Below are 57,671 nucleotides of genomic sequence, written 5' to 3'. Positions count from 1 at the left end.
TGGTGGCGGATCAGATGATTACGCCCGACCGGTCTCCATCCCCGTCATGGGCCGCATCGCCGCCGGCACGCCCATCGAAGCCATCCAGACCCATTCGCACACCATTGCCGTGCCGCCCGAAATGTTGGGCGCAGGCGAGCACTATGCCCTTGAAGTACGTGGTGATTCCATGATCGAGGCCGGCATCTTCGATGGTGACACCGTGCTCATCAAGAAGCAGGAACACGCTTCAACCGGCGAAATCATCGTGGCCCTGGTCGACGACGAGGAAGCCACCCTCAAGCGCCTGCGCCGCAAGGGTGATACGGTCGCGCTCGAAGCGGCCAACCCCGCTTACGAAACCCGCATCTTCCCGCCCGACCGGGTCAAGGTGCAGGGGCGTCTGGTGGGGCTGCTGCGGAAGTATTGAGAGTTCTTTCGCCCAAATGATAAGGCCCGCCAGATTGGCGGGCCTTCGTTTTATTCTTGTCCAGCAATGCCTTAGTGGTTGTCGCGCGGTACGCCTTCGGTCTGGGCGATGCGCTGGTACTTTTCCGCAGGTTTGAGGATGGCGCCGTCGCCAAGCTGCCCGACAATGCCGCGCTGGATTTCCTGCCAGGGCGTCTGGTGCTTGGGGAACTTGTAGCCGCCCTCGGCTTCCAGCGCGGCCCGACGGGTGGCGATCTCCTCGTCAGAGATGAGGATATTGGCCTCGCCCTTGTTGAGGTCGATACGCACGCGGTCGCCGGTCTTGAGGATGGCGAGATTGCCCCCTGCGGCCGCTTCCGGTGAGGCGTTGAGGATCGAGGGCGAACCCGAGGTACCGGACTGGCGGCCGTCGCCGATGCAGGCCAGTGACGATATACCCTTCTTGATCAGATAGGCCGGCGGCCGCATGTTCACGACCTCGGCCGCGCCCGGATAGCCGATGGGGCCTGCGCCACGCATGAACAGAAGCGTGTGCTCGTCGATTTCGAGAGAGGGGTCGTCGATGCGGTGGTGATAGTCCTCGGGACCATCGAACACCACTGCCTTGCCCTCGAACATGCCCGGATGGGCCGGGTCGGACAGATAGCGCTCGCGGAACTCGGGCGAAATCACGCTGGTCTTCATGATGGCGTTGTCGAAGAGATTGCCGCGCAGCACCAGGAAACCGGCCTCGGCCTTGAGCGGGTTGTCGAAGTGGCGGATGACCTTGTCGTCCTCGATGGGCGTCTTGGCGCAGTTCTCGCCAATGGTCTTACCGTTGACGGTCGGGGCGCCCTCATGAATGAGGCCCTTCTTCATCAGTTCGTTGACCACGGCCGGCACGCCGCCAGCATGATAGTAATCCTCGCCCAGATACTCGCCGGCGGGCTGCAAATTGACCAGCAGCGGCACCTTGTGCCCGTGTTGCTGCCACTCGTCGATATTGAGCTCGACGCCAATGTGGCGCGCTATGGCGTTGATATGGATGGGAGCATTGGTCGAGCCGCCAATGGCGGAATTGACCACAATGGCGTTGAGGAAATTCTCCTTGGTCAGGATGTCCGAGGGCTTCAAATCCTCATGCACCATCTCCACTGCCCGCTTGCCGGTGCGGTAGGCCATTTCCTGGCGATCACGGTAGGGCGCGGGAATCGCGGCGGAGCCCGGCAGCTGCATGCCGAGGGCCTCAGCCAGCGAATTCATGGTCGAGGCCGTGCCCATGGTGTTGCAGTAGCCCGTCGATGGCGCAGATGAGGCGACCAGCTCGATGAATTTGGGGTAATCGATCTCGCCGGCAGCCAGCATCTGCCGCGCCTTCCACACAATGGTGCCAGAGCCAGTACGCTCGCCCTTGTGCCAGCCGTTGAGCATGGGTCCGACCGAGAGCGCGATTGCCGGGATATTGACCGTGGCGGCACCCATCAGCATGGCCGGGGTGGTCTTGTCGCAACCAATGGTCAGCACTACGCCATCCAGCGGGTAGCCGTAGAGCACTTCCACGAGTCCAAGATAAGCAAGGTTTCGGTCAAGTCCGGCCGTGGGGCGCTTGCCAGTCTCCTGGATGGGGTGCACAGGGAACTCAATGGCGATGCCGCCCGCCTCGCGAATGCCTTCGCGCACGCGTTCGGCCAGCACCATGTGATGCCGGTTGCAGGGGCTGAGATCGGACCCCGTCTGGGCGATTCCGATGATCGGCTTGCCCGACTGCAGCTCTTCGCGCGACACGCCGAAATTCATGTAGCGCTCAAGGTAGAGTGCGGTCATGTCGGGATTGTCGGGATTGTCGAACCACGCGCGCGAGCGGAGTTTGCGGCCGCCGGCGCCGCCTTTGTCTGCAGTCATCTTGCCTGTTCCTTGCTGATCCGCCAGGGCGCGGATGTGAGGGCCTTGGTGGGGCTGTTCTAGCACGCCGGGCCGCGCTGTGAATGGGCTGGCGGTAAAAAATCATACAAATCAGTTCATGGCGCTTGCAATGCGGTGCAAATCTGGCGGAAAAGCTGACGCGGCTTACCCTGCGACGGGTGCGCGGCGGTGCCCTGCGCTATTGATGCGCCCAACAGGAATCGGTCTGGCCAGCAACAAGGCGCCGCATTAGGGTCGCGCCGCGCAGCAGGTGGAGCCGGGAGCGAGGACGAACGTGACTGAATCGATTGCATGGGTAGCCGTGGACTGGGGTACCTCCAATCTGCGGGCCTGGGGCATGTCCGAGATGGGCGCAGTCCTTGCGTCCGCAGCCTCGGACAAGGGAATGGGCAAGCTGTCGCCCCAGGAGTTTCCCACAGCCTTGGGCGACGTGTTGGCGCAGCTTTCGCCCTCCGCCGGGCGCAGGATCGAGGTGGTGGTGTGCGGCATGGCCGGGGCACGCCAGGGCTGGCTCGAAGCGCCTTATCTGGAGGCGCCCACCGATCTGGGCACCTTGGGGCGCGGCGCGGTTCACCCGCAAGTGCCGGATGGCAACGTCATCGTCTCCATCTTGCCCGGGGTCTGCCAGCGGGTCGGCGGCGAGAATGTGATGCGCGGAGAGGAGACCCAGCTTCTCGGTCTCGCTTCGGTGGTGCCCGACTATGCCGGGCTCGTCTGCATGCCCGGCACACACTCGAAGTGGGCGCGGCTCGAAGGCACGAGGATCGTCGGCTTCACCACGGCCATGACCGGGGAGCTATTCGAGTTGCTCAAGACCCATTCGGTGCTGCGGCACTCGCTCAATGGCGTCCTTGATGGTCCCGGGCGAGACGATGGCTTCCAGGCAGGCGCCAGGGATGGCCTCGACAATCCAGCAGATCTGTTGGGGCAGTTGTTCCGTGTGCGGGCCGCCGCCTTGCTCTCGGGGCGTAGCCCGGACTGGTGCGCCGGCTATCTCTCCGGCCTGTTGATTGGCACCGAGATCGCTGCGAACCGTAACCAGATCGGCACCGATCCAATTCCACTCATCGGATCGTCCGCACTCTGCGCGCTTTATGCCCGCGTGCTCGCCATGACCGGCGCCACCGGCCGCATCGTTGATTCCACCGAAGTCGTGCTCGCCGGTCTCAAGGCCGCCCGCGCTTCGATTGCCTGAGGACCTGCCAGTGTCACACCGTCATATCATCGCCATTCTGCGCGGCATCACACCGGAGGAGGCCGTTCCGGTCTGCACGGCCTTGGTAGAAGCCGGCATCACCCTTATCGAAGTGCCGCTCAATTCGCCCAACGCTGTTGACAGCATCGGGCGCGCCGCATCAGCCCTGTCCGGTCGGGCGGAGATTGGCGCGGGCACGGTGCTATCGCCCGAGGATGTGCGCGCGGTAGCCGGTGCAGGTGGCACGTTTATCGTGTCGCCCGACACCAATCCGGCGGTGATCGCCGAAACGGTCGGCCTGGGACTCAAATCCTATCCGGGTGTCTTCTCGCCCACAGACGCCTTTGCCGCCATTCGCGCCGGCGCGACCGGTCTCAAGTTCTTTCCGGCAGAGGTGCTCGGAGCCAAGGGCATCAAGGCGATGAAGGCAGTGCTGCCGCCTCAGCTGCCGGTCTATGCCGTAGGCGGAGCCAATCCGGACAATTTCCACGAGTTCTTCGCCGTCGGCTGCACTGGCTTTGGCCTCGGAACATACATCTTCAAGCCGGGCATGGGCGTCGCTGAAATTGCCGATCGCGCTCGACTGGCCGTTGCCTCGTATGACCGTGGAGCGGCAAAATGACCGGGACGGCGAAGCTCCTGATTGACAGCCAGTGCGCCCTTGGCGAAGGACCGTTCTGGCATGCTGGGCGCGCGCAATTGTTCTGGTTCGACATCAACAACCAGACCCTGTTCGCGGCAAGCGCGGAGGGCACGCTTCAGGATCAATGGCATTTCGACGAGATTGTCGCTGCCGCCGCCATCGTCGATGATTCGACCCTGGCGCTCGCTACCGAAACAGGCCTCAAGCGGTTCGATCTCGGCACCGGCGCAATCACCCCGATTGCCGATATCGAGAGCGACGTCCCCGCCAATCGCACCAATGACAGCCGCGTGCACCCATCCGGGGCGTTCTGGATCGGCACCATGGTCAAGGACGAGGGGCCCAAGGACGGCGCAGTCTACCACTATCGCGCCGGCAAGCTGACCCGGATCATCAGCGAAGTGGCCATTCCAAACGCCACCTGCTTCTCGCCGGATGGCCGCACCGCATACTGGACCGACACGCCGGACCAGAAGATTCTCAAATGCGCGGTGGATCCTCAGACCGGCCTGCCCTTGGGCGCGTGGGAACTGTTCGCGGATGTCTCCGAGCATCGCGGCTATCCCGACGGTGCGGTCGTCGACAGCGAGGGCTATCTGTGGAATGCGCGCTGGGGTGGATCCTGCGTCATTCGCTACGCACCCGATGGGACAATCGACCGGATCATTGAGGTACCGGTCAGCCAGGTCACCTGCCCGGCCTTTGGCGGCAAGGACCTCAAGCGCTTGTTCCTGACGACCGCCAACAAGAACCTGTCGCCCGAGCAACTGGCGACGGAAAAGGTTGCCGGCGGCGTCTTCTATATCGACCTCGACATTGCCGGCCTGCCCGAAGCCAAGATCGAGCTCTGAGACCACACATGACCAACCCGGCCTTAGGCGTCTGCTACTATCCCGAACACTGGCCCGAGGCGATGTGGGAGGCGGATGCGGCCCGCATGGCCGAGCTCGGCATCCGCGTCGTGCGCATTGGCGAGTTTGCCTGGTCGCGGCTGGAGCCGACCCCGAGCGATGTTCGACTCGACTGGATGATCCGGGCGATGGACGTGCTCGGTCGCCACGACCTTCAGGTGATCGTCGGCACGCCGACCGCCACGCCACCGCGCTGGATGGTCGACAAGCATCCGGACATGCTGGCCGTCGATGCCCAGGGGCACCGCAAGGGCTTCGGCTCGCGCCGCCACTATGACTTTTCGCATCTAGGCTATCGCGCCGAAGCGGCCCGGATAACCCAGATCCTTGCCGACGCGCTTGGCGATCATCCGGCCCTTGGCGGCTGGCAGACCGACAATGAATATGGCTGCCACGGTACCACCTATTCCTATTCTCCAGCGGCGCGGGACGGGTTCCGCCTCTGGCTCAGGAACAGATACGGCACGATCGGTGCCCTCAATGCTGCCTGGGGCACCGTCTTCTGGTCCATGGAGTACAACAGTTTCGAGCAGATCGATCTGCCGAACCTGCTGGTCTGCGACGCTGCGCCTGCCCATGAACTGGATTTCCGGCGCTACTCTTCCGAGCAGGTGTCGGCCTTCAACAAGGTGCAATACGATATCCTCAAGGCGCGGCGACCCGACCTGCCGGTTATCCATAACTTCATGAGCCGCTACAGCGAGTTCGACCACTACCGTCTCGGCGAGAGCATCGACATCGCCAGCTGGGATTCATATCCCATAGGCCATCTGGCCAAGAGTGACGAAACTCCCGAGCACAAGGCGCAATATTTGCGCCAGGGCGATCCAGACAATGCCGCTTTCCACCACGATCTCTACCGGACCGTCGGCCATGGACGCTGGTGGATCATGGAGCAACAGCCGGGGCCGGTGAACTGGGCGGATGCCAATCCCGATCCCCTGCCCGGCATGGCGCGCCTCTGGGCCTGGGAGGCCTTCGCCCATGGTGCAGAGGTGGTCTCCTACTTCCGCTGGCGTCAGGCTCCGTTTGGGCAGGAGCAGATGCATGCCGGCCTGCTGCGGCCGGACAGTGAGCCCGCGCCCGGCTATGCCGAAGCCGGCCAGGTTGCCCAGGAACTCACCCAGATCGGTTTTGCCGGGGCGCCTGCTCGAGCGCGGATTGCCCTGGTCTACGACTATGAAAGCGAATGGGCCTGGGAGATCCAGCCCCAAGCCGCCGGCTTCGGTCATGGCAATCATGTCCGTGCGCTCTATGCCGCCTTCCGCAAGCATGGGCTGGACGTGGACGTGCTGCCACCCACCACCGCGGACCTGTCCGGATACCAGATCGTTGCCATTCCCGCCCTCATGGCCTGGACGGACGAGCTGCGCGAGGCCGTTGCCAATTTTGATGGGCATCTGCTGATCGGCCCGCGCACCGGCTCGAAGACCGCCCACTTTGCCATTCCTCCTCAGCTCGGCCCTGACCTGGGCGCCGGCCTGCTTGATGCCAGGATAACCCGCATCGACAGCCTGCCCGAGGGCATCGAGGTAGCGGTCAAGGGCGGCGGCGCCACGCGGCTCTGGCGCGAAAGGATCGAAGGGGGTCCGGAGGTGGTGATGGAGGATGTCGAGGGCGTGCCCGTGCTGGTTTCGCAGGGGAAGCTCTTCTACCTCACGGCCAGTGGCGACAAGGCGCTGGTTCAGCGCGTCGTTGACTATCTGATTGCCGAAGCCGACACGCCAACCCTGACGCTGCCTGCCGGTGTCCGTTGCCGGGTGCGCGGCGATTTTCGCATCTATGTGAACTATGCCTCGAGCGAACAAAGGCTGACCCTTGCGCCTGACGAGGCCGGCTATGTGCTTGGCGGCGCCAGCATTGCGGCCGCCGGCGTCACGGTGGCGAGACTCTCCAGGGCCGATTGAGGGTGTCGATGGCGGGGCGTATGTCGAAGCGCCCTGCCCCCTCGTTCCAGATGGCGGTGTGAACGCCGCCCCTCGCCAGTTCGTTCGCAGCAATGACTTGCCCGAGCGCGTAGCACTGTCCGGGCGGGCGAATGCGGGCGATCACCAGGTCATTGGTGCCGCAATCTTCGGCGAAAGCAGCCGCATTGCGCACAATGGCGATCCGGTATTGCGGTGTGGTGACGATGCAACCGAGGCCATCACAGCGGGCACCGGCATGGTCCTGGGCGATCGCCGTCTGATAATGCCGGCTCCATACATCGGTAGCGAAACTCCCGATGCGGCCACTCGCCAGTGCGAACCCATCTCCGCCCTCGATGGCGACGGCCTGTGTGGTGTCGGCGATGAGCACGTCGGGACGCTGCTCCAGGCCGAACATCAATATGACCATGGCAGCCAGCGCCGGCGCCATCAGGCGCCAGCGATTTTCCAGAAATGCGAACCAGGCGAGCGCCAGCAAACCCACCAGCAGGGTCCAGCCCGAGAGCAGCGGGTTGCCAGTCCAGCCGGCGCTCCACCCGGCAACGAGGACGGCCACATCCACCATGCGGTCGATGCCCCAGCCCATGATGGAGAGGAATGGAGCCTCGGCGCCGAATGGCATCGCCAGGACCGCAATTAGGCCGAACGGCATGATCACAAGGCTGACAAAAGGCAAGGCCAGAACATTGCCGATCACCCCAAGAGGTGCCGTCTGGTGGAAGTGGTAGGCCGAGAACAGCAAGGTGGCGAGGCCAGCGACAAGACTGGTCCAGGCGGTCGCGGTGACGACGTTGGCAATCTGCAGGATGCGCCCCCGCGATCCCCCGGTGCGGGGACGCGGCAGTTCATATATGCCAATCAGCCCCACAACGGCGGCAAAGGACAGCTGGAAACTGGGCCCGAAGATACTCGCCGGGTCGATCACGAGGATCACCAGCGCGGCGATGGCGACATTGCGCATGGTGAGCGCCTGCCGGCCAGCCAGGACCGCTCCGAAAATCAACGCGAGCATCAGGGTGGACCGGAAGGCGGGAACATTGTCGATGCCGCCTGCCAGCAGCAGGTATAGAAAAGCGGCGGCTATGCCGGTCAGTGCCGCGATCTGCTTGACGGGCCAATAGGCCAGGCCCGGTGTAGCGGCCAGGAGCAGCCGGACGAGCCAGAAGATGCCGCCGGCGACAATGGACAAATGCAGGCCGGAAATTGAGTAGATGTGCGCCAGGCCGGCGGCTGCCATCAAATCCCGGGTTTCGTCGGTTATGCCGCCCTGATCGCCCACGACCATGGCCTTGCCGATAGCAGCGGTGTCGCCGGACAGGACCGCGGCGATGCGCTTCCCGATTGTCTCGCGGAGGGCTTGCACCTGCTGCGCCAGGCCGAACTCAGGGCCCTCAGCAATGCGCTCGACATCGCCGGTGGTCGAGCCGTAGGCACCGACACCGGTGAAGTAGGAGTGGAACTGGCCGTCATAGGCTCCTGGCAAGATGGGACCGGGAATGGGCGCCAAGCGGAGTGGGGCCAGCAGCCGATCGCCAGTTCGGAGTTCGGTCGATGCGGGTAGCAGCAGGCGGGCACGCCGTATCGAGACCGGCCGCGCGTCACCAACGGGGGTCAATTGAGAGACCACCACGCGCTGCCGGTTATCGTCGGACGAGAGCACCTCATCGATGATGGCCTCATATGTTCCATAAACCGGAAAAGGCAACAGGGTGGTGCCAAAGGCCAGCCCATGCAGGGGTAGGAGGCAGAAGCCGCACCAGAGCGCCAGCCACTGCACGCCGAGCCGGGCGCCCGAAAGAGATTTCCGGACAATTGCTGCGGCCAGTATAAGCAGGGCAATCAACGCACCCCCGACAAAGATGTAAGCCGGGGGCTCGAAGGGCAAGGCAGCGTAGCTGACAAGGCCGGCGATCAGGCCGAACGGCAAGAGAATGAAGAGCCGCCGTCTCTCAGTGGCCGCCACCATTGCGGAGAACAAATTCCGATGCCAGCCGGGAGCCTCGCCGCCTGGCGGCCACGCCATTCCTGGCCGGCGGGCACGCCACCGTTCCCATGGCCCCGCAACGCCGCCAAGTGCCCCTCGCTCTGCGTCCATGTGCCCCCGCCCTTGCGCTCAAGCCCGCCTATGCTACACACGGCCCGCAATTCCTCATATCCCTCTGGTTGTCCATGTCCCAGGTCGTCACCCGCTTCGCTCCTTCCCCCACCGGCTACCTCCACATCGGCGGCGCTCGAACGGCGCTGTTCAGCTGGGCCTACGCGAAGAACCAGGGCGGCAAGATGCTGTTGCGCATCGAAGACACCGACCGTGAGCGCTCCACCGAGGCCGCTGTAACCGCGCTCATCGATGGCCTCAAATGGCTGGGGCTGGATTGGGAGGGCGAGCCGATCAGCCAGTTCGCCCGCGCCTCGCGCCATGCCGAGGTCGCCCACGAGCTCGTCAAGATGGGGCATGCCTATTACTGCTACTGCTCGCCAGCAGAGCTTGACCAGATGCGCGAGGATGCTCGGGCGGCCGGCAAACCGCCGCGCTATAACGGCTACTGGCGCGACCGTGATCCGTCAGATGCCCCGGCGGGCGTTTCGCCTGTAATCCGCATCAAGGCACCGCTTTCGGGCGAGATCGTCGTGCACGACCATGTTCAGGGCGACGTGGTGTTCAAGACCGAGAATCTCGACGACTTCATCATCCTGCGCTCGGATGGCACCCCTACCTACATGCATGCCGTCGTGGTGGACGACCACGATATGGGGGTCACCCACATCATTCGCGGCGACGATCACCTGACCAATGCTGCCCGCCAGATCGTCATCTACAATGCCATGGGCTGGACCGTGCCAGAAATGGCCCATATCCCGCTGATCCATGGCCCGGATGGTGCCAAGCTCTCCAAGCGCCATGGCGCCCTCGGCGTCGAGGCCTATCGCCAGATGGGCTACCTGCCGGAGGCATTGCGCAACTATCTGGCGCGGCTGGGCTGGAGCCATGGCGACGACGAAATCTTTTCGACGGAGCAGATGGTGGAGTGGTTCAGCCTGGAGGCCCTGAACAAGGGCGCCGCCCGCTTCGATTTCGTCAAGCTGGAGAACATAAACGGCCACTATATCCGCGAGGCGGACCCGAGCTATCTCTATGAGGTGATGCTGGCCACGGCCCGGGAAGTGGGGCGCGACGGTGATGCAAAGGGCCTTGCTGCCAACCACAATACCGTCCTGGCGGCACTGCCCGAGTTGCAACCGCGCGCCAAGACGGTGCTCGAACTGATCGATCTTGCGCAGTTCATCTATGCCCTGCGCCCCATCCAACCGGACGCCGCTGCGGCCGCGCTGCTGACCGAGGACGCGCGTGAAGTGCTCCAGAGCATTGCCGATACGTTAGGGGGGCTTGCCGATTGGTCAGTGCCGGCCATCGATGCTGCCATGCGGGCCCTTGCCGAAGATAAGGGTCTCAAGCTTGGCAAACTGGCACAGCCCTTGCGTGCCGCGCTTACGGGACGCACCGTTTCTCCGGGGATTTTCGAGGTCATGGTGCTGATCGGGCGCGAGGAAAGCCTGGCGCGACTCGGTGATCAAATCCCGCGCTGACACGCATCAGCGAGGCTGTCGCCAGTCTGTCGGATAGATAAGTCATACTCACCTATCGGTTGCTTGCCACACGCAAGACCTGATACCTCTCGTCGGGAAAATCGGCGCTTTCAAGGCGCCGACCCCGTGTCCGCAATCCTGTCCTTTTCTGCGGGCGAGAGGGGTGAAGCGAGGAGAGCTCAATGACCGAAAAAGTCGCCAAACTCGTCATCGGAGACCAGACCCACGAATTCCCGATCCTGAGTGGATCCGTGGGTCCGGATGTGATGGATATTCGATCGCTCTATGCCAAGACGGGTCTGTTCACCTATGACCCGGGGTTCACGTCGACGGCAGCGTGTGACAGCTCCATCACCTATATCGACGGCGACAAGGGTGAGCTGCTGTATCGCGGCTATCCCATCGAGCAACTGGCGGACAAGTCGAGTTACCTTGAGGTCTGCTACCTGCTCCTTTACGGCGAACTGCCAACCCAGGCGCAGATGAAGGAATTCGAGGCGCTGGTGACGCGCCACACCATGGTGCACGAGCAGATGCACTATTTCTATCGTGGTTTCCGCCGTGACGCGCATCCGATGGCGATCATGACCGGGGTCGTTGGGGCCATGGCCGCCTTCTACCATGACTCCACCGATATCAACGATCCGCAGCAGCGCGAAATCGCCTCGATCCGCATGATCGCCAAGATGCCGACCATTGCGGCCATGGCGTACAAGTATTCGGTGGGGCAGCCCTTCGTTTACCCGCGCAACGACCTCGATTATGCCGCCAATTTCCTGCACATGTGCTTCTCGGTTCCCGCCGAGGAATACAAGGTCGATCCCAAGATCGCCCGGGCCATGGACCTGATCTTCACCCTGCACGCCGATCACGAGCAGAACGCCTCGACTTCGACAGTGCGCCTGTCCGGCTCGTCGGATGCCAACCCCTTCGCCTGTATCGCCGCCGGTGTTGCTTGCCTTTGGGGGCCTGCTCATGGCGGCGCCAACGAAGCCTGCCTCAATATGCTGCGCGAGATCGGTACGGTGGACCGGATTCCGGAATTCATCGCCCGCGCCAAGGACAAGAACGACCCGTTCCGCCTGATGGGCTTCGGTCACCGCGTCTACAAGAATTTCGATCCGCGCGCCAAGGTCATGCAGCAGACCGCCAAGGAAGTGCTCGACATCCTGGGCGTGCACAACAACCCGACACTGCAGGTGGCGCAGGAACTCGAGCGCATTGCGCTTGAGGATCAGTACTTCATCGACCGCAAGCTCTATCCGAACGTCGACTTCTACTCGGGCGTCATTCTGGATGCGATCGGCTTCCCGACCTCCATGTTCACCGTGCTGTTCGCAGTGGCCCGCACCGTGGGCTGGATCAGCCAGTGGAAGGAAATGATCGGCGATCCGCAGAAGAAGATCGGCCGCCCGCGCCAGCTCTACAATGGGGCCACGGCCCGCGACTACGAACCGATCAGCAGCCGCTGATTGCGCCATATGGACAGGACCTGCTCCGCCGGGTCCTGTCGAGGGTGCGGGGCGATCCCCGTCTCCATCACTTGGTAAAGCTCGTCAAAGGCCGCCAATTGGTCCTGACGGGCTTTTTTGTTGCCGATGAGATCCAGGGCGAGGGATCGTACTGCGGAAATGGACAAGGGCGCGGCAACGAACTCGGGAACGACCGGACGTCCCAGGATGATATTGGGCAATGAGACCTGCGGACGCCCAAGGCGATCATAGACGCGCGCCTGGTGGCCATCGAGTGCATAGACGACCAGCATCGGGACGCGGGCCAGGGCCAGTTCCAGCGTGACTGTCCCAGACACGCAGAGGGCGGCGACCGCCTTTGCATAAAGATCGCGCCGCGCCCCTCGCGTGTGTTCGACACGCACTGGCACCGGCCAGTTTGCCGTCTCGGCGACGAGGCGCTGCTGGAGCCGGGGCAGTGTGGGGATGACCAATTCTGTCACTTCCGGTCGACTTGCCAGCTCAGCGGCGATCGCGGCGAACACCGGCAAGTGTCGACGAAGCTCCCCGTCGCGGCTGCCGGGGAGCAATATCAGCGGTCCGTGGATTGACGCATCTGGGGGCGGCATGGCTTCGGCGAGGGCGGGATGGCCGACATAGCAGGTGGGTGGGCCTCCGAGGCGCGTCATCGCCGCGGGCTCGAAGGGCAGAACCGCCAGCACCGCGTCGAACAACGGCTGCAGCCGTGCGGCACGCTCGGGGTTTCTTGCCCATACAGAGGGCGCCACGTAGAGGATCAACCGCCCCGAAAAGCCGCGCCTGCGCAACCTGGCGGCCAATAGCTTGGAGAAATCCTGGGCGTCGACGAGCACAACCACGTCAGGGTTGGAAGACAGAATGGCGCGGGCGGTCTGCTCCAGACGCCAGAGCAATCTGGGCAGATTGATCAGAACATCGGTGATGCCCATCACCGCCAGATCCGTCATGGGGTAGAGTGATTGCAGCCCCTGCCCCGCCAGTTCGTCACCGCCAACACCAGAGATGATCAGGTTGACATGGGCACGCAGACGGCCAACCAGGTCGGCGGCGATGCGGTCTCCAGACGGTTCGCCTGCAAGAATGAACAGGCGCAGCGTTTCGTGGTGTCCCGTGTGCGCCGTGACCTTGTCGCTGTCCGCTTCGCTCACGGCTGTCCCCAGGCCTGGACTACTCTGTCTCGTGGCCGTTGCGCGGCAGCAAAATGGGCCGATCCTCGGCCTCGGCGATGAACCGCACGACGTCCTGGACCAGCGCATCGTCCCGGAAGAGCTCGGCCGCATCCTCGACCCGTTCGCGCAGTGTCCCTTCGCTGGCAAATATCTGCCGATAGGCGGCACGCAGCCGATGGATCGCCTCGCGGTCAAACTTGCGACGCTTGAGACCAACAAGGTTGAGGCCGGTCAGCGACGCCCGGTTGCCCACCGCCATGCCATAGGGAATGACATCGCCGTCGACCATGGATTGAGCACCGATGAAGGCGTGCGCGCCGATGCGGGTGAACTGGTGGATGACGCAGGTGCCGCCTAAAATGACGTTGTCGCCAACGTGCACATGGCCGGCAATGCCGACATAGTTGGCCATGATCACGTTGTTGCCCACCATCGCGTCGTGAGCCACATGGGCGTTCGCCATGATCAGGCAGTTGTCGCCGATCCGCGTGACCATGCCACCGTTTTCGGTGCCCGGATTGATGGTGACCGACTCCCGGATGGTGCAGTTCTGACCGATTTCAAGGCGGGAGTCCTCGCCATGAAACTTGAGGTCCTGCGGCTCGTGGCCAACAGAGGCGAAGGGGAAGATGCGGGTCCCCGCCCCAATGGTCGTGTTGCCTTCAACCACGGCGTGGGAGACGAGTTCTACATTGTCGCCCAGAGAAACCTTTGGCCCCACAATGCTGTATGGCCCAACTCGCACCCCGGACCCGAGCCTTGCGCCGTCAGCAATGATGGCCGTCGGGTGAACGAGCGGAGCGCTCACGAGGGCGCCCCAACGATCATCGCGGTGATTTCGGCCTCGGCAATGATCGTGCCGTTGACCTTGGCCTTGGCCTCGTAGCGGCCGACATTGCGGCGCCGATGCATCTTGGTGATGTGGAATTCGATCGTGTCCCCCGGGCCCGCGGGCTTGCGGAAGCGGGCGTTGTCGACGCCAAGCATCAGGACGATATTCTTCTGGCCCCCGGTGGAATCGTGCTTGATCACGATGGCGCCTGCAGTCTGGGCCATGCCTTCAATGATCAGCACGCCGGGGAAGATCGGATTGCCCGGAAAATGACCCATGAAGATCGGCTCGTTGTAGGTCACGTTCTTGATGCCCACAGCCGATTCATCGCCATTGATGTCAACGATGCGGTCGATCATCAGGAAGGGGTAGCGATGCGGAAGCGCCTCGAGAATTTCGGCAATGCTCATCGCATTCAGTTCGGTTACGGCGGCGGTCTCATTCATCCCCGCTTCTCCCCCTTGGACAGTTTCCGCACGACGGCGAGTTCTCGCCAAAAATCTCTTATATCCTGCGCTGGCGCACCAGCAAGCTTGGAGCCGGCCGGCCAGTCCTTGGTTACCGCGGCCCGGCCATGGATCACCGATCCGGCGCCGATGCTCAAATGACCCGAAGTGCCGACGCCACCACCCATGAGCACGCCGTCGCCGACAATGGTCGAGCCCGACAAGCCGCTCATTGCGGCGATCAGGCAGTAGCGGCCAATGCGGCAATTGTGCCCGATCTGGACCAGGTTATCGACCTTTGTGCCCTCGCCGAGCACGGTATCGCCCAGCGCCCCGCGGTCGATGGTGCTGTTGGCGCCGATCTCTACGCGGTCCTGTATGATGACCCGGCCAAGCTGGGGAATCTTCCGGTTGGACTGTCCGAAGTCGAGCCAGCCAAACCCCTCCGTGCCGATGCGGGCGCCGGAGTGAATGACCACGTCGTTGCCCAGGTGGGCACAATCAATGGTGCAATTGGCCGCGATAACGCAGTTCCGGCCAATGGTCACGCCAGCTCCAATGACGGTATTCGCGCCAATGACGGTGCCCCGGCCGATTTCGACGCCGGCGCCAATCACCACATTGGTTCCGAGCGTAACGTCCCTCTCGAAGACCGGCGCTCCCAGGTCCTCGCGCCCGGCAGCGATGATCGAGCGGGTGCTGGCGGGATAGAGCGCGTCAAGGATGTCGGCAAACAGGTTATGCGGCTTATCGACCATGACGGCGACGCAGCCGGCGGGCACCGCGTCGCGCAAGGCCGGCGCCACCAATACCGCCCCCGCAGCGGTGCGGCGCAGCTCCTCGATATAGCTGGGCTGCGCAGCAAGAACCAGATCGCCCGGCTCTGCCAGGTCAAGCTCAGCAACGCCGCTGATGACCGGATCGCCCCCCGACAGCGTATCAACCAGATCGGCACGACCAAGCTGAACGAGAAGGGCGCTCAGGGTCAGCGGGCCGGCAAAACGGTGAAAGCGGGTGTCGACCATGATGTCACTCAAAAAGAGAGAGCCGCGGCGCTACCGCCCCGCGGCTCAAAAACTGTCTCACGCCGTTCCGGCTACAGCAAGGTCGAGATGGTGAACTGGAACAGCTGCGTCCGGTCGTCCGTCGACTTGTTGAGAACGTGGGCGAAGTCGCCGCGCAGCGGGCCGAACGGCGAGTCCCAGATAAGCGACGCGCCGACCGAGGTGCGAAGCGGCTGATCGTTGCTGGTGGCCGCAACGGTGCCCGGATTGCCCGGCAGATTGGTGCTGTCGATCCAGGCCGCGTCGGCCCACACGGCACCGCTCAGGCCATAGCTTTCCGGCAGACCTGGTATCGGGAACTCGATTTCGCCGGAAATGCCGGCATACATCGTGGTACCGAGATATTCGCCACTGGCCAGACGCGGGCCGTAGCCCCTGCTCTCAAAGCCACGGATCAGCTGCGAGCCGGGCGTGAACGCCTCGACCGCATGGACTGCGCCACCGCCAATGCTGTTGATGACACCGGCCTGACCGCGAACGCTGGCCACGATCCCGCTATCCGGGATCAGCGGCACGAAATAGCGCGCCTTGGCTTCCGAACGAAGCAGGTTGTGATCCCAGCCGATATATTGCTGAGTGAAGGTGGCATAGAGCCCTTCGGTTGGGCTCTTGACGTCGTCGACGCCATTCCAGGTCAGCGTGTAGCCGATGAACGCCTTGTTGAACTCCTGACCATTGGTCACGAGCGTGGAGGTGTAGGTACCGTCGGTATCCTTGATGACCTTGCGTTCAAAGCCGCCAAAGAACTGCGCATTAAGCGCGCTGGTCAGCGGCACGCCGATCCGCAATTGACCACCTGTGGCCTCGGTTCCGTAGTAGCTGGTCGAGTTCTCGTCGTTGATGCGATGATAGGCATCGACACCAGCGGAGACCTTGAGCCCCATGAAGCGCGGCTCGGTGAACGAGAAATCGAATGTCCGGCCAGACTGCGAAGCGCCAATCGAGGCGCGCAGATACTGCCCCCGGCCAAGGAAGTTGCGCTCGGTGAGCGAGAGCTCGCCGAGAATACCGTCTGTGGTCGAGTAGCCGGCGGTCGCGCCATATTCGCCCGTCGAGGTTTCCTCGACATTGATGTTGAGGACCACCTTGTCCGGCGCAGAACCGGGGGCGGTGCTCATCTCAACCTTGGAGAAATAGCCAAGCGCGTCGATATTGTTGCGGCCGCGAACGACCATGGAGCGGTTGAACGGGTCGCCTTCGGCAAAGTCCAGTTCGCGACGAATGACGAAGTCGCGGGTCTTGACGTTACCGGTAATGTTGATGCGCTCGACATAGATGCGAGCGCCTTCATCGACCAGGTAGGTGACGTTGAACGTGTTGGTCGCCACGTCGCGATCCAGCCGGGCGCGGACGTCGGCGAACGAATAGCCCTGGGCGGTCGCCTCGTACGCCATGTCCTCGATGGACTTTTGCAGATCGGTGACCGAATAGGCCCCACCCTGCCCCGTGCGCACGGTGCCGCGCAGCACGTCTGTGTTCAGCCCGTTGATGCTGGTCTCGATGCCAACATCGCCAAATTCGTACTTCTGACCCTCATTGATGGTCACGTTGACGAAGTAAGCGTTGCGGGAGGCGTCGTACTCGGCGACCGAGTTCACCTGCGCATCGGGGAAGCCGCGGTTGGCGTAGTAAAGCCGGATGCGCTCGCGGTCGATCGCCATCTTCTGTTCGTCATAGGTGTCGTCCCGGAGCAGCCAGCTCAGGATACCCGACTCCTTGGTGAGCATGGCGCCCTTGAGGTTGCCTGCGCCAATCGAGTTGTTCCCGGTGAAGTTGATCGCGGCAATACCGGCGCGCTCACCCTCGTTGATCTCGAAGATCACGCGGACGCGGCCATCGGCGGTCTGCTCGGTGCGGGCAGAGACCGAAACCGAGTTGAACCCATCCCGATCATAAGCCTGGCGGATGCTTTCGATGTCGGCATTCAGACGCTGCTGACTGAAGATACCCGACGCCGACATGTCGACCATGGCCAGAAGCTGACTGTCCGGGAAGCGGCGATTGCCTTCGAAAAGCACGGAAGCAACCAGCTGCTCCTGAGCCTGGACGGCCACGGCGCCAAGGACGGGCACTCCCGCAGCCATGGGGGCAGCGCCCAGGATTGCGATCGCGGAAACCGCGCCACGCATCAGCTTGGTGTGGTGGATCATATTGTTATTGCCTTCTGCGACCGGCCCGGAGAATCGCCATGCACAGCGCTCCCCCAAGCTAACTCCATTGAAGTGTTTTACTGTTTTTTTAACCAGGAACAAGGCGTGAGTGACCACGCGGTTAGTAATTCATTGGCGCACTTGTATTCGTGCAACACCTTGCGAACCAAGGTTAACAAGGGGTTAGCGGAAAATCCCGAAATGGTCGAACACCGTGTCGTTGAACAGGGTGAATACCATCAAGGCGAGCACCAAGGCAAAGCCAAACCTGAACCCGATCTCCTGGATTCGCACGCTCAGCGGACGCCCGCGGATCGCTTCGACCAGGTAGTAGAGCAGATGCCCGCCGTCGAGCATGGGCACCGGCAACAGATTGAAAATGCCGATATTGAGCGACAGCAATGCCATGAGGTTGATCAGTGCGACGATCCCGAGAGTGGCAACTTCGCCGGACACCTTGGCGACCTTCACCGGCCCGCCCAGCTGTTCCACATCGCCTCGGCCAACGAAGAAATCACCAAGAAATGCGGCGGTTCGCTGCACGATGAAGCGAATCTCCTCGACGGTCATGCCCAAGGCCTCAACCGGCCCCGGGCGGTAGACCGTCACGTCACTATCCTCGACATTGCGACTGACCCCGATGCGGCCGATTCGCTGCTCATTGCCAAAGCGATCCTCGACCTGGACCGCCTCGGGCACCAGGGTGAGGCTTTGCACGACGCCGTCCCTCTCCAGTTCCACGGCAACGGGCCGCTCGGGACTTGTGGCTACGTAGCGCTGGAAGTCCTCGAAGCCCCGCACCGCATAACCATCCACCGCCAGGATCTCGTCGCCTGGCCGAAAACCGACCTCTTCGGCCACCGAGCCGGCGATAACCTCGCCGATGACCGGCGGGATGGTGTAGCGCCCATAGCCGAGCAACAGGGCATACAGGATGAGAAAGGTCAGCAGCACATTGGCTATCGGCCCGGCGGCCACGATGGCGATGCGTTGCCAGACAGTCTTGTTGACGAAGAGCTTGGCCGCCAGTTCAGGCGGTGCGTTCTTTGCGGCCTCGGAATCCGGGACACTGGCCGGGTTCATGTCACCCACAAAGCGCACATAGCCGCCCAGAGGAACTGCCGAAATGCGCCAACGCGTCCCGTTCCGGTCATTCCAGCCGATCAGTTCGCGGCCGAATCCGACTGAGAAGGTCTGGATGGCAACGCCGTTCCAGCGCGCGACCAGATAGTGCCCCATTTCGTGAACGAAGACGATGACCGTCAATACCACCAGAAACGGCAGCAGATAGGACAGGAGCCAGAACGCGAAATCTAACATGCGGTTTCCAAATCACGTGACCCATGGCCCGAAGGCCACTGATCTACCAGTGGAGCAAGCCGGCGGCGACTGCGCCGAAGCCGGCATGCAGGGTTCCCACGACTACCACGAGGAACACGCCAAATGTGAGGCTGTCCAATCGATCCATCAACCCACCATGGCCGGGAATGATGTCGCCGCTATCCTTGATGCGAAAGAAGCGCTTGATCGCACTTTCCGACAGGTCGCCAGCCTGGCCAAGTATGCTGATCGTCGCAGAGAGTACAATGCCGATCCAGATCGGACTGTCCGTCACCCAGATCCAGACCAGCAGCCCGGCGCCGGTCCCCAGTGCCAGCCCGCCCAGTGCGCCGGACCAGGTCTTGGACGGTGAAATGTCGGGAGCCAGTTTCTCGCCGCCGATCTGGCGGCCGGTGAAGAACGCCGCGGAATCCGTCATCCAGACAACCGTGCCGAGATAGACGCCGGCCCATATTCCGTCGGGGGTGACGCCCCGCATGGCAAGGAGAGAGATGATCAGCAGGCCAAAAAGCACCACGCCCGCGACGCGCCAGGCCAGGTGCTCACGATCCATGAAACCCGCCAGCACGCACGCCAGGACGATCACCGCCAGCGAACCCAGGAGCCCGAAGGCAAGGTGAAAGAGGCCAGAGACGCCTACAAGTCCGATCAGAACCCACCCCAGAGGCGTTAGCGGCGCGCGCGATACCATGGTCTCCCATTCGCGATAGGCTCCGCCATAGACCGCTCCGACAACGGCGGCGAAGAGGTAACTGCCCACATAAAGCGCGGTAGCCGTCAGGGCGATCAGCACGGCAGCGGATGCCAGACGCGGCCCGACATCGGCCCAGGAACGTCGCGTGGAACTCACGGGATCTGGCTGGGGACCGCCGCTGTCGCTCAACTCGCCGCCGCCCCAATGCCGCCAAATCGCCGGTCGCGCTGCGAAAAGGCTTCCAGCACGCGGACAAAACTTGCCTCGTTGAAATCGGGCCAATGCTCGTCGACAAAGACGAACTCGGCATAGGCGGCCTGCCAGAGAAGGAAGTTGGAGAGCCGCTGCTCGCCACTGGTCCGGATGATCACGTCCGGGTCCGGAAGCCCCGCCGTATAGAGGGCATCACCCAGCCGCTGCTCGTCGATTTCGTCAGGATCGAGGCGACCCGCCGCGACTTCGCGCGCCAGATGGCGCGCGGCGGCGACGATTTCGGCCTTGCTGCCATAGTTGAAGGCAACGACCAGGGTCAGTCCCGTATTGCCGGCCGTCTTGGCCTCCACATCCTCAATCAGCCGCACCAGCGAGGGATCCAGGCCTTCGCGCGAACCGATGATCCGAACCTTGACGTTGTTGCGGATCAGTCGCTGCAGATCGGATGCAACAAAGCGACGCAGAAGATTGAATATAAATGATATTTCATCAGTCGGTCGTGACCAGTTCTCCGACGAGAAGCTGAAGACTGTCAGATAGCCAACACCGTAGGAGATGCAGTGCTCGACTAAGCCACGCAGGGCCTTGACACCCTCGACATGGCCTTCGGTCCGCCGCTTGCCACGCAACTTGGCCCAACGTCCATTGCCGTCCATGATAACGCCGAGGTGACGCGGAATCTTCAGGCCCGCGCCCGTCTCGACTTTCACACTGGCGGCCGGTTCCCCTGCCATTGACGCCCTCCTGGCGCGAAATCCGCGGTCTGGTCAGACCTGCATGATTTCCTGTTCCTTCTGCGCCACGATGCTGTCGATCTCACTGACGGCGTCGTCGGTGGCCTTCTGCACGAGATCGGACTGCTTCTTGGCATCGTCCTGGCTCATGTCGCCGTCCTTCTCCGCCTTTTTCAAGGCATCCATGCCATCGCGGCGAATATGGCGCACCGCCACGCGGGCCTGCTCGGCATAGTTGTGAGCCACCTTGGCCAGTTCCTTGCGGCGCTGCTCGTTCAGCTCCGGCAGCGGCACACGGATGACCTGACCCTCGCTCATCGGATTGAGACCAAGGCCGCTGTCGCGAATGGCCTTTTCGACCGCATTGGCCATGGAGCGGTCCCAGACCTGAACCGAGAGCATACGTGGCTCCGGAACGGTCACGGTCGCAACCTGGTTGAGCGGCATGCGCGAACCATAGGCTTCCACCACCACTGGCTCCAGCAGGCTGGCACTCGCACGGCCGGTCCGCAGCCCACCCAATTCGTCCTTGAGCGAGGCAACCGACTTGTGCATCCGGGTCTTGAGGTCGTTGAGATCGTAACTTGCGGCCATTGCCGTTTCCTTCCAGTCTTTTCCGGGTTCGGGTCTGGTGCCCGATACCGGCGCCAATCCGGGTCACCGGGGCTCCGAATGGTCTCTCGCGCCAGTAAGGCGCTTCAGCGCGGGTTACCCACCCAGGTCGATCGCCCGCGCCCCTCCAATACGCCGGCCAGGCCGGCCGTGTCGTCCAGTGAATATACGATTATCGGCATGGCACTGTCGCGGGCAAGCGCGAAAGCCGCCGTGTCCATAACCTTGAGATTCTGGCTGATGACATCATCATAGCTGATCTGGTCGTAACGGGTTGCCGTCGGATCCTTCTTGGGATCGGCCGAATAGACTCCGTCCACCTTAGTGCCCTTGAGCACAACGTCGCATTCCAGCTCGATGGCGCGCAGCGTTGCCGCGGTATCGGTCGTGAAGAACGGATTGCCCGTGCCGCCGCCCAGCACCACGACAAACCCCTCTTCGAGCGCCAGCTTGGCGTCGCGGGCGGTAAAGGTATCGGCCACCGAAGGCATGGTCGCGGCGCTGAAGGGCTTGGACTTCATGCCCTGGCGGGTAATGGCGTTGCTCAGGGCCAAGGCATTGATCATGGTGCCCAGCATGCCCATGAGGTCCGCAGTCACCCGGTCGGTACCGTCGGCTGCACCGGCCATGCCACGGAAGATATTGCCGCCACCGACGACGATGGCCACCTGAATACCGGAACGGGCCACATCGGCGATCTGGCTGGCCACGGCCTGCAGGAAGGGCGGCTCGATGCCAAACGAATTGTCCCCTGCCAGCGCCTCACCCGAAACCTTGAGCAAAATGCGCTTATACGCAGACGACATCAACCGGACCCCTTTGTCAGCAACTGTGCGGGCCACCGAATCCGGCGGACCCGGCGAACCCTAGGGCAAAACGCCCGGCAAATGAAGCCGAGGTTCTGCATGATATGAATGAGAAAAATCAGGCTCGATCCAGATTGCAGCAGCTCTGGAGAGCGGAAGGCGGACCCCAGAGCCCGCCTCCTGAATGATGGTGCTTACTTTACGCCAGCCGTTGCCGCCACTTCGGCAGCAAAGTCGCTCTCGACCTTCTCGATGCCTTCGCCCAGGGCGAAACGCACGAACTTGGTCAATTTGATCGGCGCGCCGGCATCCTTCTCGGCGTTCTTGATCGCATCGGCAACCTTGGTCTCACCGTCGATGACGAAGACCTGGCTGAGGAGCGTGACTTCCTCGAAGTACTTGCGCATGCGGCCTTCGACCATCTTTTCGGCGATCTCGGCGGACTTGCCGCTTTCCTTGACCTGCTCGAGGATGATGGCGCGCTCGCGGGCAACCACTTCCTGGTCCAGCTCGTCAGGCGAAATCGCCTGGGGCTGAGCGGCAGCAATGTGCATGGCGAGCTGCTTGCCGAGCGCGGAAAGCGCGGCCTTGTCGCCGGTCGACTCGAGCGCTACCAGGATACCGATCTTGCCCATGCCGGGCTTGACGGCGTTGTGGATATAGCTCTCGACGACACCATCGGTCACCGAGACCGTCTGGGTGCGACGCAGGTTCATGTTCTCGCCGATCTTGGCGATGGCTTCGGTCAGCTCGGCCGAAACCGAATGACCGGTGCCGGGGAACGGCATCTCACCGAGCTTGACGACATCGCCATCGGCATCGAGAGCCAGCTTGGCCACGGCGCCGACGATGTTCTGGAACTGTTCGTTGCGGGCAACGAAATCGGTTTCGGAATTGACTTCGACGGCGGCGGCCTTGGTGCCGGCAGTGGCAACGCCAACCAGACCTTCGGCGGCAACGCGATCAGCCTTCTTGGCGGCCTTGGCAAGGCCACGGGTGCGCAGCCAGTCGACCGCAGCTTCCATGTCGCCATTGGTTTCAGCCAGGGCCTTCTTGCAGTCCATCATCCCGACACCAGTCGAGTCGCGGAGCTGCTTGACCATTGCAGCAGTGATTTCCATGGGTTCACCTCTTGGCGGCCCCTCGCGGGGCGGCTTCTTGAGTGGGGATCAATCAGTCATGCCCGGAATCGGGCGTGGCGTGCCTCCCCGTGAGGAAGCACGCCTGCACGACGATTAGTTGACGGCGCTTTCGCCTTCGGCCGGCAGGTCTTCGGCCGGTGCCTCGGACGAGGAGCCGAGGTCGGTGCCCAGAGCGCTCGACGAACGGCCAATGCCGTCGATGGCAGCGCGCGAAACCAGCGAGACATAGAGCTCGAGGGCGCGGCTGGCGTCGTCATTGCCGGGAATGGCGTAGTCGACGATATCGGGATCGCAGTTGGTATCAACAATGGCAACGACCGGGATGCCCAGACGACGGGCTTCCTTGATGGCGTTCTCTTCCTTGTTGGTGTCGATCACGAACAGCAGGTTGGGCAGGTTGCCCATGTCCTTGATGCCGCCCAGGTCGCGCTCGAGACGCTCCTGTTCGCGGGACATCATCAGGCGCTCCTTCTTGGTGCGCAGGGCGAGGTCAGCCTCGCTCATCGACTCGAGCTCACGCAGGCGGGCGATCGAGTTGGAGATGGTCTGCCAGTTGGTCAGCGTGCCGCCGAGCCAGCGGGAGTTGACGTAATACTGGGCCGACTGCTTGGCAGCCTCGGCCACCAGCGGGGCGGCCTGGCGCTTGGTGCCGACGAACAGCACGCGGCCGCCATCGGCAACGGTGTCGGACACCAGCTGCAGGGCGCGGCTGAGGGCCGGAACGGTCTGGCTCAGGTCGAGAATGTGGATGTCGTTGCGAACGCCGAAGATGTAGCGTTCCATCTTCGGGTTCCAGCGGTGCTTCTGGTGGCCGAAGTGCACGCCAGCTTCCAGAAGCTGACGCATGGAGAATTCAGGCAGTGCCATGATGGGCTGCTCCTTTACCGGTTGATGCCTCCACGAAGCCTTGCAGCGGAACCCGCCACCGGATGGATTTCCCGCAAGGGAAAGCCTGCTTCGTGTGTGAAATCACGTCCGGCCCGTGCCGAACGCGTGCGTGCTATAGGCGAAGCCGCCCCGCTTGACAAGCGATTTGCCGGGCCGATGGACCTCGGGCGACAATCTCACAAATAGTTCAAGGAACTACGGCCCGATTGGTGCTATTGTTCCATCATAGACCCGCGCACGCACGCGGGGACAAGGGTGAGAGCCCCTGAGCGAGGGAGGATGGGCTTTTGGCTCGCCTCCCCCGCGCTTATCTGGCCCTCTTATGCAAAGCGCACATCCGTTACGCCATCGAGCGCCTTGATGCCGCCGGCCACTTCGGCGGTCACATTGTACTTGCCGGGCAGCTCGATCTCGTATTCGCGCGCGCCGCCGTCGCGGATCACCACGAAATTGACCGTACCGTTGCCGCCCCGCTTGAGCTGTGCGCTGGTTGCGCCCAGCGCCTTTGGATCGGCCAGGAACACGGTCAGCCGCCGGTCAATTCGATCGGCCATGCCCTCAATGGGCTCGGCCGAGATCAGGCGCAGGCTGATGCCTTCGGCCCGCTCGTCCGCACCGACCTGGAGAATGACCGAGTTGCCGGGCTGCAGGATGGCGCCGAACTCGTTGATCTGCTCGGAAAAGGCGATGCATTCGAAAGTGCCGCTCTGATCCGACAGGGTCAGGATCATCATCGGCGTGCCCTTTCGCGTTCGCCTGTCGTTACGCGACGAAATGGTGCCGGCAAGACGCCCGGCCCCTGCCCCGTCCTTCACTGCCCGCTCGAAGTCGCTCCAGCGCTGCACACGCAATTTCTCGAAGAGATCGGCATAGGCATCGAGCGGATGGGCCGAGAGGTGAAATCCGATGGCAGAGAGTTCGCGATCGGCCCGTTCCGTTGAATTCCAGACGGCGACGCCCGTGGGCAGACGGAATGGCTCTTCCTCGACGCTGTCAAACATCGAGACCTGGCCGCTCGAGCGGTCGGCAGTCAGCGCCTGCGCCGTGCCGATGACCGATTCCACGGCGGCAAAGGCCACCTCGCGGCGCGGCGCCAGAGCGTCGAAGGCGCCGGCATTGACCAGGGTTTCAAGCGTGCGCTTGTTGAGAACGCGCGGATCGACGCGGCGGGCGAAGTCGCCGAGATCCTTGAACGGGGTGTCGCCGCGCACCTCGACGATATGTTCGGCCATGGCCCGCCCCACGCCCTTGACCGCAGAGAGACCATAGTGGATGCGGTCGTCCTTCACGGAGAAGACCACCTCAGACTGGTTGACACAGGGCGGCACCACCTCGATGCCCTTCTTGCCGGCCTCGCGGCGGAAGTCCGAGAGCTTGTCAGTCTGCGCCATATCGAGGGTCATGGACGCCGCGTAGAACTCGTGCGGAAAATGCTCCTTGAGATAGGCCGTCTGATAGGAAACCCAGGCATAGGCGGCCGCGTGGCTCTTGTTGAAGCCGTAATTGGCGAACTTGGCGAGGAGGTCGAAGATCTGGTCGGCCAGTGCCTCGCTCACCCCGTTGGGTCCGGCGCCCTCGCGGAAGCGGATGCGCTGGTTGTCCATCTCCGCCTTGATCTTCTTGCCCATGGCGCGGCGGAGCATGTCGGCTTCGCCAAGCGAATAGCCGGACAGAAGCTGGGCGATCTGCATCACCTGCTCCTGATAGACGATGATGCCATAGGTTTCGTCGAGCACGTTGGACAGCGTCGGATGGGGATATTCCACATCCTCGCGGCCGTGCTTTCGATCGATGAAGCTCGGAATATTGTCCATCGGGCCGGGCCGATAGAGCGCGTTCATGGCGATCAGGTCTTCGATGCGGTCGGGCTTCAATTCCATCAGTGCCCGGCGCATGCCCGCACTTTCAAACTGAAAAATGCCGTAGGTATCGCCCCGCGCATAGAGCTTGTAGGTGGCCGCGTCGTCGATCGGGATGGCGTCGATATCCAGCTCGATGCCACGGTTTTTCACCATGTCCACCGCGTAGCGAATGGTGGTGAGGGTCTTCAACCCCAGGAAGTCGAACTTGACCAGGCCGGCCGGCTCGACCCATTTCAAATTGTACTGGGTGACCGGCATGTCGGAGCGCGGATCGCGATAGAGCGGCAGCAATTCCTGCAGCGGCCGGTCGCCGATAACGATGCCCGCCGCATGGGTCGAGGCGTGGCGGAACAGGCCTTCGAGCGCCTTGGCGATCTCCACCAATTGCCCGACGGTCTCGTCCTCGTCGGCCATCTGCTTGAACTGCGGCACCTCGTTCATGGTGCGCTCGATGGACCAGGGATCGGCGGGATTGGCCGGCACCAGCTTGCAGATGCGGTCCACCTGTCCATAGGGCATCTGCAGCACGCGACCGACATCGCGCAGCACGGCACGGGCCTGAAGCGTTCCGAAAGTGATGATCTGAGCGACCTGGCTGGACCCATACTTGTCCTGCACATAGTCGATGACTTCCTCGCGCCGGTCCTGGCAGAAGTCGATGTCGAAGTCCGGCATCGAGACGCGCTCAGGATTGAGGAAGCGCTCGAACAGCAGATTGTAGCGCAGTGGATCAAGGTCGGTAATGGTGGTGGCATAGGCCACGAGCGACCCGGCACCCGAGCCGCGCCCCGGTCCCACCGGAATATTATGGGCCTTGGCCCATTGGATGAAGTCGGCCACGATCAGGAAGTAGCCGGGGAATTTCATCTTCTCGATGATGCCCAGCTCGAAATCGAGCCTTTCGCGATATTCCTTCTCGTCCTTGCCAGGGGCGAGGCCGACGGTTTCGAGGCGCTTGTCGAGACCGTCAACCGCCAGCTTGCGCAGGGCAGCAGCTTCGGCAGCGACCACCTCGTCCTCGGTATTGTGAGAGCCGGCCGCGAATTTGGGCAGGATCGGTCCGCGGGTGCGCGGGCGGAAAGCCACGCGGCGGGCAATCTCGATGGTCGAGTCGAGGGCCTCGGGCAGATCGGAGAACAACTCGACCATCTCGGCGCGGGTCTTGAAGTAATATTGATCGTTGAGCTTGCGCCGCTCTGTCTGGGCCAGGACAGACCCGCCGGCAATGGCCAGCAGCGCGTCATGCGCCTCGTATTCCTTTGCCGTCTTGAAGAAGGGCTCGTTGGTCGCCACCAGCGGAATGCCCTTGCGATAGGCGTAATCGACCAGGCGCGGCTCGACAGTCGCTTCCATCGGGCGACCGTGCCGCTGCAGTTCGATATAGAAGCGGTCGCCGAACAGATCAGCCAGTCGATCCAGCCGGCGAACGGCATTGGCATCCTGGCCATGGGCGAAGGCCATGTCGATGCCGCCTTCCGGGCCGCCCGAGAGGCAGATGAGGCCCGAGAGGCTCTCCCGCGTCATCCAGTCGAGACTGGCCCGCGCAAGGCCATCCTCGCCTTCGAGATAGGCGCGGGAGACAAGGCGCGAGAGATTGGAGAAACCCTCCTCCGACTGAGCCATCAGCACGATGGACGATTTGCCGGCCCAGGCGATGTGGCCGCGTTCGCTCAGGCGCTCCTCGGCGGCAGCGAAATCGACGGCCAGCTCAACCCCTATCAGCGGCTGGATGCCCTTCTTGGTGGCCTTCTCGGAGAATTCGAGCGCCCCAAACAGGTTATTGGTATCGGCAATGCCGAGCGCCGGCTGCGCGTCCTCGGCGGCCAGCTTGAGAATGGTCTCGAGCTGGACGGCGCCTTCAAGCAGCGAGAAGGCGGAATGGACGTGCAGGTGAATGAAGCCGGGGCCGCGCATGAGGATCTCCTGAATCAACCTTGTGGCACGGCCCGCGCGGGGTCAAACCACAGCTTGGTCAATCCACAGCCGATCATGCGATATGGATGATGATATCCATCCAGGTCAGCGAGCCGATGGTGAAGGCCCCGAGGGTGACAAAAGCGGCGAGGTCTGAGCTACTCCCCGAAAATGGGACGCTGACGTAAGCTAGGAATTGTTGTCTGCTGGTCTTCGACGATGGAGATCAGAGATGTCGAAACGCAAGCAGCATTCGCCCGAGTTCAAGGCGAAGGTCGCCCTGGAAGCATTGAAGGGCGAAGAGACGGTATCGGAATTGGCGAGCCGGTTCGGAATTCACCCCACGATGATCCACCAATGGAAACGGGCGTTGCTCGAAGGGGCATCGGGTGTGTTCGAGCGCGGCGGGCGCAAAAGGCCTGAGATTGACGATGAACAGGTCAAGGATCTGCATGCCAAGATCGGAGAGCTGGCCGTCGCCAACGATTTTTTGTCCAGAAAGCTCAAGCCTTGGGGCGGGAAGTGAGGCGAGGGATGATAGAACCTGATCACCCCGTGCTCTCAATTGGCAAACAGTGCACGCTGCTGTCGATCGCGCGCTCTTCGTTCTACTACACGCCGAAAGGCGAGACCGAGATCAACCTTGCCCTGATGCGCAGGATCGATGGGCAATTCCTGGAAACGCCCTTCTTCGGAGTCCGGCAGATGACCTGGCACCTGCGCAATGAAGGTCACGTGATAAACGAGAAGCGCGTGCGTCGGCTGATGCGGCTCATGGGCCTGATGCCGATTTATCAGAAGCCCAATACCTCGAGACCAGCCAAGGGGCACAAGATCTGGCCCTATCTTCTGAAGGGGTTGAGGGTGGAGCGCCCGAACCAGGCCTGGGCTGCGGATATCACGTATTTACCGATGCGCCGGGGCTTTCTCTACCTGGTGGCCATCATGGACTGGCACACCCGCAAGGTCTTGGCATGGCGCATCTCGAACACGCTGGAGGCAGACTTCTGCATCGAGGCGTTGAACGAGGCGGTCCACAAGTTCGGTCCGCCCGAGATCATGAACACCGATCAGGGGAGCCAGTTCACGTCCTTTGCCTGGACCGATCGGTTGCGACGAATGGGGGTGCGCATCTCCATGGATGGCAAGGGCCGGTTCCTCGACAACATCTTTGTCGAGCGGCTCTGGAGAACCCTCAAATACGAATGCGTCTACCTGCACGCCTGGGAGACCGGGTCACAGGCCCGCGCCGGCGTCCGCGAATGGGTGGACTTCTATAATAACCGACGCCCTCATTCCGCCCTTGGCGGAAAACCGCCTGCCGTGATCTATTGGCAGCGCATTGACCAAAACCAACCCGACCAGCAGGTGCAACGAGTAGCTTAATTTACGCCAAAAGCTGTCCAACGATTGGGGAGTAGCTCAGTCTTTGACGAAGTTGAGCATCTTGGTCTCCCGTGTTTCTGTAATGTTCTTATACGTTCGGTTTTTGTTCTCGTCCAGACGGGAACAGTGGTGAAACCGGGGACAAGGATTAACTGGTTAGGAAATCGTTAGGAGAGGTTCGCGGGCGTTAAGGATTCGGGACATGCGTCGCTAGCCGAACGGCCGATGTTCTCTAAGCTGCGAGGTCAGTTCCGGTGGCGCCGACTTTACCTCGACCCTAATCGCCTTCCAAATATGGTTTGGTATGTAGAACGGCATGTCATCGCTATGGTGGTGGCCGCCCGGTATTATCACCAGACCTTTAGCTACAAGTGCCTTCATATAGGGATTGAAGTAAGGTGCAGAAAACACTTGGGTGTTGTTGGCGGCAGCCCAACCCAGAAGGATGGCCTCCGGCTCAGGTAGGTCTTCCAACATGTCCACATCACGTTGCTCAGCAGCAGCCAATTGGCGGCGCCTGAAGGGTTTCATAAAGAGGTTCGCAATCCCTCTAATCGTTGAAACCATGAGGATGCTACCGGTCAGTACACTCGTTATGAATGCCGCCCCGGGGACAAATGTCGGCAAGCTTGTCAGAACGGCCAATTCAAAGTGATACGCAAGCAGTATCGCCAACGAAGAAATTAGGACGGCAGCCAAAACTGGCGACGACGCCGTCATGAACTCTATTAAGTCTTTGAGCGATGGCACCGTCACCTCCAATTGAGAAGATAATTAACCATCGTCCAGACGCGGGACAACACGAATTGGGTCCGCACCTAGAGCGTGTGCGGCACCACGAGACCACCCTTGAGGGTGACGATACGATCAGCACGGCGGGCGAGGTCGTGGTTGTGGGTGGCGATCAGCGCCGCGGCGCCTTCGTTCTTGATCAGGTCCCTGAGCGCCTCGAACACGAGGTCGCTGGTTTCCGGGTCGAGATTGCCGGTGGGCTCGTCGGCCAGGATGACGCGGGGGTGGTTGGCGGCGGCGCGGGCAATGGCGATGCGCTGCTGTTCGCCGCCCGAGAGTTCGGCGGGGCGATGGCTGGCACGGGGGGCGACGCCGAGCAGGTCGAGCAATTGCATCGCCCTGCCCTCCGCGGCCTTCTGGTCCTGGCCCGCGATCAATTGCGGCATCACCACGTTTTCGAGCGCGGTGAATTCGGGCAGCAGATGGTGGAACTGGTAGACATAGCCGACCGTCGAGCGGCGCAATTGGGTGCGCGCCCGGTCGCCGAGACGGCTGGTTGGCTGGCCAACAATCTCGATTTCCCCGGCCTGTGGCGATTCGAGTAGGCCGCAGAGGTGCAATAGGGTCGACTTGCCGGCGCCCGAGGGCGCCACGAGGGCCACGAGCTCGCCGCTTTCGACGGTGAGGTCCGCCGCCTCGAGCACGCGGACGAGGCGCTCGCCCTCGCCATAATGGCGGTGCACGCCGCTCAGCTTCAGATGCGGCTTACTCATAGCGCAGCGCCTCCACCGGATCGTACTGGGCGGCGCGCCAGGCCGGGTAGAGCGTGGCCAGGAAACTGAGGCCGAGCGCCATGCACACCACCACCGTCACTTCCACGGGGTCAGTGCGGCTGGGCAGCGAGGAGAGGAAGAACACTTCGGGCGGAAACAGCGTGACCCCGAGCAGGTTTGAGATCGAGGCGCGCAGCGCTTCGGCGTTGGCGGCCACCACCAGCCCCAGCACCGTACCAATGGCGGTGCCGATGAAGCCGATGGCCGTGCCGGTGATCGAGAAGATGCGCATGATCGCGCCCCGCGTCGCCCCCATGGTGCGCAGCACGGCGATGTCGGCGCCCTTGTCCTTCACCAGCATGATGAGGCTGGAGATGATGTTGAAGGCAGCCACCAGGATGATCATGGAGAGGATGGTGAACATCACCACGCGCTCCACCTGCAGGGCCGAAAAGAAGGTTTCGTTGCGTTGCTGCCAGTCGGTGAGGACCAGCGGGCGCACGCCGGGGGCCGATTGCAGGCGCTGGCGCATCAGGTTCACGTCATCAGGGTCCTCGATGAAGATCTCCGCGGCAGTGGCGCGGGGGACGCGCTCATAGGCGGCGTCGATTTCCTCGTCCGAGGCCAGCGGGTCGAGCGGCCCCATGCCGGGCTTGAGCACCTCGTCGACCATGCGGAAATAGTCCTGCGCGGGCTCGAGCGGCATGTACATGAAGAAGCTGTCGAACTCGACCATGCCCAGATTGTAGATGACATTGACCGGGTAAGAGCGGATCTGCGGGGTCGAACCGAAGGGCGTCATGGCGCCGTCGGGATTGATGATCTGCACTTGGTCGCCAATGCCGACACCCAGGGTCTGAGCCAGGCGATAGCCGATGGCGACGCCCTTGCTCTGGTCCCACTGATCGAAACCACCCTGCTCCGCGGAATTATAGAGCAGGTCGAGCTTCTTGAGGTTCTCCTCATCCATGCCGCGCACCGAGACGCCCGTGGACGAGCCACGGCCCGAGGCCAGCACCTGCCCCTCGACATAATAGACGGCGAAGTTGACCCCCTCGACCTGTTCGAGCGCTGCCACAGTCTCCTTGTAGTCGGTGAACTGGCTCTCGATGGGATAGGCAGTGAAGTGGCCATTGAGGCCGAGGATCTTGTCGAGCAGCTCGCCGCGGAAGCCGTTCATCACCGACATGACGACGATGAGTGTCGCCACGCCAATGGCCACGCCCACCATGGTAAGGCTGGCGATCACCGAAATGAACGCCTCCTTGCGGCGGGCGCGCAGATAGCGTCCGGCAATCATCCACTCGAAGCGGGAGAAGGGCCGGGTTGCCCGGCCTCCCGGAACTGCGCGCGCGCTGTCGGTCAAATGTCGGTCATCCGCTGGGGTTCGATCAGGCCCTTGAGGCGCGCGACCGCCTCGGTGAGTGGCAACGTCTCGCGCTCGCCACTCTTGCGATGCTTGATCTCGACTTCGCCCGATTTAAGGCCGCGCGGCCCCAGGATCAGCTGATAGGGAATCCCGACGAGGTCGGCCGTGGCGAATTTGGAACCGGCCGGCTGGTCGCGGTCGTCATAGAGCATATCGACGCCGGCCGCCTGCAACTCGGCATAGAGCTTTTCGCAGGCCGCGTCGGTATCGGCGTCGCCAGCCTTGAGATTGATCAGCACGGCTTCAAAGGGCGCCACGGACACGGGCCAGATGATACCGTTCTCATCATGGCTGGCTTCGATGATGGCGGGCACGACGCGGGTCGGGCCGATGCCATAGGAGCCCATATGGACGGTGATGTCCTTGCCGTCGGGGCCGGTGACATTGGCCTTCATGGGCTCGGAATATTTGGTGCCGAAATAGAAGATATGGCCGACCTCGATGCCGCGCGCCATCAGCTGTTTGTCGGCAGGCACTTCGGCGCGGAAAGTGGCTTCGTCGGTCATCTCGTCAGTCGCGGCAAAGAGCGAGGTCCAATCCTTGAAGATCGGATCGAGATCGCCGCGGAAATCGGTGTCGGCGGGGGGGATGGGCTTTTCGAGCAGGTCCTTGTCGAGGAATACGCCGCTTTCGCCGGTTTCGGCCAGCACATGGAATTCATAGGACAGGTCGCCACCGATGGGGCCGGTATCGGCGCGCATGGGAATGCCGACAAGGCCCATGCGCCGGAAGGTGCGCAGATAGGCCACGAACATGCGCTGGAAGGCCTTGACCGCCGAGGCTTCGTCGAGATCGAAGCTGTAGGCGTCCTTCATCAGGAATTCGCGCGACCGCATGGTGCCGAAACGGGGGCGGACCTCGTCCCGGAACTTCCACTGGATGTGATAGAGGTTGAGCGGCAGGTCCTTGTAGGACTTAACATACGCCCGGAAGATGTCGGTGATCATCTCCTCATTGGTAGGGCCATAGAGGAATTCGCGCTCATGCCGGTCCTCGATGCGCAGCATCTCCTTGCCGTAGGCGTCGTAGCGCCCCGACTCGCGCCAGAGATCGGCGGACTGGATGGTGGGCATCAGAAGCTGGATCGCGCCGGAGCGATTCTGCTCCTCCTCGATGATCTTCTGCACCTTCATGAGCACCTTGTAGCCGAGCGGCAACCAGGAATAGAGGCCGGAGGCCTGCTGACGGATCATGCCGGCACGCAGCATCAACCGATGCGAGACAATTTCGGCTTCCTTGGGAACGTCACGCAGCACCGGCAGGAAATAGCGGGAAAGGCGCATGGGAACTCCGAAGAAAGGATGATCGACTCGAGGGTTTCGTTGATGCCCACTCAAATCGCAAGCGTCCATTCGATGCAAGCATGCAAGCTATGCAGAATCTACTTGGCAGACCGAAAAACCCTTGTTAGGGTCCCGGCCAATAAAACAAAGGCGGCCCAAACCGCCGGACGTCGACAACGTCAAGGGAGGAGCGTTGGCAGCCGCTTCGTAGCGCGCCTAAGACCAACGTATTGTCGAACAAACTCTTTCAAGCAGGGCCTCGTGCCCTGCTTTTTTGTTTCAGGATCATGTATCTATGGCCGATTCTCAAACCTTCACACGAATTGCAATGGCGCTGCCCGGTACGGTCTCCGCGCCGCATTTCGATCGCACTGCCTTCAAGGTCAAACGGACTTTCGCCACGCTCGCGGCGGACGGAATGAGCGCCAACATAAAGTTCACGCCCGATGAGCAGGAATTCAAGTGCCAGCTTGCGCCCGAGATCTTCGAGGCCATCGACAATGGCTGGGGCCGTCAGGGCTGGACGACCATGCATCTGGCGCGTGCAACAGGTGAGGATATAGCGGCCGCGCTGGAGATGGCACATGCCCATGCGGTGCCGAGCAAGCCGAAAAAGGTCTAGTTCAACGGTTCCAGTAAGCCTGCAGCATCGGGTTGCTGATGCCCCAGAGCAGCAGAGCCGTCAGGCCTGCTGCCAGACCGGTGGTGATCAACACCTTGGTGATCAGCCGGGGCCGTACGGGCGCTCCGGGATCGCTGCCGGCGACGATTTCGGCCTGTGCTTCGTGGTGGCTCTGGCTGCCGATGGGCAGCACTGCGACAAAGGTGAGCCACCAGACCACGAAATAGATGGCGATGAGTGAACCGATTTGCATGGGACTATCTATGCCTGTGCTTGACGCAGAATGATAGGAGCCAACGTGTCGCGGGCGTCAGCGGGATGCGGCATCAAGACTTCATCAACCATCCAGGGTGGCGCGCAAATTACGCTGAAACTATCCCGAGGACGGTTCGTTTCTGCGGCATGACCCCGCCCGCCCCGCGCTACATTTTCCGCTTCATTCATATCCGCGGTCCAGGAGGCTGGAGCGTTCAGGATACGCAATCCGGGCGTACTTTCGGATGCTTTGCCAGTGAAGATGAGGCTGTGGCAGTGGCGCTCACCGAGACCCACAGACACAGCGCATACCGCAGCGAGGCCAGCATGGGATCGGAGATCCCGCTGGCCTAGCCCGGAATACGCGCACTCCAATCAGACCCGGTGCACGAACACGCTGACATTGGGCTTGCGGCCCCAGAAGGCGTTAACCTCGTTGCGGATGGCCTTGAACAGGGCTGAATTGAGCACTTCTGTATCGCTACGGCGCTTGGCGGGCATCGACTTGATGACGCCGGTGATGGTGTCCTCGATCAGGTCGGTCACCGACTCGTCCTCAGTCTCGGGCAGGCCTTCGACCACGAGATCCGGGCCGGAAACAACCTGGCCGCCGGCGTTGACGCAAAGGCTGACGATCACCATGCCGCCAAAGGAGAGGCGACGCCGGCCCTTGACGCCGCTCTCCTCGGGCGTGCAGAGCACGAGCCCATCGAGATAGAGTTCGCCCGTGCGCACTTCGGCCGGATAAGCCATGGGCTCGGGGAAGAGCCGCACCATGTCGCCATTGCGCGCTTCGCAGACATTGGGGATGCCCTCTTCGCGCCCAAGCTTGGCATGGGCCTGCAGGTGCAGGGCCTCGCCATGGACAGGCACCAGCACCTCGGGCTTGACCCAGGAATAGAGCTTGCGCAGCTCGCCGCGGCGCGGGTGCCCGGTGACGTGCACCAGGGCGTCATTGGCCGTGATCAGTTCGACGCCCTTGTCGACCAGCAGGTTCTGGATGTCGATCACTTCGCGCTCATTGCCGGGAATGGCCCACGACGAGAAGATCATCCGGTCGCCGGCGTTGAGATCGATGACTGGGTGATCGCCGCGGGCGATACGGGCGATGGCGGCGCGCGCTTCGCCCTGACTGCCGGTGCAGATCAGCACGCATTTGTCGCGCGCGATGGACTTGTACATATCCTGGTCGTGCACGGGCGGAAGGCCTTCGAGCATGCCCAGTTCCTTGGCAATGCCCATGATGCGGTGCAGCGACCGCCCAGACAGGACCACTTGGCGGCCGGCCTTGTGGGCAGCGCGAACGATGGAAACCACGCGCCCGACATTCGAGGCGAAAGTGGTGACGGCAACGCGATGCGGGGCATCGGCAATCAGCTTCGCCAGGTTGTCGCCGATCTCCTGCTCGCTGGGGCTTTCGCCGTCCTTCATGGCATTGGTCGAGTCGCAGATCAGCGCCAGCGGAGAGGAGGTGTCCTCCCCGATCTTCTGGAGGCGCTCCACATTGGTCGGCGCATTGATGACCGGGGTCGGGTCGAGCTTCCAGTCGCCGGTATGCAGGGCCCGGCCAATCGGCGTGGTGATCAACAGCGCATTGGATTCAGGAATCGAGTGAGCGACGTTGATCGGCTCGATGGTGAAGGGCCCGACCGTGAAGGCCTTGCCCGGCTGCATGATGGTGACATCGACATTCTCGACGATGCCGTCCCCTGCCCGCTTGGCCGCCAGCATGGCGGCGGTGAAGGGCGTGGCATAGACCGGCTTGTCGAAGACGGGCCAGAGGTCGAGCACAGCACCATAATGGTCTTCGTGGCTGTGGGTGAGGATCAGCGCCAGCACATCGTCGGCGTTTTCCTCGAGAAATTCGGGATTGGCCATGATCAGTTCGATGCCCGGGAGGTCAGGCCCGCCGAAGCTGACGCCGCAATCAACCACGATCCACTTGCGCTTGCGCGCCGGACCGAAGCCGTAAGCGGCCATGTTCATGCCGATTTCACCTACGCCCCCAAGCGGCACGAAGACGAGTTCATCCCTTTGGTTCTTAGCCATGGGTTTTTGTTCCTTGTAGTGGACGCAACGCCTCCCGATCTCTGGTCGAGGGTCGCCACGCCGTCTTGTTATGGTCAGCTTCGGGCGCTGGCCGTTGCCCCAAAATGCACATCGCCCGCCGTGATCGGATGTCGCGCACCATCGTCGTCGCGAATGATCAACCGGCCGGATGAGTCGATGGTTTCAAAAATGCCACGGCGAACAATGCCGTCCTGGCTGATGGCGACTGGCGCGCCGATCCCGGCGGCCGAGTGACGCCAACGTTCGAGGATGGCGGAAACACCCTTGCCATCGTTCCAAAGGCCGAATGCACCGACCCAGGCGTCCGAGAGCGCTTCAAACACGTCCTCTGCCGAACGCTCGATGCCGAGCGCCTTTAACGAGGTTGCTGGATAGGGCACCCCTTCGGGCGCTGCAACCACATTCACGCCGATCCCGACGATCACCGCCTGACGCCCGTCGGGAGTCTTGGCAGCTTCAAGCAGAATGCCCGCCAGCTTGGCGCCATCGGCAAGGACGTCATTGGGCCACTTGAGCGCTATGCGCGAACGCCCATCGGCGCCATCGGCGCCATCAATACCGATGCGTACCATGCCACCCGGCAAGATGGATGACAGACCGGAATTCAGGGCGACGCCGGCGACAAAACCCAAGGTCGCAATCTGTTCGGGAGATGCATCGGGAATGACCATCAGACTTGCAGCGAGATTGCCGGAGGGACTGTGCCACTCCCTGCCCCGTCGCCCACGCCCAGCCGTTTGTTGCAGAGCGGCAAACCATATGCCACCCGGATCGCCCGCAGCAGCCGCAGCGAGCGCTTCGCTATTGGTGGAGCCGATGGTGTCAAAGCCCGCAAGCCGGTAACCGGCGTCGCGGGCCTTGGAACCGAGTCGAAACTCGGTCACCTAGAACAGGCTTCCCGCGGCAGTGTGCGCCAGATTGGCGAGCGGATTGCCGACGGTGAAGTAGAAGGTGACGATCAGGAAGCCGAACACCGCCATGATGACGTTGAGTTCACCCGGAACGGTGACGAATTCGTCCTTGGGTTCGTCAAAGTACATCACCTTGACCACCCGCAGGTAATAGAAGGCGCTGATGGCCGAGGCCAGCATGCCGATGACCGACAGGACATAGAGATTGGCTTCGATGGCCGCCAGGAAGACCTGCCACTTCGCAAAGAACCCGGCCAGCGGCGGCAACCCGATCAGCGAGAACATGACGATCGCCATGATCGCGGCCACGAAGGGCCGGGTCTTGGAGGCGCCGGCAAGGTCGTCGATGGTCTCGACATAGCCATCGGCCGTGCGCAGCGAAAGAATGCAGGCAAACAGCGCCACGGTCATCCCGACATAGATCGCCATGTAGATGGCGACGCCCTCGACACCCACCTGGGTCCCCGAGGACAGGCCCACAAGGGCAAAGCCCACATGGCCGATCGAGGAATAGGCGATCAGTCGCTTCAGCGACTTCTGCCCGATGGCGGCAAAGGCGGCCAGCACCATGGAGGCGATGGAGAGGAAGATGACGATCTGCTGCCAGTCATGGGTGATGGGCGCAAAGGTATCCATCACCAGGCGGACCATCAGCGTCATCGCCGCGACCTTGGGGGCCATGGCGAAGAAAGCGGTGACCGGCGTGGGCGCGCCTTCATAGACGTCGGGCGTCCACATGTGGAACGGCACGGCCGAGATCTTGAAGGCCACACCGGCCAAGAGGAAGACCACGCCGAAGATCAGGCCGATCGAGCGGCCCTCGTTGGCGATGGCCACGACGATCTCACCCAGATTGGTGTGACCGGTAAAGCCGTAGATCAGCGAAGCGCCATAAAGCAGCAGGCCCGAGGAGAGCGCGCCGAGCACGAAATACTTCAGGCCCGCTTCGGACGCCCGCGCGTCGTCGCGCTTGATGGCGGCCATGACATAGAGCGAGAGCGACTGCAGCTCGAGGCCGACATAGAGGCTCATCAGGTCGTTGGCCGAGACCATGACCATCATGCCCAGCGTCGCAAGCACGGCGAGCACGGAATACTCGTATTTGTGGACACCATTCTCTTCGGCATTGGACATGCCAAGGATCATGGCGAGGCCAGCGCCGCCGATGACCAGCACCTTCATGTAGCGGGCAAAGCTGTCGGCGATGAAGAGGCCGTTGAAAACGACGCCGTCGAAGGGTTGCAGGATCACCACGAGGCCCGTGGCCACGAGCAGGCCAACGGCCAGCCAGGACACCAGGGGCGAACGCTCCTTGTTGATCACCACCCCGACCAGCAGCAGGACGAGCACGCCCAGCGCCATCAGGATTTCCGGATAGGCAGGAGCCAGGCTCGCGAAATCGGTAACGTCAGAGTTCACTTGAGGCTCCTAATGCGCAGCAGGCTCGGCCGCGTGGTCTTCGGCCGGCTGGGCCGCGCCTTCGGCAGGCGCGACATATTCAAGGGGGGCGCGTTCAACGGCGAGATCGACGGCCGGGTTGCGACCAATGCTCTCGGAGTAATGCGCGACCAGATTATCGACCGCGGCGGCAGTCGTGTCGAGGATGGGCGCCGGGTAGAAGCCGAACACCACGGTCAGCACGAGCAGCGGATAGAGCACCAGCTTCTCGCGCAGGTTGAGGTCCAGGATCCCCTTCAGGCTGTCCTTGGTCAGTGCGCCGAAGATCACCCGGCGATAGAGCCAGAGGGCGTAGCCAGCCGAGAAGATCACGCCGAAGGCCGCGCCGAACGCTACCCAGGTATTGACCTGGAAGATGCCAATCATGGTGAGGAACTCGCCCACGAAGCCCGACGTGCCAGGCAGGCCGACATTGGCCATGGTGAAGACCATGAAGGCGAAGGCATATTGCGGCATGCGCTCGACGAGACCGCCATAGGCGGAAATCTCGCGGGTGTGCATGCGGTCATAGATCACGCCGACGCAGAGGAAGAGCGCGCCCGAGACGATACCGTGGCTGATCATCTGGAACATGGCGCCCTGGATGCCCAGGGCATTGCCCGCAAAGATGCCCATGGTCACGAAACCCATATGGGCGACAGAGGAATAGGCGATCAGCTTCTTGATGTCGGTCTGCACCAAAGCGACCAGCGAGGTCAGGATGATGGCGGCAACCGAAAGCAGGAAGACGAAGTTGGCAAACTGCGCGGAGGCTTCGGGGAACATGGGCAGCGAGAAGCGCAGGAAGCCATAGCCACCCAGCTTCAAGAGGATCGCGGCCAGGATCACCGAGCCGGCAGTCGGGGCCTGCACGTGGGCTTCGGGCAGCCAGCGGTGGAAGGGCCACATGGGCATCTTGACCGCCAGCGAAGCAAAGAAGGCCAGCCACAGCCAGGTCTGCATGCCGACCGGGAAGTCATGGCCCAGCAGGCGGATGATGTCGGTGGTACCGGCATCCCAATACATGGCCATCATGGCCAGCAGCATCAGCACCGAGCCGATGAAGGTATAGAAGAAGAACTTGTAGCTGGCCTGGATACGGGCAGAACCGCCCCAGATGCCGATGATGAGGAACATCGGAAGGAGCGTGCCTTCGAAGAAGACATAGAACATGGCCAGGTCGAGCGTGGTGAAGACGCCGATCATCAGCGTCTCGAGCACCAGGAATACGATCATGTATTCCTTGACGCGCGTTTCGACGTCCCAGCTCGCCAGCACGGCGGCGGGCATGAGCAGCGCGGTCAGCACCACGAAGAGCACCGAAATGCCGTCGACGCCAACGCGATAGCCGATCGTATCGCCGATCCAGGGCATGTTGACCACGAACTGGAAGCCCGGGGTGGAGGCATCGAAGCTCTGCCAGAGGGCCAGCGAGAGCACGAAGACGATCAGCGTCACGATGAGCGACATCCAGCGGATGGCATTCACCGAGCTTTTCGGGGTGAACAGCAGGATGGCGGCGCCAAGCACCGGCAGCCAGGTCAGGATCGTGAGGATGGAGTTCTCGAAGGTCATCAGATCAGTCCCCCGGCCGCGATGGCCCAGGTCAGCAGCGCCGCGATGCCGATCAGCATGGCGAAGGCATAGTGGTAGAGATAGCCGGACTGGAGCTTGACGACCCAGCTGGTGACGTTCTGCACGCGACGACCGAGGCCTTCGGCAATCTTGCCGTCAACCAGCCAGTCATCAAAGCCCTTCCAGACCGCATTGCCGATCCAGAGCGCGGGGCGCACGAAGATCGTGTTGTAGAGCTCGTCGAAGTACCACTTGTTGAGCAGGAACTGGTAGAGCCCGGGATTGGCGGCGGCCAGCTTGCCGGGCACGTCCGGACGACGGATATACATGTACCAGGCGGCCACGAAGCCGATGACCATGGCGAAGCTGGCGCTCCACTTGACCCAGAGCGGCACGTGGTGCGCGGCTTCAATCAACTCGTGGTCGATAAAGAGTGACCCGGCGAAGAAGTGCTCGATGTGCTCCACGTCGTGGAAGAACATACCGTAGAACACGACACCCGCCAGGACTGCCCCGACAGCCAACACATAGAGCGGCACCAGCATAACATTGGGCGACTCGTGCGCATGGTCATAGGCCGATCCGTGGTGGCCATGATCGGCGTGATCGTCGGCATTGCTGTCGTTGATCGGCTCATCATGGCTTTCAAGAGCCGCATGGGCCGGGTCGGGATGCGGGCCTTCACCATGGTGCTGCGCATCGCGCGGCGAGCCGTGGAACGTCAGGTGCACCAGGCGCCAGGAGTAGAAGCTGGTGAACAGCGCGGCCACGACCAGCAGCCAGAAGGCCAGCGAACCGAGATTGCCACCATAGGCATAGGCGCTTTCGATGATGGCATCCTTGGAGAAGAAGCCGGCAAAGCCGAAATTGGTGCCCGGGATGCCGACGCCGGTCAGGGCCAGCGTGCCGATCATCATCATCGCATAGGTGATGGGGATCTTCTTGCGCAGGCCACCCATGTTCCGCATGTCCTGCTCGTGGTGCATCGCATGGATGACCGAGCCGGCGCCCAGGAACAGCAGGGCCTTGAAGAAGGCGTGGGTGAACAGGTGGAAGACACCGGCCGAATAGGCGCCGACGCCCAGGGCCACGAACATGTAGCCGAGCTGCGAACAGGTCGAATAGGCGATGACGCGCTTGATGTCGTTCTGCACCAGACCCACCGTCGCCGCAAAGAAGGCGGTGATGGCGCCAATGGTGATGACGACGTTGAGCGCAACGGGCGAGAGTTCGAACAGCGGCGACAGGCGCGCCACCATGAACACGCCGGCGGTCACCATGGTCGCGGCATGGATCAGCGCCGACACCGGGGTCGGGCCCTCCATGGCGTCCGGCAGCCAGGTGTGCAGCAGGAACTGCGCCGACTTGCCCATGGCGCCCATGAACAGCAGCAGGCAGACCACGGTCATGGCGTCGAGCTGCCAGCCCAGGAACTGGATCACCGGCAGACCGGTGGTGGCGAACTCGTCAGCGGCATGGAAGGCGCCATCGAAGTCGATATGGCCCAGCACCAGGAAGGCGCCGAAAATGCCCAGGGCAAAGCCGAAGTCACCGACGCGGTTGACGATGAACGCCTTCATGGCCGCGGCATTGGCCGACGGCTTGGTGTACCAGAAGCCGATGAGAAGATATGAGGCCAGGCCCACGCCTTCCCAGCCGAAGAACATCTGCAGGAAGTTGTCGGCCGTCACCAGCATGAGCATGGCGAAGGTGAAGAGCGAGAGATAGGCGAAGAAGCGCGCGCGATGCGGGTCTTCGTGCATGTAGCCGATCGAATAGACGTGCACGAGTGCCGAAACCGTGTTCACGACGACCAGCATGATGGCCGTGAGCGTGTCGACGCGCAGGGTCCAGCGCAGGTCCATGTCACCGACCTGGATCCAGCGCATCACCTCGACCTTGAGCACGGCGGCGTGCCCGTCGCCGGTTGCGCCCACGAGACCGTCGCCAAAGGCAACCGGAATGAACACATACCAGCTCAGCACCGCCGCGATCAGCAACAGGCCGGTGGTGATGAATTCGGATGGCCGATGGCCGATGGAGCGGCCAAGAAGGCCCGCTACGAGCGCCCCGATTAGGGGCAGGAAAACAATCGCCTGAATGATCATAGCGGTGCTCTTAGCCCTTCATCATATTGACGTCTTCAACCGCGATGGAGCCGCGGTTGCGGTAGAAGATAACGAGGATGGCCAGGCCAATGGCGGCCTCGGCGGCAGCCACGGTGAGGATCATCAGCGCGAACACCTGACCCTGGAGGTCGTTGAGATGCGCGCTGAACGCCACGAAGTTGAGGTTCACCGCCAGCAGGATGAGTTCCACCGACATCAGGATGACGATGATGTTCTTGCGGTTGATGAAAATGCCGAACACGCCGAGCGTGAACAGGATTGCTGCTACGGTCAGGTAATGACCGAGCCCGATTTCCAGACCCATAGTAACCCCCTATAGCCCCTGACCGCTTTTGACTTTGACGTTGCGCACCGTCTCGCTGGGCTTGCGCCCGAGCTGAGCCGCCGTGCTCTGCCGCTTGATGCCTGTCCGGTGCCGCAGCGTGAGCACGATGGCGCCGATCATGGCCACCAGCAGCACAGCCGCCGCGCCCTGGAACAGGAAGACGTAGCGCGTATAGAGCACCTGCCCGAGCGCCCGCGTGTTGTCCACGGTGGCGTCGATCGGCAGACCGCCCGCGCCAGCGACATCGGGCGCGATGACGAAGCTGCCCGCCACCAGCAGAAGCTCAAGGAACAGGATGCCACCCACGACCATGCCGATAGGCGCATAGGCGAGCAGTCCGGACTTTAGTTCGGCAAAATCGACGTCGAGCATCATGACGACGAACAGGAACAGCACCGCCACGGCGCCGACATAGACCACGATCAGGATCAGGGCCAGGAACTCTGCCCCGGCCAGCATGAACAGGCCAGCCGCGTTGACGAAGGCCAGGATCAGGAACAGCACCGCGTGCACGGGATTGCGCGCGGAAATGACCATGAAGGCCGAGGCCACGGTGATGGCGGCGAAGACGTAGAAGAAGAACAGCGGAAGGGTCATGCTCTTCCCTCGTTAGCGGTAAGGCGCGTCGGCAGCCAGGTTGGCCGCGATTTCACGCTCCCACCTATCGCCATTGCTGAGGAGCTTCTCTTTCGAGAAATAGAGCTCCTCGCGCGTTTCTGTTGCGAATTCGAAGTTCGGGCCTTCGACGATGGCATCGACAGGGCAGGCTTCCTGACAGAAGCCGCAATAGATGCACTTCACCATGTCGATGTCGTAGCGCACGGTGCGACGAGTGCCGTCATTCTGGCGCGGTCCGGCCTCGATGGTGATGGCCTGGGCCGGGCAGATGGCTTCGCAGAGCTTGCAGGCAATGCAGCGTTCTTCGCCATTGGGGTAGCGCCTGAGAGCGTGCTCCCCACGGAAGCGCGGCGACACCGGGCCCTTTTCGAAGGGGTAGTTGATGGTTGGCTTTGCCCCGAAGAAATAGCGCATGGCCAGGAAGAAGGCCGATACGAACTCCCGCAGCAGCAGCGTGTTGACGATCTGTCCGACGCGCATCAGGCAATACCCCCGTGCCAGCCCCAGCCGGTGAGCTGGAGAACGAAAGCGACGATCACGACCATGATCAGCGAGAGCGGCAGGAACAGCTTCCAGCCAATGCGCATCAACTGGTCGTAGCGATAGCGGGGCACGATGGCCTTTGCCATGGCGAACATGAAGAAAACGAGACTTACCTTGATGAAGAACCAGATCAGCCCCGGGATCCAGGTGAAGGGAGGCAGATCGATCGGCGCGGCCCAGCCACCCAGGAACAGGATGGTGGTCATGGCGCACATGAGGAGGATCGCGATGTATTCGCCCAGCATGAACAGCAGGTACGGCGTGGCCGAATATTCGGTCATGAAGCCGGCGACCAGTTCGGATTCGCCTTCCACCATGTCGAAAGGCGGGCGGTTGGTTTCGGCCAGGGCCGAGATGTAGAACACCACAAACATCGGGAAGAGCGGCAGCCAGAACCAGTTGAGGAACGAGAGCCACGGCACACCCAGGGCGTGGGCAAGGCCCATCTCGGACTGGGCGACGACGATGTCATTGAGATTGAGCGACCCGACGCAAAGCAGGACGGTGATGATCACGAGGCCGATGGAAACTTCGTAGGAGACCATCTGCGCTGCCGAACGGAGGGCGCCCAGAAACGGATATTTCGAGTTCGAGGCCCAGCCGCCGATGATGACGCCATAGACGCCGAGCGAGGAAATGCCGAGCAGGTAGAGAATGCCGATATTGATGTCAGCCATGGCCCAGCCATCGCTGACGGGCACCACGGCCCAGCCGGCAAGTGCCAGGGTGGCAGTGATCAGCGGCGCGGCGAGGAACAGCACCTTGTCGGCGCCGGCCGGAATGACCGCTTCCTTGAAGACGAACTTCAGCAGGTCGGCAAAGCTCTGCAGCAGGCCGAAGGGGCCGACCACATTGGGACCCCGGCGCATCTGCACGGCGGCCCAGACCTTGCGGTCCCCCAGGAGGATAAAGGCGGTGAAGATCAGCAGCCCGACCAGCAGGGCCAGTGCCTTATAGACGAAGCCGACCTCGGTGCCCCAGCCGAGGACCGGGATACCAAGCAGATAATCGAGGGCGGAGAGAATAAAGTCCATTGTGCTCCCCTACTCCGCAGCCTGCCGCAGACCCGCGGCCATCTGGGCGCACTCGGCCATGGTGGCCGAGGCACGCGCAATCGGATTGCTGAGATAGAAATCGGTGACCAGCGACACATAGGGTGCCGACTTGGTCTTGGTGGCGGCCTTGCCGAGCTTGGCGACATCGGCCACCGAACCGGCGGCGATCTCGTCAATGCGGGCCAGATGCGGGAATTCCGCATAAAGCGCGGCGCGCAGCTGGGCCAGCGAATTGTAGGGCAGCGGCTGGCCGATGGCCCCGCTCAAGGCCCGGATGATCGCCCAGTCTTCCTTGGCATCGCCCGGCGGGAACACGGCGCGGGTGGTGACCTGCACGCGACCCTCGGTGTTCACATAGGTGCCGGACTTTTCCGTGTAGGTCGCGCCCGGCAGGATGACGTCGGCGCGGTGCGCGCCCTTGTCGCCGTGCGAGCCGATATAGACGACAAACGCCTTGCCCATGGCCGACATGTCGTATTCGTCGGCGCCGAGCAGGAACAGGACGTCGAGCTCGCCCTTGCCGGCCAGAGCGATCTGGTCGGCCGAGCAGACGCCGCCGTCATGCGGCACGAAGCCGATATCGAGACCGCCGACGCGGCTGGCCGCATTGTGCAGCAGCGCGAAGCCGTTCCAGCCCTCGGCGACATTGGCGCCCGTGGCGAGCTTGGCGGCCAGCGCGATGGTGTCGCGACCGGCCTGCTTGCCCAGCGAGGCATGCGAGACCGCGCCTTCGCCCACGATGATCAGCGGACGCTGGGCACTCTTGAGCGTTTCGGCGAAGGCACCCTTGCCGGCGGCCAGATCGGCCAGCGTCTCGAAGCCGTTGCCCAGATGCTCGTAGGCATAGGTCAGATCCGCCTGCTCGCCGATAACGGCAATGGGCAGGTTGGTGGCACGCCAGGTCTTGCGGATGCGGGCATTGATCAGCGCCGCTTCCTTGCGCGGGTTCGCGCCGATGATGAGGATGGCGTCGGCCTGTTCGATCCCGGCAATGGTCGGGTTGAAGAGGTAAGCCGAGCGCGGCATGGACGGATCGATGCCCGACATGGCCGGACGGACGTCGGTCATGCCCGAGCCGATCGAGGCGAGCAGGCCCTTGAGGGCATACATTTCCTCGACAGCAGCCAGGTCACCGGCGATGGCGCCGACCTTGTTGCCGGCCTTCTTGACCTTGGCAGCGACGGCAGCCAGAGCTTCGTCCCAGCTGGCGGCCTGCAACTTTCCGGATTTGCGCACATAGGGGCGATCCAGACGCTGGCTCTTCAAACCATCCCAGATGAAGCGGGTCTTGTCCGAGATCCATTCCTCGTTGATCGCCTCGTTGATGCGCGGCAGGACGCGCATGACTTCGCGACCGCGGCTGTCGACGCGGATGGCCGAACCGACCGCATCCATCACGTCGATGCTCTCGGTCTTGTTCAGTTCCCAGGGACGGGCATGGAAGGCGTAGGGCTTGGAGGTCAGCGCGCCGACCGGGCAGAGATCGATGACATTGCCCTGCAACTCGCTGGTGAGCGCGCGCTCAAGATAGGGGGTGATCTCGGCGTCTTCGCCGCGCCCCAGCAGGCCCAGCTCGGAAATGCCGGCGACTTCAGTGGTGAAGCGGACGCACCGCGTGCAGTGAATGCAGCGGTTCATCGAGGTCTTGATCAGCGGGCCCATATATTTGTCTTCGACGGCGCGCTTGTTCTCGTGGAAGCGCGAGCCGGAGACGCCATAGGCCATGGCCTGGTCCTGCAGGTCGCATTCGCCGCCCTGGTCGCAGATCGGGCAATCGAGCGGATGGTTGATCAGCAGGAATTCCATCACGCCTTCACGGGCCTTCTTGACCATGGGCGTGTTGGTGAACATTTCAGGCGGTTCGCCATTCGGGCCGGGACGCAAGTCCTTGACCGACATGGCGCAGGAGGCCTGCGGCTTCGGAGGACCGCCCTTCACCTCGACAAGGCACATGCGGCAATTGCCGGCGACCGACAGGCGCTCGTGGTAGCAGAAGCGCGGGATTTCCGCGCCGGCCGCTTCGGCCGCCTGCATCAGGGTGTAGTGATCGGGGACTTCGATGAGCTGCCCATCGACTTTGATATTGGCCATCGGCTTACTCCGCAAACCCAGCGGGACCCGACAGGTCCAAGCGCTTCTCGACGTGGTCGAGCCGGTCTTCCATTCGATCGATGCGGCGCTGCACGCCACTCAACCCTTCTTCCACTGACGTCATGCGCACCTTGAGGTCGTGCAAGTCGTCGAGAACACGATCCATTTTCGTGTCCAGCTTTCTCAGCATCACCAACACCAAATTGTCCGGTTCTTCAGCCATCGGCTTACTCCGCAGCGATGGACGGAACGGCGCCGTCGCTGGTGGATGAATAGGTGTACTGCTCGATCCGCGCCTCGATGGTGGGGCGGAAATTGCGGATCAGGCCCTGGATCGGCCAGGCGGCGGCGTCGCCAAGGGCGCAGATGGTGTGGCCTTCGATCTGCTTGGTCACTTCGAACAGCATGTCGATTTCGCGCTTCTGCGCGCGGCCCTGGACCATGCGCTCCATGACGCGCATCATCCAGCCGGTGCCTTCGCGGCACGGCGTGCACTGGCCGCAGCTCTCGTGCTTGAAGAAGGCCGAGATGCGCCAGATGGCCTTGATGATGTCGGTGGACTTGTCCATGACGATCATGCCGCCGGTGCCGAAGCTCGACTTCTTCTCGCGCATGCCGTCGAAGTCCATGATGGCATCCATCATGTCCTCGCCGCGCACGACCGGGCACGAAGCACCGCCAGGAATGACGGCCAGCAGGTTGTCCCAGCCGCCGCGGATGCCGCCGCAATGCTTTTCGATGATGTCCTTGAAGCTTTCGCCCAGGGCTTCCTCGAAGGTGGCCGGCTTGTTCACATGGCCCGAGACCATGAAGAGCTTGGTGCCGACATTGTTCGGCCGGCCGATGGACGAGAACCAGGCGCCGGAGCGGCGCAGGATTTCCGGGACGACGGCGATGGATTCGACATTGTTGACGGTGGTCGGGTTGCCATAGACGCCCATGCCGGCCGGGAATGGCGGCTTCAGGCGCGGCTGGCCCTTCTTGCCCTCGAGCGATTCCATCAGCGCGGTTTCTTCCCCGCAGATGTAAGCGCCGGCGCCGTGATGCACGATGATGTCCAGGTCCCAGCCGTGCACATTGTCCTTGCCGATCAGCTTGGCGTCATAGGCCTCCTGGACGGCTTCCTCGAGGCGCTGGCGCTCACGGATGAACTCACCGCGCACATAGATGAAGGCCAGGTGCGCATCCATGGCGCGGCACGCCAGCAGGCAGCCTTCGATCAGGTGATGCGGATCGTGGCGCAGGATTTCGCGGTCCTTGCAGGTGCCCGGCTCGGACTCGTCGGCATTGACCAGCAGATAGTGCGGACGTCCGTCGGACTGCTTGGGCATGAACGACCATTTGAGGCCCGTCGGGAAACCGGCGCCGCCACGACCGCGCAGGCCGGACGACTTGACTTCATTGGTGATCCAGTCACGCCCGCTGTCGATAAATTCCTTGGTCCCAACCCAGGAGCCGCGTTCGCGTGCGCCTTCCAGCCGCCAGTCATGGTGGCCGTAGAGATTGGTGAAAATGCGATCCTTGTCAGCGAGCATGATCAGCTTTCCGCTTCAACAAAAAGACAAACCAGGCAGCAATTCCGATTGCTGCCCCCACTACCGAAGCCAGGATGCTCGGCAGCGAAAATCCGAAGACCATCTCGGCACCGGTCACGACAAATGTGCCCAGCACCGCATAGACCACGCCGACGGCGTAGTCCCTGACGGTGAGCGCTGCAATGTCGATGCCCCCAATGGTCATTTAGCGCGGGTCCTTCCCGAATACCTTGCGGTATTCCTCAACCCCGCCCTTGGCGAGCGCCTTGGCCTGCTTGAGCCAGTCATCGCGATCGATGCGGCCCTTGAAGTTCAGCACCTCGTCCACCCGGGCGATCTCCGCCTTCTTGAACTTGGCGATCTGGTCGTAACGGGTGATGCCCAGCGCATTGAGCTTGCGCTCGATGACCGGCCCCACGCCCGAGATCAGCTTTAGGTCGTCCGGAGCGCCCGCGGGGCGCTCGAACAACGGCGTGAGCTCACCACCCTTTTCGGCGGTGGGAACGGCTTCCTTGGGATCGGCCGCCGGCGCCTTGATCGCAGGTTTGGTCTTGCGAACAGCGGTATCGGCAGCGCTGCCGTCGGCCGGTGCGGTCGCGCTGGCCTTACCCACGGCCTTGCCGCCATCGACCTTGCCACCCTCGGACTCGGCGCCGGACGCGCCTTCCCGCATGGCGGTATTGGGCTTGCCATTGGCCTTGGCCGCAACATCGGCCGCAACGCGTTCACCCTCGGCCTTGGCCTGGCTGACCTTGGCCTTCTTGGGCGTACCCTTGATCGCCGGCGCGTTTTCTTCGGCTACATCCTTGGGCTTGGCCGCCGTGTCCGGGGCAGGCGCCGTCTTGGCCGGCGCCGCAGGTGCGGAAGCGGCCGGTGCTGCCGCGGCGGCCGCAGCCTCCGCTACCGGCGGGGGCACGAACTTCTCGCGCTTGGCGGTCGGCTGTTCGAGCAGCGTCGTGCGGCCACCAAAGGCCGCCGAGGTCTGCCGGTCGATCTGCGGACCGGCCTTGATGGTGTCGCCCTTGCCGGCAGCAAAGGCGTCCACGATCTCTTCCATGCGCCCGGGCGTCAGGTCCTCATAGGTGTCATGATAGATCATGACCATGGGCGCGTTGACGCAGGCGCCAAGGCACTCGACCTCTTCCCAGCTCATTGTGCCGTCGGCATTGAGATGATGCGGTTCGGGGTGGATCTTGGACTTGCAGACCTCGATCAGGTCGCCCGCGCCGCGCAGCATGCAGGGCGTGGTGCCGCAGACCTGGATATGGGCGTTCCTGCCCACCGGGGCCAGCTGGAACTGTGTGTAAAAGGTCGCCACTTCGAGCACGCGGATATAGGGCATATCCAGCATTTCGGCGACCTTTTCGATGGTCGCGCGGGTGACCCAGCCATCCTGGTCCTGCGCGCGCATCAGCAGCGGAATAACCGCAGACTGCTGGCGCCCGGCCGGATACAGCGCGATCCGCTTTTCGGCCCAGGCCTGGTTCTCAGCATTGAACGCAAAACTGGCCGGCTGCACCGACTCGTCTGCAAGGCGTCGCGTAGACATCAGCGATCCACCTCTCCGAACACAATATCAATCGACCCGAGGATCGCCGTCACGTCTGCCAGCATGTGCTTGCGGCAGAGATAATCCATGGCGCTCAGATGGGCGAAGCCCGGCGCACGGATATGGCAGCGATAGGGCTTGTTGGTGCCATCGGACACCAGGTAGACGCCGAACTCGCCCTTGGGCGCTTCGACGGCGGCATAGATTTCGCCGGCCGGCACCTTGAAGCCCTCGGTATAGAGCTTGAAGTGGTGGATGAGCGCCTCCATGGACTGCTTCATCTCACCGCGGCTGGGCGGCACCACCTTGCCATCGGTCGAGGACACGGGACCCTTGCCGTCCGGCGCATTGAGCTTCTTCACGCACTGACGCATGATCTCGTTGGCCTGGCGCATTTCTTCCATGCGGATCAGGTAACGGTCGTAGCAGTCGCCGTTTGAGCCAACCGGAATGTCGAATTCCATTTCGGCATAGGCGTCATAGGGCTGGGCCTTGCGCAGGTCCCATGCGGCGCCCGAAGCGCGCACCATGACGCCCGAAAAGCCCCGGCCCCACGCCTCTTCGAGCGGCACGACGCCAATATCGACATTGCGCTGCTTGAAGATGCGATTGGCCGTCAGAAGGGTGTCGATGTCCTTGAGCGCCTTGGGGAACTCGTCGCAGAAGGTGCCAATGTCATCGATCAGCGCCTGCGGCAGGTCCTGGTGGACGCCACCGGGGCGGAAATAGGCTGCGTGCATGCGGGCGCCAGAAGCGCGCTCGTAGAAGACCATGAGCTTTTCGCGCTGCTCGAAGCCCCAGAGCGGCGGGGTGAGCGCGCCAATGTCCATGGCCTGGGTGGTGACGTTCATCAGGTGCGCCAGGAGGCGGCCGATCTCGGCATACAGCACGCGTATGAGCTGGCCACGGCGCGGAACCTCGATGTCGAGCATGCGCTCGACCGCCAGGGCAAAGGCGTGCTCCTGGTTCATCGGCGCCACGTAGTCGAGCCGGTCAAAATACGGAACAGCCTGAAGATAGGTCTTGTACTCGATCAGTTTCTCGGTGCCGCGGTGCAGCAGACCGATATGCGGATCGACGCGCTCGACCAGTTCGCCATCGAGTTCGAGAATCATGCGCAGCACGCCGTGCGCCGAGGGGTGCACGGGGCCGAAGTTCAGGGTGAAATTGCGGACGTCGACTTCTGACATCAGTTCTTCGCCTTTTCGTCGCCGGGCAGCACGTAATCCGTACCTTCCCAGGGCGACAGATAATCGAACGAGCGGAATTCCTGGGCCAGGGTCACCGGCTCATAGACCACACGCTTGCGCTCTTCGTCATAGCGGACTTCAACAAAGCCAGTGAGCGGGAAGTCCTTGCGCAATGGATGCCCGTCAAAACCGTAGTCGGTCAGGATGCGGCGCAGGTCGGGATGGCCGGAGAACAGCACGCCATAGAGGTCATAAACCTCACGCTCGAACCAGTTGGCGCCAGCAAACACGTCGCAGATCGAGGGGACCGGGGTCACGTCGTCGGCTTCGAGCTTGATACGGATGCGCTGGTTCAGATGCGGGCTGAGGAAATGATAGACAACGTCGAAGCGGAACTCCCGGGCCGGATAGTCCACACCGCAGACGTCCACGAAGCTGATGAACCGACATTTCGGATCATCGCGCAGGAACGACGCCACATTGACGATCGAATCGCGCGCCACAGTAACGGTCAGATCGCCAAACGCCACTTCAAAGCCCAGGACCGCATCGCCCAGGGACGCAGCGACATGTTCGCCAAGCGTCACGAGCGGGTCGATTGCAATCGGCTCGACAACAACAGTTTCGTCCATGCCCCTGCCCTATCGTTCGATCGTGCCGTCGCGGCGGATCTTCTTCTGCAGCAACAGGATGCCATAGAGAAGGGCCTCGGCAGTCGGCGGGCAGCCCGGAACATAGACGTCCACCGGCAGCACCCGGTCGCAACCGCGCACAACGGAATAGGAATAGTGGTAGTAGCCGCCGCCATTGGCGCAGCTGCCCATCGAGATCACGTAGCGCGGCTCGGGCATCTGGTCATAGACCTTGCGCAGGGCCGGCGCCATCTTGTTGGTCAGCGTGCCGGCCACGATGAGCACGTCGGACTGGCGCGGCGAGGCGCGCGGCGCGGTACCGAACCGCTCGATGTCGTAGCGCGGCATCGACATCTGCATCATTTCCACAGCGCAGCAGGCCAGGCCGGTCTGCATCCACATCAGCGAGCCGGTGCGCGCCCAGGTGATGAGCTGCGACACGGTGGTGACGAGGAAGCCCTTGTCGGCCAACTCATTGTTCACGCCGGTGAAAAACGGATCGTCGGCGCCAAATGGCTTGCCGGTTGCCGGATCAATCGCGCCCGTGGGACGCGGGGTAACCAGTGTCGAACTGGACGGGCTCAATCCCATTCCAGAGCTCCCTTACGCCATTCATAGATAAAGCCGATGGTCAGCACGGCCAGGAAGATCATCATCGACCAGAAGCCGAACCAGCCCACATCCCGGAACGCCACGGCCCAGGGGAACAGAAAGGCCACTTCCAGATCGAAGATGATGAAGAGAATCGCCACCAGATAGAAGCGCACATCGACCTTCATGCGGGCGTCGCTGAAGGCGTCGAAGCCAGCCTCGAAGGCCGACACTTTCTCCGGATCCGGCCGCTTCACCGCAACCAGGAACGGCGCGACCAAAAGCGCCCCGCCGATCAGGGCCGAGAGCGCTATGAAGATGACAATGGGCAGGTAATTGCTGAGCAATTCGGTCATGCGACAGCCTAATGTTCAGTCCGGCCAGGGCGGCCGATAAGCGCCTGGGCTGCGATGCAATTGGGGCAACCGAGCCGAAGCGCCAGCGATGCGGAACGGCTTAGACCTTCCCCCCAAACGTTTCAAGGGAAAGAAAATATGATCAGAACAGTCATGTAAATTGTGGGTGAATTCCAGGCATGCCATGCCCTTGAGTGGCACTTTTTCGAGGGTTCATTTGCAGAAAAAGCGCGTTCGGTGGCACGCACCTTCTTTCACCGCAAGAGCAGACCCAGGGAAAAGCGACTCAAAAACCAAAACGGCGGACCGATGGAATCGGTCCGCCGAGATGGGTTGCAAGATTGCTGGCAACGGGGCAGAGACCGCCCCGCGCCCTACAAACTTAGAAGTGGTAGAAGACGCCGACGGTGGCCTTGGTGGCCTCGAAGAAGGTGTCAGCACCGGCCGAGTCGAAATCGCCCTGGCCAACAACTTCACCGCGAACGGTGACGACGTCGTTGACAGCGAATTCAACACCGCCACCGAGCTGGTAGACACCGGTCGAACCAGCAGTGGTGTTGTTGAAGCCCACGCCGCCCAGGGCGTAGATCATGGCGTTGTCGGTGACGATGGCACCGGCGCGCAGGTTGGCGAAGAACTCGCCCGAGGAAGTCACGGCAGCGGTGGTGTTCCACATGTAGTCAGCGGTGACTTCAACGCCGAGCAGGACCGGGTCCATCGGGATGAAGTTCACACCGACGGCAGCACCGACGACACCATAGGTGGTGCTGGGGGTGACATTGCCGGCAGCGTAGGTGTCAGCACCGACGAACTGACCGCCGAGACGGGCACCGATATAGAGACCTTCCCAGTCGAAACCGGCAGGAGCGTAGATCGGCTCCGGAGTGGTCGGGATGATGAGGTCAGCAGCGTGGGCGCCGCCAACCATGAGAGCCGCGGCGGAAACGCCAATGGCCAGAGAACGTACAAACATGTCTTGCACTCCCATAGAGTTAACCGTAGTCGACCGATAGATGCCTGACAGGCAGGCGGCTGACAAGGGTATCAACGCCCAAATTGGGCAATGCGGATAAGATTCAATGACCATTTCCGGGCAGGTGTTGCATGAACACACCGGAATTGGTTCAATTTGATACAATTGCCCTCAAGTCGCCCCAGAACACGCGATCCCGTGTCCCAATTGTGGCGAACCATTGGTCGAAACGCCATCTGGTTGCCACAGTTTCGCCTCAAACGCAATCGGCCCCGCGCCGGTGACGCGGGGCCGATCTTAAATTGCCGTGGCGATGAGAGAATCAGAAGTGGTAGCTGGCGCCCACGGTAAGCTGATCCTTGGTATTGCCACCCTCGATCGGGAAGCCATGCAGGTACTGGGCCCGGACCGAAACATTGTCGGTGACGGCCAGTTCGACGCCGCCGCCAAGTAGGGCATCCTGTTCGTCCGGCACGCCCAGGTCGATGCCATAGCCGCCAGCGGCGTAGATCGCCACATTGTCCGACACGACAAGGCCCGCCCGACCGAGAATCTGGCCATAGGAGGTTTCGCCCACGGTGCCATTGTCAGCCAGGCCCGAAACCGCGACTTCAGCACCGAGCAGGTAGAAGTCGAACTGGGCATTGACGCCCGCCTGCACCCCCAGCCCGTATTGCAGGCCGCTGGCCGAACCGTTCTGGGCGGTGCCGTGCACCCCGGCATAGAAACCGTTCCAGTCAAAGCCGGGCGTGTCGACCACGGGCAGTTCCGCCTGCGTCGAGGTGGGAACGGTGATGAGGTCGGCAGCCATGGCCGCACCCGCTGAAGCGGCACTGACAAAGGCTGCAAGGGCGATAGTTTCTGCGATACGCATCGCTGTCTTCCTTGTACTGAACCATCCGATGAACCCGAAACGTCCCCCTTCCAGAGGCGGTTCCGAGACGGTTTACGGCGGCAGACCACGCCATTTCCGGAGCGAATCCGAAGCTGTCGCGGGCTGCCACAAGCCCGGTTTTGCTGGCCTTTGCTGGCCAAAACCCGTCCATCAGAGGGCCGAAATGCGGCGCCGTGCGAGTGTTGCGCGGGGGCCACATTCGTCGCTCAGGTGGACGGCAGCATACCCACCAGCACCGGTTCGGCCCGGTACTGGTCGGGGAAAATCTGCTCCAGAGCGGCAATCTTGGGCAGGTCATGCACCCGTATATAGGGCCAGTCCGGATTGAGGGTCAGGAAGTCCTGGTGGTACTGCTCGGCCGGGTAGAAGGCCTCGAACGGCTCGAGCGTCGTTACGATCGGGCCTTCGAAAAGACCGGTCGCATCGAGTTGCTTGATATAGGCGCGGGCCACCGCTTCCTGCTCGGGCGAGCGCACGAATATCGTCGAGCGATACTGGGTGCCGTGGTCGGGGCCCTGGTAGTTGAGTTGGGTCGGGTTGTGGGCGACCGAGAAATAGATCTGGAGCAGCTTGCCGAAGCTGACCTGGGCCGGATCGTAGGTGATCTCGACGGTTTCGGCATGGCCGGTATCACCCCGGCTGGTCTGGTCGTAGGTGGCTGTCTTGGCGTCGCCGCCGGAATAGCCGGAGACTGCGTTGGTGACGCCTTTGACGCGTTGAAACACGCCCTGCACGCCCCAGAAGCAGCCGCCGGCGAATACGGCAATCGCGGTGTTACCGGATTCGACAAGGTCCTCGGCCGGCGCCGGGATGACAACGGGAGCCTCCTGGGCGGCGGCCATGCGGACGCCAAGCGGAGCCAGCGCCGTCAGTGCAGCCAGTCCGAAAAGGACTTCACGGCGCGCCAGCGTGGCGGTGCGAGGAAATGCGGTGTTGCGGCCGAAGGACATTGGGAAACCTCATGCTGGTCATCTGACAGCATATACGGTCATCATGCGCCCAAAGTTACGCGGACGCACGCCGCTCACGGCGTTATGAACTCCGCGTCGGGCACGGTCAGCCGAGGCGCAGGAGGTGGTTGTCGAACTGGAAGTCGAAGCGGCGCGCTGTCCGCTCCGCGCCGGCAAGGCCTATCATCTCCCCCATGCCGCTGGTCGCGACGAAGCCGGCCTTGTCGGCCGCCAGCCCGCAGCCATTGCGCAGGGTCTCCACCAGCACCGGCCTGCGGCTCTGCGTGTCGATAGCCACCAGCAGGTCGCCCTGCGGTGACGAGACGGCAATCATGTCGCCATCCGCGGAGGCCGCGACCGAACCGACATAGTTGCGCAAATCGCCCAGCGTCTCGGGTGGCAGTTCTATCAGCCGGATGTCTCCATCAAGGGTCGCGTAACCGACCAGTTGCGGATTGTTGCTTGGCGCGCCCTTGTACTGGCAGCCGAACCACACCCGCGATTGCCCATCGATGGCCATGTGGCGGATGGAGAGCTGGTGCAGGCCGGGATCGAGCCGGAGCTGGCCGACAAGATGTCCGTCTCGCCGGTCGATGAACGCCACCGAAGGATCCATGGTCTCAAGGTTGAGTTCAGTGCGGCCATAGTCGGGATGGGTCTCGATGCCCCCATTGGCGACCACGAAGGTCACGCCGTCGGGCATCAGCAGCACCTCGTGCGGACCGGTCCCGTAGGTTGGAAACTCCCCGATGCGCCGATAGCCATCGGTTGCGTCATAGATGCCGATCACGCCCCGGGCGGCCTCGAAGTCGCTTTCGGTGGCATAGAGCAGCCTTCCATCGGGCGAAAACACGCCGTGACCGAAAAAGTGCCGGCCCGCGATGCTGGTCAGGGTCTGTGGCGCTTCGCGTCCATCCGGATCGAACACCAGTGCAAACGTGCCGGGCTGGCGCGCGAACACCACCCCCCTGCCCGCCTCGCGGCTGATGGTGATGTCGTGCCCCCGGTCCGGCAACTCGATCGTGGAGATGACGTCACCGCGCTCGCCCATGAGCACCGCACCATACGACCCAGCAGCAGTCTGCACGGCACTGGCGAAAACGAGGTCATTGCGTTCAAGCGCCAGCACCTGCCCCGGCAGCAAACCGGCCAGAAACCCGGCCCCGGCAGACTTGAGGAAGGCTCGGCGCTGCCACATGATCAATCTCCGTCGAGCGAGGAAAACCCGACACTGAGACCCAGCGTGGCCGACAAGTCCTCACCGATCAGGGCCTGCAATTGCCGGGTAGCCTCGACGAAATCAGCAAGGGCCGCGGCCTGGATGGGGTCGGTGACCGCCTCTTCCACGGGCGCGGTGACTGTGTCCAGAGCCACTTCGGCCCGATCGAAGGCGGCATTGATCTGCGCGGCCAGGGCGGCATCGGCAACCACGCCGGAATAGGTCACGAGCTGGCGCAGCCCATCCAGATTGGCGCGGAGCATGGGGATGGTCTGGTTCGACCGCCAGAACAGCGCCAGTTTCGGGCTGGCCCTGCCGTCGTCCCCGGCGATGAACGGATTGACCCGGCTATCCCGTATCGCTTCCACGCCATGCGCCACCAGCCCCACCAGTGCCTCGAGCGATTCGGTCTCGGTCCGATAGTCCGCGTAGCTCGCATCGGGTTGCATCAGATGGCCGGCGATTCCGTCCGGATCGTCCCAGGCGGTGACGATATCGGCGCCGATCAGCGCCAGATTGTCGGCGATGGCACGGCCATAGGCGCAACGGAAGGCGCCTTCGGCACCGGACAGCGTCTCCGAGCCGGTGCCGAATAAAACGAATTCGAGCGCGCCCAGG

Annotated in this window: 52 protein-coding genes (2 of these 52 cut by a window edge); 9 read left to right on the top strand and 43 right to left on the bottom strand. The window is 62.5% G+C overall.

The window, feature by feature from the left end:
• Positions 1 to 409: the 3' portion of a transcriptional repressor LexA gene (gene lexA / locus K1X15_RS08150; protein ID WP_220306964.1), read on the top strand. Its footprint begins 311 nt before the window's first position; the window shows 409 of its 720 coding nt (coding positions 312-720); its start codon lies off the left edge, out of view; the stop codon is at positions 407 to 409.
• 71 nt (positions 410 to 480) lie between these two features.
• Here lexA and K1X15_RS08145 read toward each other — a convergent pair whose 3' ends face one another.
• Entirely contained in the window at positions 481 to 2,289 is a 1,809-nt protein-coding gene (locus K1X15_RS08145; protein ID WP_220306963.1) for an IlvD/Edd family dehydratase, read from the bottom strand.
• Positions 2,290 to 2,584: 295 nt separating this feature from the next.
• Here K1X15_RS08145 and K1X15_RS08140 point away from each other — a divergent pair, with 295 nt between their 5' ends.
• From K1X15_RS08140 to K1X15_RS08125, 4 genes are read left to right on the top strand one after another with little or no spacing between them, the layout of a single operon-like run.
• Entirely contained in the window at positions 2,585 to 3,505 is a 921-nt protein-coding gene (locus K1X15_RS08140; protein WP_220306962.1) for a 2-dehydro-3-deoxygalactonokinase, read from the top strand.
• A 10-nt stretch (positions 3,506 to 3,515) separates the two neighbouring features.
• The gene (locus K1X15_RS08135; protein ID WP_220306961.1) at positions 3,516 to 4,127 is read left to right on the top strand and encodes a 2-dehydro-3-deoxy-6-phosphogalactonate aldolase; all 612 of its coding nucleotides are present in this window, start codon (positions 3,516 to 3,518) and stop codon (positions 4,125 to 4,127) included.
• Positions 4,124 to 4,999: an SMP-30/gluconolactonase/LRE family protein gene (locus K1X15_RS08130; RefSeq protein ID WP_220306960.1), complete on the top strand. Its 876-nt coding sequence runs from the start codon at positions 4,124 to 4,126 to the stop codon at positions 4,997 to 4,999. Before K1X15_RS08135 ends, K1X15_RS08130 begins: the two co-directional genes overlap by 4 nt.
• 8 nt (positions 5,000 to 5,007) lie before the next feature.
• Positions 5,008 to 6,966 carry a beta-galactosidase gene (locus K1X15_RS08125; RefSeq protein ID WP_220306959.1) on the top strand — a complete coding sequence of 653 codons (1,959 nt, stop codon included), beginning with the start codon at positions 5,008 to 5,010 and terminating at the stop codon, positions 6,964 to 6,966.
• Here the strand turns inward: K1X15_RS08125 and K1X15_RS08120 are convergent.
• Positions 6,935 to 8,953, bottom strand: coding sequence for a ComEC/Rec2 family competence protein (locus K1X15_RS08120; RefSeq protein WP_220306958.1), 2,019 nt, complete (start codon positions 8,951 to 8,953; stop codon positions 6,935 to 6,937). The genes K1X15_RS08125 and K1X15_RS08120 overlap by 32 nt on opposite strands.
• 203 nt (positions 8,954 to 9,156) lie before the next feature.
• On the opposite strand from K1X15_RS08120, the gene gltX reads away from it, so the two are divergent.
• Positions 9,157 to 10,572, top strand: a complete 1,416-nt coding sequence (gene gltX / locus K1X15_RS08115; protein WP_220306957.1) for a glutamate--tRNA ligase — start codon at positions 9,157 to 9,159, stop codon at positions 10,570 to 10,572.
• Between the two features lie 182 nt (positions 10,573 to 10,754).
• Entirely contained in the window at positions 10,755 to 12,044 is a 1,290-nt protein-coding gene (gene gltA, locus K1X15_RS08110) for a citrate synthase (protein WP_220306956.1), read from the top strand.
• Here gltA and K1X15_RS08105 read toward each other — a convergent pair.
• The 13 genes from K1X15_RS08105 to dnaE form a co-directional block, all read right to left on the bottom strand.
• On the bottom strand, positions 12,020 to 13,210 hold the full coding sequence (locus K1X15_RS08105) for a lipid-A-disaccharide synthase (protein WP_220306955.1): 1,191 nt from the start codon (positions 13,208 to 13,210) through the stop codon (positions 12,020 to 12,022). The genes gltA and K1X15_RS08105 overlap by 25 nt on opposite strands.
• Before the next feature lie 19 nt (positions 13,211 to 13,229).
• On the bottom strand, positions 13,230 to 14,039 hold the full coding sequence (lpxA, locus tag K1X15_RS08100; protein WP_220306954.1) for an acyl-ACP--UDP-N-acetylglucosamine O-acyltransferase: 810 nt from the start codon (positions 14,037 to 14,039) through the stop codon (positions 13,230 to 13,232).
• Positions 14,036 to 14,509, bottom strand: coding sequence for a 3-hydroxyacyl-ACP dehydratase FabZ (fabZ, locus tag K1X15_RS08095; RefSeq protein ID WP_220306953.1), 474 nt, complete (start codon positions 14,507 to 14,509; stop codon positions 14,036 to 14,038). The genes lpxA and fabZ overlap by 4 nt, the downstream gene beginning before the upstream one ends.
• Complete coding sequence (gene lpxD, locus K1X15_RS08090) at positions 14,506 to 15,534, bottom strand: UDP-3-O-(3-hydroxymyristoyl)glucosamine N-acyltransferase (protein WP_220306952.1); 1,029 nt, start codon at positions 15,532 to 15,534, stop codon at positions 14,506 to 14,508. The genes fabZ and lpxD overlap by 4 nt, the downstream gene beginning before the upstream one ends.
• Before the next feature lie 71 nt (positions 15,535 to 15,605).
• Positions 15,606 to 17,723: an outer membrane protein assembly factor BamA gene (gene bamA / locus K1X15_RS08085; protein WP_220306951.1), complete on the bottom strand. Its 2,118-nt coding sequence runs from the start codon at positions 17,721 to 17,723 to the stop codon at positions 15,606 to 15,608.
• A gap of 183 nt (positions 17,724 to 17,906) precedes the next feature.
• Positions 17,907 to 19,043 carry an RIP metalloprotease RseP gene (rseP, locus tag K1X15_RS08080; protein ID WP_220306950.1) on the bottom strand — a complete coding sequence of 379 codons (1,137 nt, stop codon included), beginning with the start codon at positions 19,041 to 19,043 and terminating at the stop codon, positions 17,907 to 17,909.
• Between the two features lie 43 nt (positions 19,044 to 19,086).
• Positions 19,087 to 19,914, bottom strand: a complete 828-nt coding sequence (locus K1X15_RS08075) for a phosphatidate cytidylyltransferase (RefSeq protein ID WP_220306949.1) — start codon at positions 19,912 to 19,914, stop codon at positions 19,087 to 19,089.
• Positions 19,915 to 19,943: 29 nt separating this feature from the next.
• Positions 19,944 to 20,705: an isoprenyl transferase gene (locus K1X15_RS08070; protein ID WP_220306948.1), complete on the bottom strand. Its 762-nt coding sequence runs from the start codon at positions 20,703 to 20,705 to the stop codon at positions 19,944 to 19,946.
• 33 nt (positions 20,706 to 20,738) lie between these two features.
• A complete protein-coding gene (gene frr / locus K1X15_RS08065) occupies positions 20,739 to 21,299 on the bottom strand; it encodes a ribosome recycling factor (RefSeq protein WP_220306947.1) in 561 nt (186 codons plus the stop codon).
• A 104-nt stretch (positions 21,300 to 21,403) separates the two neighbouring features.
• A complete protein-coding gene (pyrH, locus tag K1X15_RS08060; RefSeq protein WP_220306946.1) occupies positions 21,404 to 22,123 on the bottom strand; it encodes a UMP kinase in 720 nt (239 codons plus the stop codon).
• Between the two features lie 194 nt (positions 22,124 to 22,317).
• Positions 22,318 to 23,244, bottom strand: a complete 927-nt coding sequence (gene tsf, locus K1X15_RS08055) for a translation elongation factor Ts (protein WP_220306945.1) — start codon at positions 23,242 to 23,244, stop codon at positions 22,318 to 22,320.
• 114 nt (positions 23,245 to 23,358) lie between these two features.
• Positions 23,359 to 24,132 (bottom strand): 30S ribosomal protein S2, encoded by a 774-nt coding sequence (rpsB, locus tag K1X15_RS08050; RefSeq protein WP_220306944.1) that lies wholly within the window; start codon positions 24,130 to 24,132, stop codon positions 23,359 to 23,361.
• 341 nt (positions 24,133 to 24,473) lie between these two features.
• Entirely contained in the window at positions 24,474 to 27,929 is a 3,456-nt protein-coding gene (gene dnaE, locus K1X15_RS08045) for a DNA polymerase III subunit alpha (protein ID WP_220306943.1), read from the bottom strand.
• Positions 27,930 to 28,161: 232 nt separating this feature from the next.
• Here dnaE and K1X15_RS08040 point away from each other — a divergent pair.
• Positions 28,162 to 29,315, top strand: a protein-coding gene (locus K1X15_RS08040) for an IS3 family transposase (protein WP_220303547.1) whose coding sequence is annotated in 2 segments (ribosomal slippage) — positions 28,162 to 28,434 and positions 28,437 to 29,315 — 1,152 coding nt in all. Because the reading frame shifts where the segments join, the coding sequence is not laid out codon by codon here.
• Positions 29,316 to 29,525: 210 nt separating this feature from the next.
• On the opposite strand, the gene K1X15_RS08035 is transcribed toward K1X15_RS08040, so the two are convergent.
• From K1X15_RS08035 to proS, 4 genes are all read right to left on the bottom strand, one after another.
• A complete protein-coding gene (locus tag K1X15_RS08035) occupies positions 29,526 to 30,065 on the bottom strand; it encodes a hypothetical protein (protein WP_220306942.1) in 540 nt (179 codons plus the stop codon).
• A gap of 68 nt (positions 30,066 to 30,133) precedes the next feature.
• A complete protein-coding gene (locus K1X15_RS08030) occupies positions 30,134 to 30,820 on the bottom strand; it encodes an ABC transporter ATP-binding protein (RefSeq protein ID WP_220306941.1) in 687 nt (228 codons plus the stop codon).
• Positions 30,813 to 32,186: an ABC transporter permease gene (locus tag K1X15_RS08025; RefSeq protein ID WP_476700512.1), complete on the bottom strand. Its 1,374-nt coding sequence runs from the start codon at positions 32,184 to 32,186 to the stop codon at positions 30,813 to 30,815. Before K1X15_RS08025 ends, K1X15_RS08030 begins: the two co-directional genes overlap by 8 nt.
• Positions 32,183 to 33,532, bottom strand: a complete 1,350-nt coding sequence (gene proS / locus K1X15_RS08020; RefSeq protein WP_220306940.1) for a proline--tRNA ligase — start codon at positions 33,530 to 33,532, stop codon at positions 32,183 to 32,185. Before proS ends, K1X15_RS08025 begins: the two co-directional genes overlap by 4 nt.
• A gap of 328 nt (positions 33,533 to 33,860) precedes the next feature.
• On the opposite strand from proS, the gene K1X15_RS08015 reads away from it, so the two are divergent.
• Positions 33,861 to 34,154 carry an MmcQ/YjbR family DNA-binding protein gene (locus K1X15_RS08015; RefSeq protein ID WP_240549690.1) on the top strand — a complete coding sequence of 98 codons (294 nt, stop codon included), beginning with the start codon at positions 33,861 to 33,863 and terminating at the stop codon, positions 34,152 to 34,154.
• Between the two features lies 1 nt (position 34,155).
• Here K1X15_RS08015 and K1X15_RS08010 read toward each other — a convergent pair whose 3' ends face one another.
• The 24 genes from K1X15_RS08010 to K1X15_RS07895 all read right to left on the bottom strand — a co-directional run.
• The gene (locus tag K1X15_RS08010; protein WP_220306938.1) at positions 34,156 to 34,407 is read right to left on the bottom strand and encodes a DUF1467 family protein; all 252 of its coding nucleotides are present in this window, start codon (positions 34,405 to 34,407) and stop codon (positions 34,156 to 34,158) included.
• Between the two features lie 377 nt (positions 34,408 to 34,784).
• Positions 34,785 to 36,458, bottom strand: coding sequence for a ribonuclease J (locus tag K1X15_RS08005; protein WP_220306937.1), 1,674 nt, complete (start codon positions 36,456 to 36,458; stop codon positions 34,785 to 34,787).
• Positions 36,459 to 36,532: 74 nt separating this feature from the next.
• Positions 36,533 to 37,363, bottom strand: coding sequence for a biotin--[acetyl-CoA-carboxylase] ligase (locus K1X15_RS08000; RefSeq protein WP_220306936.1), 831 nt, complete (start codon positions 37,361 to 37,363; stop codon positions 36,533 to 36,535).
• Entirely contained in the window at positions 37,364 to 38,809 is a 1,446-nt protein-coding gene (gene nuoN, locus K1X15_RS07995; RefSeq protein WP_220306935.1) for an NADH-quinone oxidoreductase subunit NuoN, read from the bottom strand. It abuts the gene before it with no gap.
• 9 nt (positions 38,810 to 38,818) lie between these two features.
• Positions 38,819 to 40,402, bottom strand: coding sequence for an NADH-quinone oxidoreductase subunit M (locus K1X15_RS07990; RefSeq protein ID WP_220306934.1), 1,584 nt, complete (start codon positions 40,400 to 40,402; stop codon positions 38,819 to 38,821).
• A complete protein-coding gene (nuoL, locus tag K1X15_RS07985; RefSeq protein ID WP_220306933.1) occupies positions 40,402 to 42,510 on the bottom strand; it encodes an NADH-quinone oxidoreductase subunit L in 2,109 nt (702 codons plus the stop codon). Before nuoL ends, K1X15_RS07990 begins: the two co-directional genes overlap by 1 nt.
• Positions 42,511 to 42,520: 10 nt before the next feature.
• Positions 42,521 to 42,829: an NADH-quinone oxidoreductase subunit NuoK gene (gene nuoK, locus K1X15_RS07980; RefSeq protein ID WP_220307475.1), complete on the bottom strand. Its 309-nt coding sequence runs from the start codon at positions 42,827 to 42,829 to the stop codon at positions 42,521 to 42,523.
• A gap of 15 nt (positions 42,830 to 42,844) precedes the next feature.
• Complete coding sequence (locus K1X15_RS07975; RefSeq protein WP_220306932.1) at positions 42,845 to 43,453, bottom strand: NADH-quinone oxidoreductase subunit J; 609 nt, start codon at positions 43,451 to 43,453, stop codon at positions 42,845 to 42,847.
• Between the two features lie 12 nt (positions 43,454 to 43,465).
• Positions 43,466 to 43,954, bottom strand: coding sequence for an NADH-quinone oxidoreductase subunit NuoI (gene nuoI / locus K1X15_RS07970; protein ID WP_407931772.1), 489 nt, complete (start codon positions 43,952 to 43,954; stop codon positions 43,466 to 43,468).
• Positions 43,954 to 45,051, bottom strand: coding sequence for an NADH-quinone oxidoreductase subunit NuoH (nuoH, locus tag K1X15_RS07965; RefSeq protein WP_220306931.1), 1,098 nt, complete (start codon positions 45,049 to 45,051; stop codon positions 43,954 to 43,956). Before nuoH ends, nuoI begins: the two co-directional genes overlap by 1 nt.
• 9 nt (positions 45,052 to 45,060) lie before the next feature.
• The gene (gene nuoG / locus K1X15_RS07960) at positions 45,061 to 47,163 is read right to left on the bottom strand and encodes an NADH-quinone oxidoreductase subunit NuoG (protein ID WP_220306930.1); all 2,103 of its coding nucleotides are present in this window, start codon (positions 47,161 to 47,163) and stop codon (positions 45,061 to 45,063) included.
• Positions 47,164 to 47,167: 4 nt separating this feature from the next.
• Positions 47,168 to 47,386 carry a hypothetical protein gene (locus tag K1X15_RS07955; protein WP_220306929.1) on the bottom strand — a complete coding sequence of 73 codons (219 nt, stop codon included), beginning with the start codon at positions 47,384 to 47,386 and terminating at the stop codon, positions 47,168 to 47,170.
• Positions 47,387 to 47,390: 4 nt separating this feature from the next.
• Positions 47,391 to 48,698, bottom strand: coding sequence for an NADH-quinone oxidoreductase subunit NuoF (nuoF, locus tag K1X15_RS07950; protein ID WP_220306928.1), 1,308 nt, complete (start codon positions 48,696 to 48,698; stop codon positions 47,391 to 47,393).
• Entirely contained in the window at positions 48,688 to 48,903 is a 216-nt protein-coding gene (locus K1X15_RS07945) for a hypothetical protein (RefSeq protein ID WP_220306927.1), read from the bottom strand. The genes nuoF and K1X15_RS07945 overlap by 11 nt, the downstream gene beginning before the upstream one ends.
• Positions 48,904 to 50,247, bottom strand: a complete 1,344-nt coding sequence (gene nuoE, locus K1X15_RS07940) for an NADH-quinone oxidoreductase subunit NuoE (protein ID WP_220306926.1) — start codon at positions 50,245 to 50,247, stop codon at positions 48,904 to 48,906. It abuts the gene before it with no gap.
• Entirely contained in the window at positions 50,247 to 51,437 is a 1,191-nt protein-coding gene (locus K1X15_RS07935) for an NADH-quinone oxidoreductase subunit D (RefSeq protein ID WP_220306925.1), read from the bottom strand. Before K1X15_RS07935 ends, nuoE begins: the two co-directional genes overlap by 1 nt.
• Positions 51,437 to 52,069 (bottom strand): NADH-quinone oxidoreductase subunit C, encoded by a 633-nt coding sequence (locus K1X15_RS07930; protein ID WP_220306924.1) that lies wholly within the window; start codon positions 52,067 to 52,069, stop codon positions 51,437 to 51,439. Before K1X15_RS07930 ends, K1X15_RS07935 begins: the two co-directional genes overlap by 1 nt.
• 9 nt (positions 52,070 to 52,078) lie before the next feature.
• Positions 52,079 to 52,660, bottom strand: a complete 582-nt coding sequence (locus tag K1X15_RS07925; RefSeq protein WP_126151865.1) for a NuoB/complex I 20 kDa subunit family protein — start codon at positions 52,658 to 52,660, stop codon at positions 52,079 to 52,081.
• On the bottom strand, positions 52,651 to 53,016 hold the full coding sequence (locus K1X15_RS07920; protein ID WP_104894435.1) for an NADH-quinone oxidoreductase subunit A: 366 nt from the start codon (positions 53,014 to 53,016) through the stop codon (positions 52,651 to 52,653). Before K1X15_RS07920 ends, K1X15_RS07925 begins: the two co-directional genes overlap by 10 nt.
• 382 nt (positions 53,017 to 53,398) lie before the next feature.
• Positions 53,399 to 53,989: an outer membrane protein gene (locus K1X15_RS07915; RefSeq protein ID WP_220306923.1), complete on the bottom strand. Its 591-nt coding sequence runs from the start codon at positions 53,987 to 53,989 to the stop codon at positions 53,399 to 53,401.
• 322 nt (positions 53,990 to 54,311) lie between these two features.
• A complete protein-coding gene (locus K1X15_RS07910; protein WP_220306922.1) occupies positions 54,312 to 54,863 on the bottom strand; it encodes an outer membrane protein in 552 nt (183 codons plus the stop codon).
• A 227-nt stretch (positions 54,864 to 55,090) separates the two neighbouring features.
• Entirely contained in the window at positions 55,091 to 55,834 is a 744-nt protein-coding gene (gene msrA, locus K1X15_RS07905; RefSeq protein ID WP_220306921.1) for a peptide-methionine (S)-S-oxide reductase MsrA, read from the bottom strand.
• A 106-nt stretch (positions 55,835 to 55,940) separates the two neighbouring features.
• Entirely contained in the window at positions 55,941 to 57,032 is a 1,092-nt protein-coding gene (locus K1X15_RS07900; protein WP_220306920.1) for a DUF1513 domain-containing protein, read from the bottom strand.
• A 2-nt stretch (positions 57,033 to 57,034) separates the two neighbouring features.
• A protein-coding gene (locus tag K1X15_RS07895) for an imelysin family protein (protein WP_220306919.1) crosses the window boundary here: on the bottom strand, positions 57,035 to 57,671 show its 3' portion. The gene runs 419 nt beyond the window's last position; the window shows 637 of its 1,056 coding nt (coding positions 420-1,056); its start codon lies beyond the right edge, outside the window — the gene reads right to left on this strand; the stop codon is at positions 57,035 to 57,037.

The organism is Devosia salina, assembly GCF_019504385.1.
GTDB classification, from domain to species: Bacteria; Pseudomonadota; Alphaproteobacteria; order Rhizobiales; family Devosiaceae; genus Devosia; species Devosia salina.
The sequence above is the reverse complement of the archived record's forward strand: the minus strand, read 5'-3'. Positions and strand labels throughout refer to the sequence as shown.

Coding starts and splice junctions, on each gene's coding strand:
- K1X15_RS08145 (WP_220306963.1), bottom strand. CDS start 2,289: ATGACTGCAGACAAAGGCGGCGCCGGCGGCCGCAAACTCCGCTCGCGC.
- K1X15_RS08130 (WP_220306960.1), top strand. CDS start 4,124: ATGACCGGGACGGCGAAGCTCCTGATTGACAGCCAGTGCGCCCTTGGC.
- K1X15_RS08125 (WP_220306959.1), top strand. CDS start 5,008: ATGACCAACCCGGCCTTAGGCGTCTGCTACTATCCCGAACACTGGCCC.
- K1X15_RS08120 (WP_220306958.1), bottom strand. CDS start 8,953: ATGGTGGCGGCCACTGAGAGACGGCGGCTCTTCATTCTCTTGCCGTTC.
- gltX (WP_220306957.1), top strand. CDS start 9,157: ATGTCCCAGGTCGTCACCCGCTTCGCTCCTTCCCCCACCGGCTACCTC.
- gltA (WP_220306956.1), top strand. CDS start 10,755: ATGACCGAAAAAGTCGCCAAACTCGTCATCGGAGACCAGACCCACGAA.
- fabZ (WP_220306953.1), bottom strand. CDS start 14,509: ATGAATGAGACCGCCGCCGTAACCGAACTGAATGCGATGAGCATTGCC.
- lpxD (WP_220306952.1), bottom strand. CDS start 15,534: ATGGTCGACACCCGCTTTCACCGTTTTGCCGGCCCGCTGACCCTGAGC.
- bamA (WP_220306951.1), bottom strand. CDS start 17,723: ATGATCCACCACACCAAGCTGATGCGTGGCGCGGTTTCCGCGATCGCA.
- rseP (WP_220306950.1), bottom strand. CDS start 19,043: ATGTTAGATTTCGCGTTCTGGCTCCTGTCCTATCTGCTGCCGTTTCTG.
- K1X15_RS08070 (WP_220306948.1), bottom strand. CDS start 20,705: ATGGCAGGGGAACCGGCCGCCAGTGTGAAAGTCGAGACGGGCGCGGGC.
- frr (WP_220306947.1), bottom strand. CDS start 21,299: ATGGCCGCAAGTTACGATCTCAACGACCTCAAGACCCGGATGCACAAG.
- pyrH (WP_220306946.1), bottom strand. CDS start 22,123: ATGTCGTCTGCGTATAAGCGCATTTTGCTCAAGGTTTCGGGTGAGGCG.
- tsf (WP_220306945.1), bottom strand. CDS start 23,244: ATGGAAATCACTGCTGCAATGGTCAAGCAGCTCCGCGACTCGACTGGT.
- rpsB (WP_220306944.1), bottom strand. CDS start 24,132: ATGGCACTGCCTGAATTCTCCATGCGTCAGCTTCTGGAAGCTGGCGTG.
- dnaE (WP_220306943.1), bottom strand. CDS start 27,929: ATGCGCGGCCCCGGCTTCATTCACCTGCACGTCCATTCCGCCTTCTCG.
- K1X15_RS08030 (WP_220306941.1), bottom strand. CDS start 30,820: ATGAGTAAGCCGCATCTGAAGCTGAGCGGCGTGCACCGCCATTATGGC.
- proS (WP_220306940.1), bottom strand. CDS start 33,532: ATGCGCCTTTCCCGCTATTTCCTGCCGGTGCTGCGTGACGTTCCCAAG.
- K1X15_RS08015 (WP_240549690.1), top strand. CDS start 33,861: ATGGCGCTGCCCGGTACGGTCTCCGCGCCGCATTTCGATCGCACTGCC.
- K1X15_RS08010 (WP_220306938.1), bottom strand. CDS start 34,407: ATGCAAATCGGTTCACTCATCGCCATCTATTTCGTGGTCTGGTGGCTC.
- K1X15_RS08005 (WP_220306937.1), bottom strand. CDS start 36,458: ATGGCTAAGAACCAAAGGGATGAACTCGTCTTCGTGCCGCTTGGGGGC.
- K1X15_RS07990 (WP_220306934.1), bottom strand. CDS start 40,402: ATGACCTTCGAGAACTCCATCCTCACGATCCTGACCTGGCTGCCGGTG.
- nuoL (WP_220306933.1), bottom strand. CDS start 42,510: ATGATCATTCAGGCGATTGTTTTCCTGCCCCTAATCGGGGCGCTCGTA.
- K1X15_RS07975 (WP_220306932.1), bottom strand. CDS start 43,453: ATGACCCTTCCGCTGTTCTTCTTCTACGTCTTCGCCGCCATCACCGTG.
- nuoI (WP_407931772.1), bottom strand. CDS start 43,954: ATGCGCGTCGGACAGATCGTCAACACGCTGCTGCTGCGGGAGTTCGTA.
- nuoH (WP_220306931.1), bottom strand. CDS start 45,051: ATGGACTTTATTCTCTCCGCCCTCGATTATCTGCTTGGTATCCCGGTC.
- nuoG (WP_220306930.1), bottom strand. CDS start 47,163: ATGGCCAATATCAAAGTCGATGGGCAGCTCATCGAAGTCCCCGATCAC.
- K1X15_RS07955 (WP_220306929.1), bottom strand. CDS start 47,386: ATGGCTGAAGAACCGGACAATTTGGTGTTGGTGATGCTGAGAAAGCTG.
- nuoF (WP_220306928.1), bottom strand. CDS start 48,698: ATGCTCGCTGACAAGGATCGCATTTTCACCAATCTCTACGGCCACCAT.
- K1X15_RS07945 (WP_220306927.1), bottom strand. CDS start 48,903: ATGACCATTGGGGGCATCGACATTGCAGCGCTCACCGTCAGGGACTAC.
- nuoE (WP_220306926.1), bottom strand. CDS start 50,247: ATGTCTACGCGACGCCTTGCAGACGAGTCGGTGCAGCCGGCCAGTTTT.
- K1X15_RS07935 (WP_220306925.1), bottom strand. CDS start 51,437: ATGTCAGAAGTCGACGTCCGCAATTTCACCCTGAACTTCGGCCCCGTG.
- K1X15_RS07930 (WP_220306924.1), bottom strand. CDS start 52,069: ATGGACGAAACTGTTGTTGTCGAGCCGATTGCAATCGACCCGCTCGTG.
- K1X15_RS07925 (WP_126151865.1), bottom strand. CDS start 52,660: ATGGGATTGAGCCCGTCCAGTTCGACACTGGTTACCCCGCGTCCCACG.
- K1X15_RS07920 (WP_104894435.1), bottom strand. CDS start 53,016: ATGACCGAATTGCTCAGCAATTACCTGCCCATTGTCATCTTCATAGCG.
- K1X15_RS07915 (WP_220306923.1), bottom strand. CDS start 53,989: ATGTTTGTACGTTCTCTGGCCATTGGCGTTTCCGCCGCGGCTCTCATG.
- K1X15_RS07910 (WP_220306922.1), bottom strand. CDS start 54,863: ATGCGTATCGCAGAAACTATCGCCCTTGCAGCCTTTGTCAGTGCCGCT.
- msrA (WP_220306921.1), bottom strand. CDS start 55,834: ATGTCCTTCGGCCGCAACACCGCATTTCCTCGCACCGCCACGCTGGCG.
- K1X15_RS07900 (WP_220306920.1), bottom strand. CDS start 57,032: ATGTGGCAGCGCCGAGCCTTCCTCAAGTCTGCCGGGGCCGGGTTTCTG.